Genomic DNA, 57,671 nt, shown 5'->3' on the forward strand with positions numbered 1-57,671 from the left:
CACTGGAACCCCAAGGCGAGCCCCGAGGTCCTGGCCCACGAGACGCTGCACTACCTCGGCGTGCCCGACGAGTACCAGGACTCCTCGCGGATCTTCCTGAACCGGGCGGACGACGGCTCGCAGCACTCGGCGGTCGTCACCGGCGACGGCGGCATGATGGGCGCGGACGTCCACGGCACCGACCCGGGCCTGCGCCCCCGCCACCTGTGGCTGGTCGAGCGCGCGGCGAACAGCCAGGTCATGGTGCCCGACACCCGTGTCAACGACACCGGCCCCACGATCCCGCCCACCACACCGCCCACCTCGAACGCACCGACCACGAACCCGCCCACCTCGACCGCACCGACCACGAACCCGCCCACCTCGAACGCACCGACCACGAACCCGCCCACCTCGAACGCACCGACCACGAACCCGCCCACCTCGAACGCACCGACCACGAACCCGCCCACCTCGAACGCACCGACCACGAACCCGCCGAGCACCGACACCCGCCAGGCACCCACCTCCGGCAAGCGCAGGCGCGACGACTCACCCCCCGCCGCAGGCCCCACCGCGGACCCCACCGCGGCCGCTCCGGCCGTGCCCAAGCGCTCCCGCGGCAACGACCTGCCCGGCTTCACCGAGCCGGGCCCCTCGACCGCAGGCCCGTCCACCAACGCCCCCACCACAGACATGGAGCTGGACCAGGACCCGGTGGCGAACGTCACCTGGGACGACGACGTCAACTCCATGCCCGCCGAGGGCGACGTCACCATGGCCGAGCCGGACACCCAGGCCGAGGCGAACGCCCTGGCCGACGGCATGGCCGGCCTGTCCCTGGGCAACAACACCAAGTACAACGGCGCGTTCGCCGGCCTCGCGAACGGCAAGGACGTGTCCCTACCGACCAAGCAGACCTACCTGGCCGACCTGAGCAGCAGCGTCAACGGCCACAAGCCGGTCGCGTTCGTGGTCAACGCGATCGTCGGCATCGACCAGGTCGACGCCCTGCCTGACGTGGTCGCGAGCATCATGGCCAACGCCCGGGGCCTGGACAACCGGGTCGCGTTCGTCATCGGCGTCAACGCCCGGGCGGACCAGCAGGCGGAGCTGAACGCCAAGCTCGCCGAGCTGGACGGCGTGATCCAGGACATGGACCAGCCCATCGCGCTGACCGGGATCACCTTCAACCCGGACGACAAGGGCAACTTCCCGTACGGCACGGTCCGCAACGAGACCATGGCCAGCGAGGCCAACAGGTTCGCCGTCGGCGCCCTGGCCGCCAACGGCAACCACCCGTACCTCGCGGTGCAGGACTTCGACACGGGCTCCCGCGACGTGCCGTCGGGCAAGCACATCTTCAACCACGTCGCCGACAGCATGAGCATCGGCTCGAAGTTCGAGGGCGACGCCACGACCCGCCCGCTGATGGTCAGCGGCGGCTACCGGGTGGGCGACCAGGCCGCGCTGCTCGCCGAGACCAAGGCGCGCCTGGAGCGCGAGCTGGTGAAGCTCAACGCGCAGAAGGACGCGGCGGGCGCCGACGTCGACCCCAAGGTCCAGCAGAGGATCGACAACCTGGTCAAGGCGCGGCCGAAGCTCACCGAGGACTTCATCGCCGACTTCGCCCGCCAGGTCGAGCACGACATGGCCGCGCGCGCCGAGCAGTCGAAGACCAGCCCGATGCTGCCGTACACGCCCGAGCCGAACCTGTTCATCGACGCGATCCCGCCGATGGTCGACCCGGCCGTCCGGTTCGGCCCCGGCGGCACGGAGTTCTCCGAGCTCGGCCGGTCGCTGAACAAGTTCTACGGCGAGGAGCTCGGTACCGTCCACAACCACGAGATCACCCGGATCGGCCGCAGCGACGCCGACCTGAAGACGAAGGTGGACCGGTACGAGTCGCAGCTGTCCCAGCTGGAGGTCGACGCCAAGACCTACCGGCACCCGCTGCGCGGCACCGCGTTCACCTCGGACTTCGAGGGCGCCGCGGTCGAGACGGACCTGTCGCGGCTGGCCCTCGGCTACGCCACGAGCGGCCAGGTGCCGCAGACCCACGCCGCCCTGGCCAACGTCGCGAACCGCTACTTCGCCTCCCAGGGCGAGAAGAGCGGCACGAGCCTGGCGGGCTTCCGCGACACCTTCGCCAAGATGGACCCGGCCAACCGCGAACCGCTGCGGGTGGAGTTCGCCACCGGCCCCGTGCCGGTGGGCACGCCGTCGGCCGCCGCCGGGTGGCACCCGAACGACGCCGACGTGGCCGCCGCGGTCGACAAGGACCTGGGCGTCGGCCGGACCACCGAGACCAGCGGCAAGTCGGGCAAGACCCGCGAGGTCGACCACAAGCTCGACCGGGCCCTGCAGGCCGAGGTGCCCCAGCGGGACCTGGTCGTGGGCATCGACCAGAACAACCTCACCGAGAAGCGGGTCACCGGCGTCAACGCCGCGATGTCCACGCCGGAGGGGCAGGTGCAGCGCCGGTTCGGCGCCATCGCCGACTTCCTGGACTCGCCGCGGGCGACGCCGCCCGCGGCCGACGGCCTGTTCCAGGCGGTGGCCGACGGCAAGCCCGGCACCGACCCCGGGACGCTCCGCGCGGAGGTGGTGCAGTCCCTCGTCGACCACGGCTCGTCGGTCGCCGAGAACAAGCGGGTGGCCAAGGCCGTCGCGGACTTCACCCTGGACAACCGGGCCCACCCCGGCGACGTGTGGGTGGCCTTCGTGCAGCCGGCGCCGCCCGCCGGGCCGGACACCTCCGGCATGGTGGAGATCCCCGGCGTCGACCTGTGGGTCAACGACAACCCCGACTCCGCGCCCAACGGCGGCCCCGAGGCGGACTTCGACGCGCGGACCCGGGCGGAGTTCGACGCCGAGGCGCGGGCCGAGGCCGAGGCGGACGCGCGGGCGCGCGCGGAGAGCGCCGCCAACGCCGACAAGCTCGCCGCCCTGGCGATCGCCACGAAGCTGAAGACGCCGATCACGGTGCACACGCCCGGCCAACCGGACGTCACGTACCAGCCGCTGGGCAAGGCGCCGAAGAAGATGCCGGCGGCGATCCACGTCCAGGCGCACCCGAACCCGAACGGCCGGACGACCTACAGCCGCTACACCCCGCCGGCGCAGGCCGGGCCGTCCACCAGGCGCGCACCGGCACCCCCGGGCACCCCGAGCACCCGCCCGGCACCGCCGACGCCGAGCACCCGCCCGGCCCCGAGCGCACCGACCACGGACACCCGGAGCACGAACGCGCCCGGCACGGACGCACCGAGCACGCCGAACGCGGACGGCCAGACCACCCGCGACACCCGGACCACCCGGGGCACCCGGGGCACCCAGCCGTCCCCGGACGCGGACGTGCAGCTCCCGAACGCCCCGAGCCGCTCGAACCGCGCCACCCCCACCGCGCCGATCCCCCTGGCCACGCTCACCCCGTCCGCCCAAACCCCGGTGATCACCACCCGGAACCTGCCGGAGTTCTTCCAGACCAGCCAGGCCCTCGGCTCGGTCGCCGCGGTGGACGTCCAGGGCGCGGACCGGGTCACCGCCGCCATCGACGGCCTGTCCGACCCCGACGCGGCCCGCATCCGGCAGGCCGTCGAGGGCGAGTTCGAGTCGTTCCTGGGCCAGGGCCGCGACTTCCAGGTCAAGATCGGCAACCAGTGGTACGAGGCCAACGTGCGGGCCACCCTGCTCCCGCCCGCCGACCAGAACGCGGCCCTGACCACCCCGACCACGCCCACCAAGCTCGACCTGGCCGTGCAGAGCGGCACCAGCTCGTCCACCACGAACACCCTGGCCACCGCCAACGACGTCGGCCTGACCGCCACCGCGGGCACACCCATGGGCCCGTACGGCTCGCTGGGCGGCAAGGCCCAGCTCGCCACCCCGGCCACCGGCGTCACCAGCTCGACGGCGACCACCGACCAGCGGACCATCCGCTCCGGCGAGGGCTCCACCCGGGCACAGGTGCCGGTCGCCTTCCAGGTCACGCTCACCGACGCGGCCGGGCGGGTGCGGCAGTCCACGCCGGTGTCCTCCGACGCCGCCGGCCCGGTGGGCGTCACCCTCCGGATCCCCGACGACCTGACCACCATCGTCGACTCCAACCCGACCCTGGAGCAGAACCCGGACCAGCCGCCCGCCGACTGGGGCGCGCGCGTCGAGCACCTGGTGCCCGAGGCGGTCACCGACCTCGACTCGCACGACCTGTTCAACCAGGTGGCGGCCAAGCTGCACCCGTCGGTCACCAAGCTCGGCGCGCCGGGCCGCACCACCCTGCGGACGTTCCTGGGCGGCACCACCGTCCGCGACAACCTGGGCGCGATGCTCGGCGGCTGGGTCACCTCCCCCGACCTGGTCAGCCCGCACGCCGGCAAGGGCGCGGCCGTGCAGATGCGCGCCCACCTGCGCTCCGCCGAGCTGGTCGGCGTGCACGGCGACGCCCAGCTGCGGGTGCACGAGACCACCGCGTTCGGCACGGGCGTCACCGCGACGTCCAAGACCGGGTTCGACGCCACCGGTGGGCTCGGCGCCAACCTCGGCCTGCCCACCGCGGTCAACGGCCAGGTCGGCGCCACGCTCGGCTACTCCGCCCGCACCGCCGACAGCTCCAACGCCGGCACCAGCACCAGCAACCGCACCGGCATGCAGCTCAAGGGCGGCACCGGCATGTACAAGGTGACCGTCGACCTGGAGGTGCGCACCCCCAGCGGCGACAACGTCACCGTGCCGGTCACCACCTACGCGCGGCTGGGCCTGCCGGAGGCGGCGGCGCTGAACCTGCCCGTGCCCCAGGGCACCCGCAACACCATCGCCACGCCCACCGCGCAACCGCGCTGGGCACCGCCCTACCTGGCCGGCGCGTTCGCCGCGGGCAACGCGCGGGTCGGCGAGTTCGAGCCGGCCAACCGGGTGCTGCCCCAGGTGGAGGGCGCGCTGCGCAACGCCAAGGGCCTGGAGGGGCTGCTGCCCACCTGGAACGACCGGACCGCCAACCCCCGCAGCGGCAAGGGCAAGGACTTCGCCGACGTGGGCGCGCAGCTGGCCAACCAGCGCAAGCTCAACCTGCTGACGCCCGCCGCCCTGCGGTCCAACATGGACAGCCTGCTCGGCCCCGGCGTGCAGGTCCAGCTCAAGCACCCCGGCACCACCACCAACACCTACGTCAACGTCACCGTCAAGGCGAAGCTGCGGAACACGACCCACTTGGGCCAGGCCGACGCGCGCAACGTGCGCGCCTCCTCCTCCAGCGGCCCGAGGCTGGACAGCGCCACCGCCACCACCAAGGGCTGGAGCGGCGGCGTCGAGGGCCGGGTGGCGGTCCCGCGGAAGACGCCGATCGCCGCGGTGACGCCCACCCCGCAGTTCGGCGTGAAGTACAACCACTCGTGGGGCACGAAGAACACCGGCGGCCCGGCGGTCAACAGCACCTCGTTGAACGCGGGCAGCCCGGACGCGCAGGTGTTCCAGGGCGACGTGGAGTTCGAGGTCGAGATCACCACGTTCACCCGGCCCCGCTCGTGGGTGCGCCGGGTGACGCCGTCGTTCGACTGGAAGCCCGCGGCGCCGACGCCGCGCGTGGTGGCCCGCACCGTCGGCGGCCCGGCGCTCGACCCGGCGAACCCGGACAACCCCGAGATCCTGCCGCTGGTCCACGGCCGGGCGAACCTGTGGGTGTCGGACGGCTCGGCGATGACGGCCGACCCGTCGGGCTTCCAGCCCGGCACGCCCCGGGTCCGGCGGCTGACCGACCCGCCGACGGTCAAGGAGCTGCTCACCCACCGCCCGGCGACGCGCGCACCGGAGTTCCTGCACGTCGAGGCGGTCGCCAACACCACCGCGCTGCGCGACGCGGCGCTCGACGTGCTCACCCGGGCCGCCGACGGGGACGCGGCGCTGACCGTGCCCGGCACGGAGTCGCGCAACCAGGTCGACCGGCTGTTCAGCCCGGAGAACATCAGGGCCAACCTGCGCAAGCTGATCGAGACCGGCATGCAGGAGCAGGGCCTGAAGTACGACCGGCGGATCACCGACCGGACCGGCTCCCTCGGCGTGTCGGTGCAGCTGGGCAAGCCCCGGCTCGTCTCGATCTCCGACAGCACCGGCACCGAGAACGCGGTCACCGGCGGCTACAAGGCCGGTGACAGCAGCAGCACCAACCGCTCGGTGGACCTCACCGCCGGCCTCAACGTGCCGATCAAGCCGGTCCCGGCACCGGTGGCCGCGGGCGAGCCGACCCCGGCCGGTGGCGCGGGCGGCTTCGCCGTGGCGGGCAAGGTCACGCCGTGGTCGGACTCGACGTCGCGGGCCCGCGAGGTCGGCGGCACCGTGGACCGCAACGTCGTCACGCCGTCCGACGGGCGGACCGTGCTGATCCAGCTCGACGCGGACGTGACGATCACCGCCGAGAGCCGCGCGGGCAACATGTGGCACGGCGGCACGCCGCACGTCGAGGGCGCCGCCGTGACGCTGCCCAAGGCGGTGTTCGTGCGGGTCAGCGAGGACGTGGCGCGCGAGCTGGGCGTGCTGCCGAAGGTGGCGCCGAGCGTGCCGGCGGTGTTCCCCGGCATGGCGCCGCCGCGGACCCTCGCCGCCGGCGAGCCCGGCTCGCTCGGGCTGTCCGCCGTGGAGGACGTGCCCGACCTGTCCGGCCTGGTCGACGACCTGATCGGGCAGGTCAACGACCGGACCGCCAAGCGGTTCGGCGACCCGCTGGTGCCGGACTCGGTGCTCAAGGACTCGATGAACAACCTCCAGCGGCTGGTCGACTTCGGCTCCCCGACCTCGGTCAAGGCGATGATCGACAGCGCGCTGGACGGCGGCGTGCCGCTGCTGCTGCACCAGCCGGGCACCTTCGGCAAGGACTCGTTCCAGGTCACCCTGCGCGCGAAGCCGGGCACGCCGAGGTTCGACCGGGTGGTCAACGACGGCATCGACCTGGAGCACACCACCGCCGCCTCCGACAAGCTCACCGACGGCACCGGCCGGGGCACCGGCTGGGGCGTCGGCCTCCGGGCGCCGGGCCTGGCCCAGCCGGGCAGCGCGAACCCGAACGTCGGCGGCACGGCGGGCGTGATCGCGGCGGCCAACCTCAACCACGCCCGGTCGACCAACGTCACCGACGCCACCACGCGGCAGTTCGCCCACCTGCGCGCGGGCAGCGGCCCGGCGGCGAAGTACACCGTGCCGATCGAGTTCGAGCTGGTCGTGGAGCGGGGCGACCGGGAGGTCGCCAGGGCGACCAGCGGCCCGAAGGAGATCGGCGTCCGGCTGCACGCGGACGGCCTCCGGGTCGACGGCGGCGCGGCGGCGACCCGGCCCTACTCGGCGACGGCCACCGAGCCCGGCCCCCGCGCCGGGCAGCCGGCCGAGGCGCGGACCTGGCAGCAGGCGCCCGGCGCGACCCACCTGCCCGCGACGGCCTCGGTCGAGAACCTGCGCGGCGCCAAGGACCTGCGGGACGCGGCCGTGCGGGCGCTGGTCCTGGCGGGCGCGAACCAGGGCCTGGTCGGCAAGGGCACCGGCCCGCTCAACACCCTGCTGTCCACGATCAGCCAGGAGAACGTCCAGCCGAACCTGCCCGGCATGACCGACGGGGCGCTGGAGGTGCCCGGCCTGCACGAGGCCGCGCTGCTGTTCGGCCAGGACGCCGACGTCCAGGTGTACGCGCGGCTGGTCAACCCGCGGCTCGGCGCGCTGAGCGACGGGGTGAAGCTGGAGAACCCCAGCTCGGTGGTCACCACCACCAGCGGCGAGGCGAAGGTCAGCGAGACGCCCGACGTGTCGGTGGGCCTCGCCACCGGCAGCGCGGCCGTGAAGCAGGGGCCGGAGCCCAACGACACGGTCAACTTCGCCACCGGCGGCGTCGAGGTGCGGCACGGGGCCGAGGACTCCCAGGCGGTCTCCGGCGGCGCGACCGACAACAAGGTCAACAACCCCAAGCCGCAGGGCCGCACCGGCCTGGTCGAGTTCGACGTCGAGTACCGGGTGGTCGCCAAGGTCGGCGGGCGCGTCGGCGTGGTGGACCTCTCGGTGCCCGGGTCGGCGTCGGCGCGGATGCCCGCGCCCGAGGCGGAGGCCCTGCTCGGCACGCCGTTCCCCACCGGGCTGGCGCAGGCCCAGGACGGCGTCAAGGCGGCGGCGAAGGCGTGGCGCGACGCGGAGCTGGAGGTCGACCGGGTCCGCCACGACGCCCAGCGCACCGTCAACGAGGTCGCCGCCGAGCTGGCGAAGACCGACAACGCCCTGACCGACCTGACCACCAGGCTCACCACCGGCAGCGACACCGACCGGGACGAGTCCGCCAAGGTCGCGGGCCTGGAGACCGCCCTCGGCGACGCCCGCGACGAGGCGGCCAGGCTCCGGCAGGACGTCGCCGACCTCAAGACCAGGGTAACCCGCCTGGACTTCGCCGCGCAGAACGCCGACGAGGCCCTGGACGACGCCACCCACGAGGCCGGGCAGAGCGCCGCGACCGTCGCGGACCTGGAGACCCGGCTCGACGAGGCCGCGGACCGCCTGGCCCGGGCCGAGCAGGCGCTGCGGGACGCCGAGCCGCCCGCCGCGGACGCGGCCCGCGCCGCCCGCGACGGCCTGCGGACCGAGGTCGACGGGCTGACCGCGGAGCTGACCGGGGCGAGGGAGCGGCACGACCTCGACGTGCGGGCGCGGGAGCAGGCCCGGGAGGCCGCCGCCAGGGCCCACCAGGACCTGACCGCGATCGAGGAGGCGCTGACCCAGGCGGAGACCGACCTGGAGACCACCCGCACCACCGTCGACACGGTCAAGGAGGACCTGCGCGAGCAGCAGCGCACCGCCCGCGAGGCCAAGGCCGCCCACGACCGGGCCCGCGCGGCGCACGACGCGCTGGTCCTGGCGCGGCAGGCGCAGGAGGCCCGGATCACCGCGGCGGAGGTCGCGCTGAACGAGGCGCGGGCCGCGGCCGACGGCGCGCAGCTCGCCTGGTGGGGCGCCAAGCGGGAGGTGGAAGCCCAGGTCGACACCTACAACGCCACCCCGCGGCCCGCCAACAGCGCGAACACCACTGCGGCGGCCTCCGGCAGCACCCCGAACACGACCACGCCCACCCAGCCACCCGGCACCACCCCGAACACGACCACGCCCGCCCAGCCGCCCGGCACCACCCCGAACACGACCGCGCCCGCCCAGCCACCCGGCACCACCCCGAACACGACCGCGCCCGCCCAGCCACCCGGCACCACCCCGAACACGACCGCGCCCGCCCAGCCACCCAGCACCACCCCGAACACGACCACGCCCGCCCAGCCGCCCGGCACCACCCCGAACCAGGCGCCCCCGGTGCCGCAGATCACCGTCACCCCGCCGAACGCGCCCACCACCCGCTCGCCCGAGCCGACCGCCACCACCCGGCCCGAGGCCGCCACCCGGGCCGCCCGGGGGCCGAGGCCCGAGCTGACCCTCGACCTCCCGCCGGGCGGCACCGACCTGCCCTCCTCGGTCGAGGCGCTGGCGAACGACATCGCCGAGCAGAACGCCATCCGCGACCGCAACGGCTACACGCGCCCGACCGTGGAGGTCTCCGGCCCGAACGCCCACCGGGTCCGGGAGGCGCTGGCCGCCAGGGGGGTCGACGCCGCGGTCCGCGACACCGACGGCCCGACCACCGACGTCCACGTCGACTGGGAGCTCAAGCGCGCGGAGGGCTGGACCCCGCCCGAGGCGCCCGTGGGCGAGCGGGTCACCAGCACGACCATCCGCTCGACCGAACCGGCCGGCCCGCACCCCGTCCTGGACGACCCGTCCTGGCGGCACAGCACCGCGCCGACCGCCGACTGGTTCGGCCGGGACCGCCCGGCCACCTCCGCCGCCATCGAAGCCGCCCGCGCCGCGACCCCGGTCACCAGCCGGGTCCGGGGCGAGGACGGCGGTGTGCTGGACACCACCACCGTCGGCCCGGACGGCGTCCGGATGCGGGCCTGGCGCAGCCCGATCGCCTACGACACCCGCCTCCTGGACGTCGACGGCGTCCCGGTGCGCGACTTCACCGTCAAGATCCACCTCGACGCCGGCCACGCGAGCCCGGCCGAGCTGCTGGACCTGAAGGCGCGCACCCACGAGGGCGTCGAGGCCCTGTTCAACCAGGGCAACCGGCTGCCCGGCGGCGAGCAGTTCCACGTCACCGTCGAGTTCACCGACGACCCCGCCGAGGCGCACGCCACCGTCGACGTCACCGACCCGGACGGCCGCGCCAACCAGCTGAACTGGCCGGTCGACGCCGACCCGCGCCGGCTGGCCCACGAGGTCGGCCACTTCCTCGGCCTCCAGGACGAGTACCTGGAGACCGAGGGGCCGAGGCCGATCTTCCAGCACCAGGACGGCAGGGGCCGCGTGGTCGGCGACAACGCGCCCATGACCGCCGGCATCGACGCCGACGACGTGAGCCTCAAGCCGCGGAACCTGTGGCTGGTCGAGAACCGCATGCGCGCCCTGGGGAGCACCCTCCCGGTCGCGCCGGCCACCGCCGACCCGGGCACCCCGGCGCCGAACGCGCCCAAGCGCGGCCGCGTCGACTCGGACGCCGACTCGGACGCGGGTTCCGACCGGGGCGAGGGCACGTCCACCCGGCCGCCGGCCAAGCGGTTCCAGAACCTCGCCCTCGACGACAGCGACAGCGAGCTGTCCGAGCTGTCCGACGACCTGTCCGACATGGAGGTGGACGACCAGGCGCCGGCCGCCGCGCAGGCCCCGGTCACCCTGACCAACCCCGGCGGGGTGCACAACGACGCCTTCGCCGCCCTGGCCAACGGCCGCACCCTCACGCCGGTGACCAGCGAGAACTACCTGGCGGTGACGCAGCACGGCATCGAGGGCAACCAGCCGCCCGCGTTCGTGGTCAACATCATCGTGCGGGCGGGCGAGCTCAACCGGCTCGACGAGGTGATCAGCGGGATCATGGCCAACGCACCCGCCGACGTGCGGGGGCGGGTGGCGTTCGTGTTCGGCGTCAACGCCGCGCGGCAGAACCAGGTCGACGACGCCCTGGCCGCCGCCGCGCCGGTGGTGGCCAACCGGCCGGAGCCGGTCGCGCTGGTGGCGCTGCCGCCGCACGGGGGCAGGTTCGAGTTCGGCGCGACCCGCAACCGGACGCTGACCAGCAACGCCACCGAGTTCGCCACGCTGGCCATGGCCCACAACGGCGCTCACCCGTACGTGGCGGTGATGGACTTCGACGCCGGCGACCGCCGGGTGGCGGCGGGCCCGCACGTGTTCCAGCACGTCGCGAACCTGCTGGAGGCCACCGACGTGGACGACAACCCGCGGCCGCTGCGCCCGCTGATGGTCGGCGGCGGCTACCGGGTCACCGACCGGGAGCGGCTGGTCGCCGACACCCTCAACCACATCAACACCACCAAGGGCGTGTCCGCGGCCAAGCGGCGGGAGCACCGGGCGCGGTTGGCGGAGGAGGGCTTCGTCGCCGAGTTCGAGCACGAGATGGCGGCCGACATGCACGCCCGGCGCAACCAGGCGGAGGTGCACCCGCTGCTGCCGTACACGCCGGAGCCGAACCTGTTCGTCGACGGCCTGGCCGTCCTGGCGGGCCCGAACGTGCGGTTCGGCCCCAAGGGCGCCGAGTTCGGCATCCTGGGCCGCGAGCTGAACAAGCTCAACGCCGCCGAGCTGGGCGCACTGCACGCGGCGGACGTGACAGCGGGCGAGGTGTCCGCGGCGGACGCCGCGGAGCGGCTGAAGGTCGACGGGCAGAACAACCGGCACCCGCTGCGCGGCCAGTCGTTCAGCGTGGACTTCGTGGACGGCGCGACCGGCACCGACCTGTCCCGCATCGCCTACGGCATGATCAGCAAGCCCAAGGTGCCCCAGAGCCACATCGAGCCGGCCAACGTGATCGAGCGGTTCGTCAAGAACAAGACCGCGAAGGCCGGCATGTCCCCCGCCAACCAGCGGCGGGACCTGGACGCCAACCCCTACGAGCTGAGCGAGCCGCTCCGGCTGCCGCCGGGTGGGCGGGGGACCAACACCTGGGCGCCCGACGACCGGATGCGCGACCAGCTCGGCGAGGACCCCGACCGCAACCCGTTCAACCCGGCCATCTCCACGCCGGCGCCCGCCCCGTTCGAGGGGGTCGAGGTCGGCGTGCCGCAGGAGCACAAGCTGCACGCCTCGCACGGCCTGGTGGCGTCCGACCACGTCAGCGAGGCGGCGCGGCACCTGCGGTTCATCGCCAACGACCTGCTGCCGCGGCTGGCCGGCCAACCGCCCGCCGGTCCACCGCCACCGCCGGGCACGCCGCCGCTGCTCACCCCGGCGCCGCCGGCGGCGGGCGGGCTCTACGACGCGGTCGGGCAGGCCGTGGGCATCCCGCCCGCGGTGCTGCGCGAGCAGGTCGTCGCCACCGCGCAGGGCGTGGTGCCGCAGGTGGCCGACCACATGGTCGACCGCCCGATGCGCCGCGGCCACTTCTACGGCGCGCTGGTGGAGTCGGTGAACTGGTCGGTCAAGGACCAGGCCGAGGACACCATGGCCCACAACGCCCAGGGCCTGACCGGGCGGCTGATCGCGACCCGGTTGGGTGTGAACCTGGTCATCGTGGTGCCGGGCGCGCCGCAGCCGGAGGTGCTGGTCCCGTTCGGCCCGCCGGTGCAGCAGGCGGTGCGCGTGGAGCGGGTCCTGGTCAACGGCGTGGTGACCTACCGGAGGCTCTGACCAGGGCCGCGAGGTCCCCAGTGGACGGTGGTCGTCACCTGTTCGTGTGACGACCACCGCACAGCCGGCGCAGGTCAGCGGTGAGGTGAATCGATCGAGAACACGCGGTGCTGTCTCGTCGCTCACAGACGGGTCGGGCCGTTGGGTCGGGTGGCTCACGCGGGTCTAGCATCCGGAGGTCAAGGTCCGCGTACGCACGTACCGGAGACCAGTCCACCACTGACGCTGGAGGCCGTTGCGCATGGCCGGCACCACCGCACCCGAGCGGGCGGGCAGCAGCTCCAAAGGGGGCGGAACGCTCTACCGCGGGGACCTGGGCATGTGGTCCTGGGTCGCCCACCGCATCACCGGTGTGTTGACGTTCTTCTTCCTGTTCGCGCACGTCCTGGACACCGCGCTGGTGCGGGTGTCGCCGGACGCGTACGACAAGGTCATCGAGACCTACAAGAACCCGGTCGTGAACCTGTTCGAGGTCGGCCTGGTCGGCGCGGTGCTCTACCACGCGCTCAACGGCATCCGGGTGATGCTGGTCGACTTCTGGGAGAAGGGCGCGCGCTACCAGAAGCAGATGCTGTGGGGCGTGCTCGGCGTCTGGGTGCTGGTCATGGTGCCCGGCACCTACTTCATGATGGTCCGCACGGTGTCCCACCTGTTCGGCGGGGGTCAGTGAGCATGAGCGAGTCCCTTGCCCTCGACAAGCCCCGCTCCCCGCGGCGCCCGGCCGCCCGGCGCAGCAACTTCGAGCTCTACAGCTGGCTGTTCATGCGCATCTCGGGCGTGGCGCTGGTGGTCCTGGTGCTCGGCCACCTGTTCATCATGAACATCCTCGACGGCGGTGTGCACCGCATCAACTTCGGCTTCGTGGCCGGCCGCTGGGCGTCCCCGTTCTGGCAGTTCTGGGACCTGCTGATGCTGTGGCTGGCCCAGATCCACGGCGGCAACGGCCTGCGCACCGTGATCAACGACTACGCCCGCAAGGACTCGACCCGGTTCTGGCTCAAGGTGCTGCTCTACACGTCGATGGTGCTCGTCGTCGGCCTCGGCACGTACGTGATCTTCACCTTCGACCCGAACATCACCGACTGACCCGCCGCGGGAGTTGTAGCAGCCATGCAGTTCCACAAGTACGACGTCGTGATCATCGGCGCGGGCGGCGCCGGCATGCGCGCGGCGATCGAGGCCGGCCAGCGCGCCCGCACGGCGGTGTTGACCAAGCTCTACCCCACCCGCTCCCACACGGGCGCCGCGCAGGGCGGCATGTGCGCCGCGCTGGCGAACGTGGAGGAGGACAACTGGGAGTGGCACACCTTCGACACGATCAAGGGCGGTGACTACCTGGTCGACCAGGACGCCGCCGAGATCATGGCGAAGGAGGCCATCGACGCGGTCCTCGACCTGGAGAAGATGGGCCTGCCGTTCAACCGCACGCCCGAGGGCAGGATCGACCAGCGGCGGTTCGGCGGCCACACCCGCAACCACGGCGAGGCGGCGGTGCGGCGCGCGTGCTACGCGGCCGACCGCACCGGCCACATGATCCTGCAGACGCTGTACCAGAACTGCGTCAAGCACGGCATCGAGTTCTTCAACGAGTTCTACGTCCTCGACATCTGCCTGACCGAGACCGACAACGGCCCGGTGTGCACCGGCGCCGTGGCCTACGAGCTGGCCACCGGCGAGATCCACGTCTTCCAGGCCAAGTCGGTCGTGTTCGCCACCGGCGGCTTCGGCAAGGTCTTCAAGACCACGTCCAACGCGCACACCCTGACCGGCGACGGCATGGGCATCGTGTTCCGCAAGGGCCTGCCGCTGGAGGACATGGAGTTCTACCAGTTCCACCCGACCGGCCTGGCGGGCCTGGGCATCCTGCTCACCGAGGGCGCCCGCGGCGAGGGCGCGATCCTGCGCAACGCCTCGGGCGAGCGCTTCATGGAGCGCTACGCGCCGACCATCAAGGACCTGGCGCCGCGCGACATCGTGGCCCGGTCGATGGCCCTGGAGGTGCTGGAGGGCCGGGGCGCGGGCCCGAACAAGGACTACGTGCTGCTGGACTGCACGCACCTGGGCGCCGAGGTGCTGGAGACCAAGCTCCCCGACATCACCGAGTTCGCCCGCACCTACCTGGCGGTCGACCCGGTCAAGGAGCCGGTCCCGGTCTACCCGACCGCGCACTACGCGATGGGCGGCATCCCCACCAACGTGCACGGCGAGGTGCTGCGGGACAACGACAACGTCGTCCCGGGCCTGTACGCCGCGGGCGAGTGCGCCTGCGTGTCGGTGCACGGCGCCAACCGGCTGGGCACCAACTCGCTGCTGGACATCAACGTGTTCGGCCGCCGCGCGGGCATCGCCGCCGCCGAGTACGCCAACAACCACGACCACCTCGACCTGCCGGAGAACCCGGCGGCCGCGGTGGAGTCCCAGCTCGCCCTGGTGCTCTCCGAGCACGGCCAGGAGCGCGTCGCGGACATCCGCACGGAACTCCAGGCCACGATGGACGCCAACGCGTCGGTCTACCGCACGGAGGACACGCTCAAGCAGGCGCTGCACGACGTGCAGGCGCTCAAGGAGCGCTACGAGCGGATCACCGTCCAGGACAAGGGCAAGCGCTTCAACACCGACCTGCTGGAAGCGGTCGAGCTGGGCTTCCTGCTGGAGCTGGCCGAGGTCCTGGTGGTGGGCGCGCTGGCCCGCAAGGAGTCGCGCGGCGGCCACGCCCGCGAGGACTACCCCAACCGGGACGACACGAACTTCATGCGCCACAGCATGTACTACAAGCAGGGTGACGGGCTCCTGTCGGACATCCGCCTGGACTACAAGCCCGTGACGTTCACCCGGTACCAGCCGATGGAGCGCAAGTACTGATGACCGCTACCGCTGAAGCACCGACCGGCTCCCGCGGCTCCCAGCCCCCCGTACCGGACGGCGCCATCACCATCACCCTGCGGATCCGCAGGTTCAACCCCGAGTTCGACGACGAGCCGCGCTGGGACGACTTCGAGATCCCCGCGCTGCCGTCGGACCGCGTGCTGAACCTGCTGCACTACGTGAAGTGGTACCTCGACGGCACGCTGACGTTCCGGCGCTCGTGCGCCCACGGCATCTGCGGGTCGGACGCCATGCGCATCAACGGCGTCAACCGGCTGGCGTGCAAGGTCCTGCTCAAGGACCTGCTGGCGGCGGGCGGCAAGCAGACCACGATCACCGTGGAGCCGATCAAGGGCCTGCCCGTCCACAAGGACCTCCTGGTGGACATGGAGCCGTTCTTCGAGGCGTACCGCGCGGTCAAGCCGTACCTCATCACCTACGGCAACGAGCCGACCCGCGAGCGGGTCCAGTCGATCGCCGACCGCGAGCGCTTCGACGACACCACGAAGTGCATCCTCTGCGCCGCGTGCACGACCTCGTGCCCGGTGTACTGGACCGAGGGCTCCTACTTCGGCCCGGCCGCGATCGTCAACGCGCACCGCTTCATCTTCGACAGCCGGGACCAGGGCGCCGAGGAGCGCCTGGACATCCTGAACGACGTGGACGGCGTCTGGCGGTGCCGCACGACCTTCAACTGCACCGACGCCTGCCCGCGCGGCATCCAGGTGACCAAGGCGATCCAGGAGGTCAAGCGCGCCCTGCTGTTCAAGCGCGTCTGACCCGCCACGACCAGGTGAGGGGGCTCGGCCGACCCAGGCCGGGCCCCTTCGCCGTTCACCCGCCCGGCCCTGCCCCGAACGGGCGACCGCCGCAACCCCCGGGGCACCCCGCTCCGTCCTGGACGTGCGGGGGCATCCGACGAGGGAGGGGGCAGGGACGTGGAGACGAGGACATCCGGGCGATTACTGCTGGTCGGCGTGGTCGTCGCGGTGGTGGCGATCGCGGTCGCGGTCGTCGCCGCGGTGTCGGCGGGCCGGCCCACCGGGGACGACCTGGTGGGCGGGGCACCGGCGGGCGAGGCGCCGGCGGGTCCGACCGCGTCGGACCCGGCAGCGGCGGACCCGGGCCCGGCGGACGCGGCGCCGGTGCCGGAGTACCTGCCGGCCGGGTACCGGGAGAGCTACGCCGGACCCTCGTCCGGCTCCGCCTACCCCGGGCCCGCGGGCGTGGTGCGGGTGTTCACCAAGCCCGGCGGTGACGACCCGGTGGCGCTGGTGGTGCGCGTGGTGGCCGGGGGCGGCGCGATCGCGTCCGAGGGCGGCGCGCCGGAACCGGCCCGGGTGCGCGGCACCGACGGCGAGCTGATCGGCACCCGCAACGGCGGGATGGCCCTGACCTGGGTGGAGGGCGGCACGCGCTACGCGGTCTCGTTCGAGCCGCCGGCGAACACCGTGGTGGACTTCGCGCCGCGGGAGACCGCCGACGAGCTGGGTCGCGTCGCCGGCGGTCTCCGGTTGGGGTGAGGGTCAGCCGAGCGGCTTGGCCTCGAACGCGGTCAGCGACTGACCGCGCAGGGCCGCGGCCGCGCCGGAGTCGGCCTCACCGAGGGCGCGCAGCCGGCCGCCGTCGACCTGGTAGCGGCCCTGCGGCCCGCCCACCACGCCGAACTTGCCGTCGCCGACCGGGGCGAGGAACAGCACGTAGGACTGGCCCGCGACGCTGGCCGGCTCGTTCTCGGGGACGTAGCGGTCGTTGCCGATCTGCCCGCCGAGGTGGACGACCCGCACCGTGTCACCGGCCTTGACGCCCTTGTAGCCGGCGTCGACCCGGTAGACCACGTCGTGCTGCACGACACCCGCCTGGGCCGCCTTGTGGGCCGGTAAGTCCTTCACCGGGAAGCCCTCGGGGATGTAGCGGTAGGCGGGCCCGACCTCGATCGCGGTCGCGCGGACGACGACGGCGGACTTCGCGGCGGCCGCGGCCACCGTGTCGAAGGTCGGGTAGTCGGCGGCCATCTGGTGCACCGCCACCTCGGGCGCGCCCGACCCGTTCGCGGCGATCGCGAGCGCGCCGCCACCGGCCACGGCCGCCGCCACGGCGACCACCAGGATGCGCATCTTCATGGGATCGGCTCCTTCGCGATCAGTACGGGTACAGGCTGTTGATGTCGTCGATGTCGTGCGTTTGCGGCGTGTTGTAGGACAGGTAGCCCTGGCGCATGATCGAGTTGTAGGTGCCGTCCGTGGCGTGCGCGAGGCCGAGGCCGTGGCCGAATTCGTGGGCGGCGACCTTCTGCCGGATGAAGTCCGTTTCCGAGCCCAGCGTGTTGGTGTTCAGCTGGAGGTCCGCCCAGCGGTAGACGCAGCCCGAGCCGAAGCACGGGTGCATGGTGGTCAGGCCCCACCAGGTGGTGTTGTACGCGTAGCCGTAGTAGTCCTCCTCCGAGACGGAGAAGTCCTCCTGGGTGACCCACACCCGGGTGGGGGTGCTGTGCCAGGACGAGGCGGCGGCGTGCTGCTGGGGCTGGTAGGAACCGGAGACGGTGTAGCCGATGTAGAGCCAGTTGCCGGGGGTGTGCGGGAAGCTGCCACCCAGGAAGTGCGCGTTGGCCGTGGCGGGTCCGAGCAGCATCGCGGTGACCGCGACGAGTGCGGTGACGGCTGCGGCCCGCCTCGCACCTCTGATCGTCGACATACGTTGCTCCCTCTGCGGTCTGGCACGGTGAATTCGCCGTGCGCAGTGGGTAGGGAGCGGGGCCGGGACGGCAGATGCGCCCCAAACCGGTGTTCACCCGGTTGGGCGCGGCACATTCCGCGTGCCCGGGAATGGGCGTCGTGGAATTCCTGCCGCGTTCGGGTGGTACCCGCCGTAGGCCGCATTCCGGCGGACCGGGGAAGCCCTTCCGGCGCGATGCGCCGGCTCACCGGTTCGGGAGGGCCGCGGGCGCCGGCTCACCGGATCAGGAGGGCCGCGGGCGCCGCCTCACCGGATCAGGAGGGCTGCTGGTTCGCGGCCCGGCGGGCCCGCGCCGCCTTGGCGCGCCGGGTCCGCAGGTACATGGCCAGCGCCGCCAGCAGGCCCAGGCCGGCGACCGCGGTGACGGGCGCGCCCACCGTGCCGAACGCCTTGTGCATCGCCGTGTTCTGCGGGTCCTCGCTGGAGTTGGCCACCTGGCCCACCGCGGTGGACGTGCTGGTCGGCCGGGGTTCGGTGGTCTTCTTCTGCACCTGCCGCGCGCCCTCCACCAGGCGCCCGACCGGGTTCGCGATCGCCGACGCGGGCAGCGCGAAGCCGTAGTCCAGCAGCCGGGCCGCCTGGTCGGTCATCCGCACCGGCGCCTGCTGCCCGCGCAGCAGCACCACGACCAGCCGCCTGCCGTCGCGCTCGGCGGCGCCGACGTAGGTGTGCTGCGCGTCGTCGGTGAACCCGGACTTGCCGCCCAGCGCGCCCTCGTACGAGGTCAGCAGCCGGTTGTCGTTGACCACCGGCACGGTCCCGGCGCCGCCGGGGGCCGGGAAGTCGATCCGCTGGGTCTGCACGGCCTTGACGAAGTCCGGGTACTTCATCGCCTCGCGGAAGATCAGCGCCACGTCGTAGGCCGACGTCGAGGTGCCCGGCCCGTCCAGGCCGGAGGGGGTGACCGCCCGGGTGTCCAGCGCGCCCAGCTCGGCGGCCAGCGCGTTCATCTTCCGGATGGCCGAGGGGATGCCGCCCAGCCGGCGCGCGAGCGCGTGGGCGACGTCGTTGCCCGAGGCCATCACCAGCGCCTGGAGCAGCTGCTCCACGGTGTAGGTGTCCCCGGCGCGCAGGCCGACGCAGGTGCACTCCTGCTCGACGTCGTCGGGCGTGGCGACCACGGTCGAGTCGGGCGCCAGCTCCTTGGCGACCACCGTCGCGAGCAGCACCTTGATCACCGAGGCGGGCCGCTGCCGCCCGTGCGGGTCCAGGCCGGCCAGCACCGCGCCGCTGCCCAGGTCGGCCAGCAGCCAGCTCGCCGACGAGACGCCGTCGGGCAGCGCGGGCGCGTTCGGCGGCAGCACCAGGCCGCACTCGCCCATGCGGTCGCCGCCGACGGGGTTCTCCGGCACCTCCAGCGGCGCCGGCGGGCGCTCGCCGGGCGGGACCTGCTCGGAGGTGTCCACCGCCGGGGGCGGTGAGACCTTGTTCTCGCAGGTCGGCTGGGCCGCGGTGGCCGGCGCGGCGCCGAGCGCCGCGGTGGCCGTCAACGCGCAGGCAGCCGTGCAGGCGGCCAGTGCGGAGGCAACGGACCGTCGGAACGCGGAGGGTCGCACGCGTCCAGGCTAACCACCCCGGATGAGTGAGCCGCACCCGCCACGTCCGATACTGCTCCGGTGAAGCTGTCCCGCGGCACGTCCGTCTTCCTGCTTGCCTTCGGGGTGTGGTCCTGGGTGATCTGGCCCACCTTCCTGCGCAACATCTGGAAGGACCCCCGCTCGTGGGACGCCGGCCCGACCGCCTTCTTCACCGTCCACCTGCTGCTCGTGGTCGCGTCGCTCACCTCCGGCACGGTCATCGGCGTGCTGGGCGTGCGCGGCCTGCGAGCCGCGCGCAGGTAGCCGACACCGACGACCCTGGAGGCCCCGCCGTGGAATTCGTGCGCCTGCTGCTGGTGTTCCTGCACCTGCTCGGCATGGGCATGCTCATCGCCATGTTCTTCGTCCAGCGCCGGGCGGGCGCGGACGCGCCGCTGAACAAGGGCTGGCTGCACGGCAGCGCGCTCCAGCTGCTCACCGGCGTCGCCCTGGTCGGCCTCGCGCCGCTGACCGACCAGGACTACGACCACGTCAAGATCGGCGTCAAGACGCTGGTCCTGGTCGCGATCGCGGCCCTGGTGGCGGTGAACCTGAACAAGCCGAAGCCCGCGACGTGGCTCACCCCGGCCCTGGCCGGCCTGGTCGTGCTCAACGTGGGCATCGCGGTCTTCTGGACCTGACCCGCGCTCAGCGGCGGCGGAACAACGCGCCCAGCAGCAGCCCCGCGCCGACCAGCCCGACCGCGGCGCGGGGGCTGGGCGCCGACCGCACCTCCACCACCGGCCGGATCACCGCGGGCGGCGGGGGCACCGGCGGGTCCCGGAGCAGGTTCTCCCGGGCGGTGGCCGTCCAGGCGGTGATGAACAGCAGGAACTGCGCGACCAGGTTGGCGAAGAACAGCACGCCGATCACCGGGCCGAACACCGCGCCCGAGGGCGAGGCGGTCACGCTGCTCAGGTACAGCGTCCCGGCCTGCTTGAGCACCTCGAACCCGACCGCGGCGGCGCCCGCGCCCTTGACCGCGCTGCGCCAGCCCACGGGCTTGCGCGGCAGCTTGGCCAGCACCCACAGGAACACCAGCCAGTTCGCCACCAGCGCGAGCAGGATCGTGCCGACCTTCAGCAGCGCCTGGGCCCAGCCCACCCCGGCCAGGCCCACCCAGCGCAGCACCAGTTCGGCGAACCCGCTGCCCAGGGCGGTCAGGCCGAACGAGACCACCAGCGCCAGCCCGAGGCTGACCAGGGACAGCAGGTCCTTGAGGATCGTCTTGAGGAAGGGCCGGTCCTCCTTGGCGTGGCCCCACTGGGCGGTCAGCGCGTCCCGCAGGTTGCTCATCCAGCCCAGGCCGGAGTAGGCGGCGGTGAGCAGGCCGAGCACGCCGACCGTGCCCTTGGACTCGATGGCCTGGTCGACGACGTCGTTGATGGTGGCGCCCAGCGCGCCGGGCACGGCCTCGGCGATGCTGGTCTGCATCTCGTCGAGCAACCCGGGCTCCGAGGCGAGCACGAAGCCGGCGACCGCGAACCCGATCATCAGCATCGGCACCAGCGACAGCACGCTGAAGTACGTCACGGCCGCCGCGTAGTGCGCCCCGTACTGCTCCGAGTACCGGTCGAAGGCGCGGAACAGGTGGTCGAGCCACGGCTTCTCCCGCCGCAGCCGTTCGACCCGCGACCCGCCCCCGGTGCTCTCCGCCACAGGGAGAAGCTAAGGCGCCCGACGATCACCCGCCACTCCGGCGGGTGCGGGTCTCAGCCGCCGGCCAGGAAACCGATCCGGTCGTAGGCCCGCGCCAGGGTCCGCGACGCCACCGACCGGGCCCGCTCCGCGCCCCGGGCCAGTACCTTGTCCAGCTCCGCCCGGTCGGCCAGGTACTCGGCGACCCGGGCCTGGATCGGCGTGACGAACTCGGTGAACACCTCGCCGAGGTCCTTCTTCAGGTCCCCGTAGCCCTTGCCCTCGTACCGGGCCACCAGCGACTCGACCGGCTCGCCGCTCAGCGCCGAGTAGATGACCAGCAGGTTGCTCACGCCGGCCTTGTGCTCGGGGTCGTAGGCGATCTCGCGGCCGGGGTCGGTGACCGCGGACCGGATCTTCTTGGCCGACCGCTTCGGGTCGTCCAGCAGCTCGACCACGCCGGCGGGCACGGACTTCGACATCTTCGACGTCGGGTCCTGGAGGTCGTAGATCTTGGCGGTGTCCTTGACGATGTAGGGGTCGGGCAGCCGGAACGTCTTGCCGTACCGGGTGTTGAACCGCTGCGCGAGGTCGCGGGTCAGCTCCAGGTGCTGCCGCTGGTCCTCGCCGACCGGCACGTAGTGCGCCTGGTAGAGCAGGATGTCCGCGGCCTGCAGGATCGGGTAGGTGAACAGGCCGACGCCGACCCCGGCCTCCTGCCGCGCGGACTTGTCCTTGAACTGGGTCATCCGGCTGGCCTCGCCGAACCCGGTCAGGCACTGGAGCACCCAGCCGAGCTGGGCGTGCTCGGGCACGTGGGACTGGACGAACAGCGCGGAGCGGTCCGGGTCGATGCCCAGCGCGAGCAGCTGCGCGGCGGACACCCTGGTGTTGTGCCGCAGCACCTTGGGGTCCTGCTCGACGGTGATCGCGTGCAGGTCGACCACGCAGTAGAAGGCGTCGTGCGCCTCCTGGAGGGCCACCCACTGCCGCAGCGCGCCGAGGTAGTTGCCGAGGTGGAACGAACCGGCGGTCGGCTGGATGCCGGACAGCACGCGGGGCCGGCTCACCGGGGCGGCGTCCTCGCCGGCGCTCCCGGTGGTGTTCTCAGCGGGGGTCTCAGTGGCCACGGCGCGATTCTCCCAGGCGGACCGGAGGTCGCCGGTGGCGGGCCCCGGCGCGCTCAGGCGCCGGTGGCGGCGGGCTGGGCCTCGGGCTCCTCGACGACCGCCGCCGCGCGGACCAGGGCGGCCTTGCGCCTGCGCACCAGCCCGGCCACCAGCCCGACCACGCCGAAGGTCACCGCGGCGAGGCCGACCGGGGCGTTGAGCGGGATCGGCGGCGCCGCGACCGCGCCCTCGGCGGCCTCCGCGACACCTTCGACGACCAGGGTGGACGTCGTGCCCAGGACAACGCCCAGTACCGCACCGCGACCGCGCACGGCCCAGCCTCCTCACCAACACCAGGCCACCCCACCGGGGGGGTGAAACTCGTTGACGGATGGCCGCGAACCTACCGAAGCCGTGGGATCGCCGTGCTCGGATCGGGTAATCGCGACCGCCGCAGGGTATAGGCACTCGAACGCCGGTCACACCACAGGGGTGGCGGGCGTCACCCGCCCGGCACCTGCCGGCGACCGCGTGGACGCACGCAGACGGTCGTTCGGACCTGCCCGTTCACCCTTTCGGCACTCTTCGGCACACCCTTCCAGCCGGACCGCCACCCGACCGGCTCAACCCGCACACGGACAGCGCGCAGCGGGCCGAGCACCCCCGGCCCCGCACCCGGCGCCCCGCTACCGGGCCACGTCCACCCGGCCGTAGGTCGTCGTGCGCTGCCGGGCCGGCCGCCCGGCCAGGGCCGCCGTCGCCTCCAGCTGCCGCACCGTGCGCGCCGACCCGTGCTCGGACCCGGCCATGCGGCTGATGGTCTCCTCCATCAGCGTCCCGCCCAGGTCGTTGGCGCCGCCCCGCAGCACCTCGGCGGTGCCCTCGTCGCCGAGCTTCACCCAGGAGCACTGGACGTTGTCCACCCGCCCGTGCAGCGCGAGCCGGGCGAACGCGTGCACCGCGCGGTTGTCCCGCCGGGAGGGACCGGGCCGGGCCACGCCCGCCAGGTAGATGGGCGCGTTGCGGTGCACGAACGGCAGGCCGACGAACTCGGTCAGCCCGCCCGTGCGGTCCTGGAGCGCGGCCAGCACCCGGAAGTGCCCGAGCCAGTGCCCGGGGTGGTCGACGTGCCCGTACATCATCGTGCTGGAGGACCTGATGCCCAGCTCGTGCGCGGTGCCGACCACGTCGAGCCAGGTCGCGGCGGGCAGCTTGCCCTTGGTCAGCACCCAGCGCACGTCGTCGTCGAGGATCTCGGCGGCCGTGCCGGGGATGGTGTCCAGGCCCGCGTCGCGCAGCTCGGTCAGCCACTCCCGCACGCTCACGCCCGCCTTGGCCGCCGCGCTGACGACCTCCATCGGGCTGAACGCGTGGACGTGCATGCCGGGCAGCGCCGCCTTGATCGCCCGGACCACGTCCGCGTAGTAGGTGACCGGCAGCTTCGGGTCGATGCCGCCCTGCATGCAGACCTCGGTGGCGCCCTCGTCCCACGCCTCGCGGGCCCGCTGCACGACCTCGTCCACGGACAGCCGGAACGCGTCGGCGTCGCGCTCGCGCTGGGCGAAGGCGCAGAACCGGCAGCCGACGTAGCAGACGTTGGAGAAGTTGATGTTGCGGTTGACCACGTAGGTGACGTCGTCGCCGACGACCGAGGCGCGCAGCTCGTCGGCGAGCCGGGCCATGGTCTCCAGCACCTCGCCCTCGGCGGTGAGCAGCGCCATCGCGGCGTCGGTGTCGTCGAGGATCTTCTCCGGGGCGTCGGCGGCCAGGCGCAGCGCGCGGGCGGCGTCCTCGGGGAGCCGCGCGACGGCCTTGGGCACGGTGAGCGCGCTCCAGTCGCCGTAGACGCTGTCGAAGTCGCCGCGCCGGTCGGTGGTGCGGCCCTCGTGGTCGATGGCGGTGCCCAGGTCGGCCCGCCCGTAGGTGTCGAGCCCGCCGTCCGGCTCCTGCCACTCGCGCCCCACCACCGGCGCGTCCGGCTCGGCCAGCCCGTCGGGGCGGGCCAGCGCGGCGACGTGCCCGGCCAGGCGGGTGTCGATCCACTGCCCGGCGGGCGCGGTGACGTACCGGGGGTAGACCGCCAGCCGCTCGCGCAGCTCGTAGCCGGCCGCGCGGGTGTGCTCGGCCAGCGCGTCCACCTGCGGCCACGGCCGCTCGGGGTTGACGTGGTCGGGCGTCACCGGCGACACGCCGCCCCAGTCGTCGATGCCGGCGCGCAGCATCAGCCCGAACTCCTCCCCGACCAGGTTCGGCGGCGCCTGCACGCTCGTCGACGGCGGCATGACCAGCCGGGCGACCGCGATGGTGGCGGCCAGCTCGCGCAGGTCGGCGTCGGGCATGCCGCGCATCGCGGTGTCCGGCTTGGCGCGGAAGTTCTGGATGATCACCTCCTGCACGTGCCCGTACTGCCGGGCGGCGGCGCGCATCGCCAGCAGCGACTCGGCGCGCTCGGTGAGCGTCTCGCCGATGCCGATCAGGATGCCGGTGGTGAACGGCACGTTCACCCGGCCCGCGTCGGTGAGCACCCGCAGCCGCACCGCGGGCTCCTTGTCGGGGCTGCCGTGGTGCGGGCCGCCCTTCTCCGCCCACAGCCGCTCGGAGGTGGTCTCCAGCATCATCCCCATGCTGGCCGCGACCGGCCGCAGCCGCTGGAACTCCTCCCAGCTCAGCACGCCGGGGTTGAGGTGGGGCAGCAGCCCGGTCTCCTCCAGCACCGCGATGGCGCTGGCCCGCACGTAGTCCAGGGTGGACGAGTAGCCGCGCGCCTCCAGCCACTCCCGCGCCTGCGGCCACCGGTCCTCGGGCCGGTCGCCCAGCGTGAACAGGGCTTCCTTGCACCCCTGCGCCGCGGCCCGGCGGGCGATGTCGAGCACCTCGTCGCGCTCCAGGAACGCGGCGGGCAGCTTGTGCGGGACCGTGGCGAACGTGCAGTAGTGGCAGCGGTCCCGGCACAGGCGGGTCAGCGGGATGAACGCGTTGCGGCTGTAGGTGACGGTGCCGGGGCGCCCCTCGGCGAGCAGGTGGGCGTCGCGCACCCGGCCCGCCGCGTCGAGCAGGGCGTCCAGGTCGTCGCCGCGGGCGTGCAGCAGCACGGCGGCCTCGGTGACGTCGAGGACGGCGCCGTCGGCGGCGCGGCGCAGCGCGCGTCGCGTCGCCGACGGGCTCGGCGTCGGCTCGGGCGGGGTGATCGAGATGTCCACGGCCACGTCAACGACCTTAGGCCGCCCGAATTCCCGATCGGTGGCGGAGTGATCTCCGGCACGGGGTCAGCGCACCGGGCTGCGCCCCGCGATGACCAGTTCGGTGTTGCGGTCGGTGACCGCGCCGACGGCGGCCGGCTTGGCGTGCGGGTCGTTGAACGCGAACTCGCGCGCCAGCGACGCCAGGCCCGCCGGCGTGGTGTCGCCGTAGTCGGCTCGGTAGGGCGCGTCCGCCTCCACCAGGGTCGTGAACAGGGACAACGTGCCGTCGCCGTTGTCGACCAGCTCGATGATCCGGGCGTGCTGCGGGTGGTCGACGTGGGCGGCGGTGTTGATCTCCCAGAACGCGCGGTCGCCGGTGCCGTGCGGCACGATCCGGTTCTCGTGGGTGTGGCCGTTGACCCAGGCGACCACGTTCGGGAACCGCCCGATCAGGTCGACCAGCGCCGCGCCGTCCAGGCGCGGGTCGAGCGGCCGGCGGCGGTCCGGCAGCGGGTTGGTCATGGTCCAGCTGCTGTGGTGGCTGAACAGGACGAACAGCTCGTCGGTGACGTCCTGGCGGTGCGGGAAGCCGAACGCGTCGTAGTAGCGGGAGCTGTTGCGCTTGAGGACCCGCTCCAGCCACAGGTACTGGTGCAGCCCGATGGAGCCCTCGGCGAGGCCCGCGGTGGTCGTGGTGTCCAGGCTGACGCCGGTGACGCCGGGCGCGATGCGGAAGGTGTAGAAGACGTCCACGCCGTCGGCGTTGTCCTGGGTGAAGCCGTGGCCGTGGGGCCCGGGGCCGGTGTGGCGGGGGTCGAGGTGGGCCCGGACGAACTCGGCGGTGGTGAACGGCCTGCGGCGCGCGTCCGGGGTGACGGTGCGGACGGGGCCGGCGGTCGCCAGCGCGGCCAGCGCGTCCGGGAGGGCGGCCGGGTCGGTGAAGGCCCGGGCGACGCGGGCGGCGGTGGAGGGGTCGAAGCCCACGACCTTGCGGTCGGAGGTGTAGAGGGCGTCGAGGAAGCCGTCCGGCAGGGTGCCGACCACGCTGTCGTCGTGGTTGCCGAACGTGCAGTACCACGGGATGCGCAGGCCGGGGCTGTCGAACGGCCGGATCGCCGCGTCGAGCAGGCCGGGCACGGTCGGGAACCCCTTGGCCTTGTAGTCGTCGACGGCGGTGGAGTGCGGGTTCCAGTAGGCGGTGACGCCGGAGTCCTGCACCCCCTCGTACCGGGTGGGGTCGCCGGTGTTGGCGGTGATCCGGCCGCCGTTGAGCACGGTGAGGAACCAGTCCAGCTCGACCAGCTCGTGGTTGTCGGTGTTGTCGCCGGTGGTGACCACGAAGTCGATCGGCCGCCCGGTGAACGGCCCGGTGCGCACGTCGTCAACCCTCCGCACGAGGGCGGCGGACGTGTGCTGGGCGAGCGTCTCGTGGGCCCGGAACGCCCCGGCGCCCAGCAGCGGGTGGGTGTACTCGAAGCGGGCGGGGCTCTGCGCGTCCACCACGTGCATGTCGGTGAACTGGGCGAAGCAGGCGAGCGGGACCCGGCGGTCGGCGCGCCCGGCACCGGGCGGCGCGAGGTCGGACCGCACCACCACGGGCCACCCGGGCCCGGCCTGGAGCCTGCGGTACCCCGTGGTGCCGACGGGCGCCGCGGCCACGTCGAGCGTCGTCCCGGTGGTCGCGGCCCACGCCGGCCCACCCCACAGCAGGACCGCGCCCGCCGCCCCCGTCGCCTGCAAGAACCGCCGCCGGTTGACCGCCATCGACCGCTCCCCACGTCCCGGTTGTCGTGAAAACTTCTCACGAACCGGTGGGGCGGTCACGAACTCGCGGTGAAGTGCGGCCGAACGAGCGACGGCGATCGTCGGGTGAACCGGTTCCGTGCCCGGTCGGTCCTGCGGCTTGCCGCCCGACGGGTCGCCCTCGTCGACCGTTCCGGCGCCGGGGGCGTCTCATCCCCGCCTTGCTCCGCTCCCCCGTCCCCGGCGGGACCGCGCCGAAGCGGCCCGGTGTGGTGCCGCGGGAACGCGGCCTTCGCGACGGCGGCAGCCGCCACCGCGCAGACGGTGGTGATCTCGCCGACCACCAGAGGTGCCTCCCGCCTCCAGCCGGTCGACCGGTGGGCATGCCTCGGCTCGACCGGCGCGTGACTGGTTGCGAACCGAGGTCGGCCCCGTGCCACCCCCGCGGCACGATTGGAACTTCACTCAGTCGTGTGAGCCCGGGACGGCGGCCCGCTGCTCCTCGCGAGTCCTTGCCCCACACCCCACCCGACAGGAGGCCGAGCTTCGCGGGCCGACCACGAAACTCCCGCGCGAAGCACCGGATCAACCACCGGCGGTGACGCCGAAGGGCCCCGCACCAGGCCCGCCGGACGCGACCGGCACGGAGGTCAGTCGAAGGTCACCGTGACGGGCGCGTGGTCCGACCACCGCTCCCCGTAGGTCGCCGCCCGCTCCACCACCGCCGACCTGGCCCGGACGGCCAGCCCCTCCGTCGCCACCTGGTAGTCGATCCGCCAGCGGATGACGTAGGTTTCACAAACGCTGGTGGGTCCTTGACCAGGAGAGATGAGCATGACGCGAGCTATCGTCGGAGCGCGGGTGTCCGTGATGACACCCGGCAAGACATCCCAGGATGAGCAGTACCTCACGGGCGAACGGTACGTGCAGCAACAGTCCTGGGAGCTGGTCGGCAGCTTCGAAGACCTCGACGTGTCCGCTATGGATCTCGACCCGTGGCAGCGGCCGGACCTGGCACCGTGGCTCACCGACCGGATGCACGAGTGGGACGCCATCGTGTTCACCAAGATCGACCGGGCGTTCCGGTCGATCCGCGACGCCGTGAAGTTCGCGGAGTGGATCAAGGACAGTCGCAAGATCCTCGTCTTCACGGACGATGGGATCAAGCTCGACTACAGCAATTCCAACCTCGGCATGTACGACCAGGTGTTGGCGGAACTGTTCCTCTACCTCGGATCGTTCTTCGCCCAGCTAGAGGGTATGCGCTTCAAGAAGCGAGCCCTAGACGGACACCGAGGACTCAAGAAGACCAACCGGTGGGCAGGGGGACAGCCACCATACGGCTATCAGGTGATCTCGAACCCAACCGGCGGCAAGATCCTTGCCATTGACCCAGTGTCGTCCGAGGCAGTTCGGTTTGCGGGTCGAATGGTCTTGCAGGACAAGAGCCTGTGGGAGATCGCAACGGCGCTAACTGAAGCCGGGTTCCCAACTCCCGCCCGCCACGTAGCGAACCAGCAAAACGCCGACAGTCGCAGTCGCCGTAAGACCAAGGTCTCCGACGATTGGAACCAGTCGAGCATCGGAAAGATCCTCAGGTCTCCCGCGACTATGGGCCTGAAGCTGGAAGGCCGCACCGCCAAAGAGAAGCGCGTGGTCCGGGGCGAGGATGGCCTACCAATCCGGATGGCCGATGCTTTGTTCAGCGATGAGGACTGGACGAGCATTCAAGAGAAACTCACTAAGCGATCTCGAACCAAAGAACGGACTCACGGGGCGGCACCCCTACTCGGCGTGGCCTACTGTGGCGGCTGCCAAGAAAGGCTGTACCGCGCGGTCACCACGTCCAAGGGAATTCAGTACAGCTACTACCGCTGTATCCCCATGTCGGGAAAGCCGCGGTGCGAGGGCCACACGTTCAAGGAAGCGGAAGTGACCACCAACCTCGAAGAGGCCATTTCGATTCACCTTGCGGACATCCCGGTGATGCGTCGGACGTTCGTTCCCGGAGAGGATCACACGGCCGAACTGGACGCCGTCGTCAAAGCAATGGCGGAAGTTCGAGAAGAGAAGGACCTCGGACTGTATGACTACCCCGGTGGCACGGAGGAGTACAAGGGACGGCTTTCAGCACTGGCCGCACAGCGAAAGATCCTGGCCGCACTTCCGCACCGTCCCGCAAGGTGGATTGAAGAACCAACCGGAGAGACCTACGCGCAGGCTTACTTCCGAATGACTCCGGACGAACGGCGCATGTTGCTCCTGGGCGCAGACGTCAAGTTCTACATCAAGCCGAGTGGCCAGCCCTGGCAATACGCGCTTGTGACCCCCAAAGAGATCACTAGCCGCGTCCAAACCGCAGGCCGTGAGATTGAGCCATCCGGCGAACAGCAGGAGATCCCGAACCCGACTTACATCATGGTCGATCAGAAATAGACCGTCGGCACTCCGGTAGCTGATTCGCCACCCGCGATTACAGGCCCCGCCTTCCCCACCGGAAGGCGGGGCTTTGTCGTACCCGCCTCCGAGTGCTGGAGCACTTGGTGCACGGCGGGAGCTGCCTCGCCGTGACCGGACAGGCCGGACAGGACCAAGCCGGACGGGACCGCTCAGAGGACCTGCGAGCCACAGGGCACCCCACCACCGGAGAGCACCGATCGGCCGTCAACGGCCGTCCTAGGCGGGCAATACGGCCCAGGGTCGGGAACCTCGGGTGACAGGCCGGGCCGAAGCCGCGCCAACCGCCACCCATCCTGTGACTTGCGACACATCCAGGAGGTCCACCGTTCTGTTCGGCGGAGATGACACCCATACACACCCGAATGAGGACAGCGAGAAGCCAACAGGGGACGCCCTCCCAACGTGACGTCGATCACAAGTACGGCTCTCTGGTGTCCGGTTCTCCGGAGATCGCACCCAAGTACGTATGCCTGGGGGGAACCAACGGAGGGGACTATTAGAGCCTCAAGGGAGCCTTTCACAGGCTCCCGGTAGGTAGTTACTAGATTACTTATTAGAGGCTCTTAAGAGCCTCTTGATTGGCAACTAATCAAGGGCGGCCTTCGAGGGCCGCCTAAATAAGAAGTACTAATGCGATCCTTGAGGGCTCGCTAACTGGTGCTCATAGCAGCCAACGAGAGGCGCACGGTTCCCGCGTCGCCCCTTCCTGAGTCGGTCATGTGGTGTGGATGCGCCCGGTCTGGTCCACCGGGCGCTTCCCTTACCCGCCGATGCACAAGAACTTGACCGCGTTCACCCGGCGCGGTTCCTGCCCGCGTTGCTGCCATTGCGCGGGCGCTCCTGAAGCTGGGTGGCCTTGCCGGGAGGCATTGCCCAACCTAGCGAAACCGCCGACAATGGCGGTGCCCCCTTTTTTTGTCCAGTAATTGTTAGCCAATCAACCCGGAAGGGAACGGCGGTGACAGAGACGTACAGGTGCGGCCACGCACGCACCCGAGAGAACACCTACGAATCGTCCGGTATTCGGCGCTGCCGCGCCTGTTATCGGGCTTATCAGAACAAGCGACGCCGGGACGCAACAGCGGCGTTGCGCGCTCTCCGCGCACAGGAACAGTCCTAGCCGAACAGGAGTCACCGCAGATGCTTTGCCGTCTCTGCGGCGCGTTCAAGCGTGCTGCCGACCTCGTGGACGCTAAGCCCCGAACGAACCGGGGAAAGAAGTCGGGTAGCCGTCAGGGCTTGTGTAAGTCCTGCGCCTTCCCGGTCCAGTAAGACCGACCCACTGCAAGCCACACCACAGGAGAAAAGAACATGACCAAGGCAAACAGCGACTACGCGCAGACGGACCTGATCGTCAAGCTGATCAAGGATCTCGGGAAGGTCGTCAACATCCCTGCCGCGCTTGCGGCTGAGTCCAAGCTCATTGAAGACCTGCGGCGTGATGAGTTCGGCGCTGGGGCTGTTGTCGCATCCGCACGAACCGACCTGTTGAGCGCACCCACACCGGCCGACTACCTCAAGGCACGGGAAGCACTCTCTACCGCCCTCGTGACGACATTCGGCACTCAGTCGGACGCCTTCCGCGCAGCCGAAGCAGACGCCCTGTACCGGCGCGCTGTCGGTTCGCTCTACGACCACTCGAACGAACTTCAGTCGGCCCTTTCCGAGCGGTTCAACGACTTGGTTGCTGCGCACAGCCTGAATGACGCTGCCGCGTCGCTCCCAGATTTCGCGGACCCGTACCTGAACCTGTTGAACGTCTCCCCGGCGCAGGCGAGCGCCGTAGCCACGTGGCAGAACGTCATTGGTGAGCTGAGCGCGGTTTGGTCCGCGTACATCCGACTTGCCCGCCACCTCGGGCACACGTTCGGAGGCAGTGAGGCCAGTGAAAATCTTGAACTCGCATTCGTGCTGTTCGACATCCCCGCGTTCGACGTGGCTCGGAGTGCGGCCGTGTTGCTGGCGTCCTGGAAGGGCGGCACCGATGCCGCCAAGCGATACGGCCCGTTGCTGCCGTTCGTCGCGGGTCCGTTGTCCGGCGCTGCGCTTCACCTGAAGCCGATTTCCGATGCTGACGCTCTGTGGAGAGCGGTTCAGGGGATCTGACGAGCCACAAGACGAGAAGGCGGCCGGGGCTGATCACCCCGGCTTTCGTTTACCCGAGGAGAGAACTCATGAGCACTAAGACGTGTACCAAGTGCCGCACACTGAAGCCACTAGACGACTTCTACCGCGATTCGTCGCGCTCCGACGGTCGCAGCCACCAATGCAAGGAATGCAAGCGCCCGAAGGTGCGCGCAACCGTCCGTGAGTGGAAGGCCGCCAACCGGCAAGCGACGCTTGCACAGAAGGCGCGTTACCGCTCCCGCCACAAGGGCCGCATTGCGATCGACAACGCCATTAGGCAGGCGAAGCGCACCGCTGATCGACTCGGCGTGAACACAGAGCCGTACACCGTGGCGGAATTGGTCGAGGCATGGGGAGAGCGCCACGAATGGCACTGTGTGTACTGCGGTACCGCCGACGCCCTAAGCATTGACCACGTTCACCCCATGAACCGAGGCGGCGTCAACGCGCTGGCGAACATCGTCCCGGCGTGCGTCGCGTGTAACCAGTCCAAGCGCTCAAAGCCTGTTGGCGAATTCCTGGCCGGAAAGCATGTCCCCGAAGTCCACGGACCGGGCCGATACGCGCACGCCGTCAACGTGCTGCACCGCGCTGCATCCCCGTTCCTGGACTTCCAGGAGTAGGGCCGCAGACAAGACGCGCTCACAGCCACCGAGCGCCTTACGGGGTGCCTGCGGTCCGGCCGCACCTCGGGAGCGGCTAGGCGTGGCGTACAGCCCCGTTTCCGGGGCTTTCCTGTGGCTAGCTACGTGCGAGCGGCACCCCTGGCCGCTCGGGTGTGCGTGGGGAGCTGCTCCCCCGCGACCGGGCAAGCAGGCCCGGCAGGACAGAGGCACGGGGGCACCCCTGTTTTAGTGGGGGGTACCTGTCGCGCATTTACGCAGGTAGGTGGCTTGTAGGCGCTTCCGCGGAATTGGCTTCCGCTACGGGTACAGGGTATCTGACCTGCGCTTACGCGGACACGTGTGGTCGCATACCCCCACGGGGGATACCCCTACCCCGGCCACCCCCACCGGTACGTATAGCGGTCCTGCGCCTTTATGCGTCACATCGGCTCTCTGCGTTTTTCCACACCGCCCTAAGCGGCGGTTTCGTCTGCGTGCCTGCCGTTGCCCCTGGTCGGCTGTCACCCGAACGGCACCAAAACACCCACTGATCGACTACGAAAGGACCAGAAATGACCACCTCTCCGCGTCCACCGCGCGGTCTGGGAACCAGCGGTAAGCGACTCTGGCGCGAAATCACCGACGCCGAGACGGGTTGGGAGTTGCGGCCCGATGAGTTCCGGATGCTTGAGGATGCGTGCCGAGAGGCAGACCTCATTGACCGCCTTGAATCGGCCCTAGCTACGGCCGAGCTGATCGTCCGAGGTTCGATGGGGCAGCCTGCCCCGTCACCTCTCCTGACCGAAGTCCGTCAGCACAGAACCGTATTGGCGAACCTCCTGGGGAAACTGAAGCTGAGTGAGCCCGTGGAAGACGAGACGACTTCCGATGATTCGACAGGCGTTGTGGTGCCCTACAGCCGTTCGGAGGCTGGCCGTATCGCCGCTAGGGCACGGTGGGGTGGTACGCGGTGAGCCGATCTCGAAAGCGTTCCCGCCTTTCAGTAGGTCCGGCCACTGGTATTGACATCCGCGCACAGGTGCGTCACAAACTGACCGCCCGACTCGCACGGGCTCGGGCTGGGTGGGCTTACCAATCACGGGCTAGTGAGATGACCGCCGACGAACACGCGGCGGCTGTCGAAGAACTGATCTACAACGCGCAGGGTCGCCTGTTGGAAGCCCTCACTTCCGGGGAACGGGTGGAGCTTCCCGGTTGGATGCTCAATGACTGGTTTCCGGTCGAGGTCAGCCGTACGTATTGGCTGATGCCCGACGGCTCGGTTCGTAGGATGTGACCGGAATGGGCCTGAAAGAGTCCTACGCGCGGGCTGCCAGCCGCGCACCGGGAGCCACCGCGCACACCGACGCCGTTGTGAAAGCTCTCCTTGAAGCCGTCCAGCCGGACGGGACAGCACCGTTCCCGGAGGTCTTCCCGTTCACTCGGGCTGACACCGACGTAGAGGTTCAGCGGCTTGTCAGGGCTGGACTTCTGGCGGTCACGCCGAACGGTGTCCAGCTCGTTCCACCAGCCCCATCTAGGCCGTCTGAGAGGCCCGTAGAGCAGCCGAAGTCGTCAGCGCCTAAGCGGCCTGACGCGAAGCCGCCCGCAACCCGTAGGGAGCCACCTCGGGCGAAGGTGCCCACACAGGCCGGGGTGGACCAGGCCGAACACATGCGCCGGTTGCGCTGGTCGAAGGTGCTCAAGGAAACGCCGCAGGCTCACCACTTGGCGCTAGCGCTTCACCTGCAAATGGGATCGAAGCACGGAAAACGTTTCGGTGAAACGCCGTTGAATGTGTCCGCGGTTCTCCTATCGAAATTGACGGGAATGTCCGAGCGAACCGTTAAGCGGCATATTCCGCTACTGGTCGAGAGCGGCTTTTACCGCCGAGTGGACACCGGTAAGGGAGGCTACTCGGGCAAGGCGTCTGCGGCGGCTTGGTTGCCGACGCTGCCCGACTTCGAGTGATCCCCCTCGGGATGGGGTGTCAGATTGGCACACATAGATTAAAGAACCTACGTCTAGGGAACGTAGAGATCCCTTGAGGGGATCTCCTACAGCCATCGAACACAGCCAACGAACAGGACTACAGGGTTCCCGTGGTGTGCCAGATTGACACCCCTCTCGGTGCTCGTGTCGCAGACCGCCGAGAGCGGCTGACTGATATTCTGCTGGTATGGACTTCCACAAGATCGCTGGTAAGACCATCCAGCGCCCGAACTTCGAAGATGAGGACTTGACGGAGGACTCACCAGCGTTCCGAGGGGAATTCGACTTCGACTCGGCTCTACTGAGCGACGGAGACCAGGAAGGCGTTACCGGTGAGGGGTCGCTCTTTACCTCCCTGGTGAAGTCGGTTGACCTGTCGAAGTCCCGTCTTACTCCGCTCACGCTCTCCGATGTGCGGTTTGACGACGTGAGCCTTTCCAACGCCGTGTTGTCGGAGACCACTGCACGGCGGGTCGAGTTCCAGCGGTGCCAGGCCATCGGCCTACAGGCCGGGCTGGTCCAGGCCCAGGACGTCTACGCGGAAGACTGCCGATTCGACTACGCGACACTTCGGTTCGATCAGGTGAAGAACGCCGTTGCGTTCCGGCGTTGCTCGTTCCGGGAGACCGTCCTTGTGGGTGACCTGTCGAACGTCGTGTTTGACGATTGCGAGTTGATCGAAACGGAATTCGAGGCGACTCGGGCCGTTGGCTGCGATCTCACAGAGTCGAGGTTGATCGGCGTTCGCGGATTGCTGACGTTGCGTGGCGCGAGGCTTAGCGCCGATCAGGCCAGCTCCCTTGCCAGTCAGATTGCCTCGGAAGCTGGCCTGACCATCGTCCGCTAGCTCATGATCCGCTAGCTACTTGTTCTTCCAGTTGTCCCACGTGGGGCGGTTGTCGAACCCGCCGTTTCCGGTTGCGTTGTCCCACGTGGGTTCGTTGTTGAACGAGCTGACCACTACGGGAGCGCCGCCCACTCGGGTGAGCAGGGCGGTGAATCCCTCGTTACGCGCTTGAATCCGCTCTGCCAACGGTGTCGGGCTCAACAATCTTAAGCACCCCTTCAAGTAATGCAATCTTGCTGTTTCGACAGAAGTCGGTTTCCGTTCCGTCCATCCGGCCGTGTTCGAAGTAGCGGTTAGCCGGTTGACCACCTCCGCAGAAGTCGAAGTAGGGACAGGTCTTCCGACACGTGTCCACGCCGTGTACGAATTCGGCCACCCACGGAACGTCCGCGCCACGCGAAATGATTTCGTCTAGGGTGGTGTCCAATACGTTGCCGCTTGCGAAGCTGCCTTGCGCGTTGCCGAAACCGGCCAACTCAGGGGAGATGAGCGTCACCGATCCGTCGTAGGCCACGGTCGGCAACGGGTCGATAAACGGCGGCTGGCGGATCGGCTCACTGCCACCCTTTAGAACCGCGTCCGCATACGCGAGGGTCCGCCCTAGCTCCCGCAGACGGACCGCCGGGTTCTCACTCCAAGCCGCCATCAGTTCAGCCCAGAAGGCGATGACCGTTCCTCGGTCGTAGGCGTTGGTTGAGACGTTGACGCCTTCCTGTTCTTCGATGTTGACGCCCAGTTCCGACAGGCCGGTTTCAACGGCGAAGTTGTAGAGCCTGCGGGCACGTTCGGACGTCGGGTCGGACACGACCGCGATTGCGTAGACCTCGTGGCCGTGAGCGATGAGACGACGAATCCCCTGCATCGTCTTTTCGTAGGCGGGCGCTCCCTTTCGGTCCACGCGGCTAGCGTTGTCCGAAGGGCCACCGTCGATACTGACACCGACGTACATGTTCCGTTCGGCGAAGAAGTCGCACCAGGCGTCGTCAATCAGCGTGGCGTTTGTCTGGACGCCGTGTTTCACGTCGAGCCCGGCGAACGTGTCCATTAGCCGCCCGAGGTGCGTTCTGCCGGTTGCGAGCGGTTCCCCACCGTGCCAACAGACGTCAACGGTCCCGTAGGCCGTCCAGGGCCGCACCGACTCGGCTACGGCCTGCGCCACTTCCACCGACATCCTGTTTCGCTTGTGTCGAAACGGCAGATAGCAGTAGCCGCAATCGAGGTTGCAAAGTGTCTCGGGTTGCACGATGACCGATCGCGCCGAACGGAATAGGCGCGTTTGCGGTGCACTCACTTGGTCCCCCTCGTTCAGGCTGTCCGGGTGAGGTTGAATCCGACAGGCAAACGGTGTCGGCCCGCAGACTTGACCGCCGGTATTTCTTCGGTCGGGCTGTCCACGCGCCGTAGTACCGGCAAGATCAGAGTCGGTTCTGTCGTAAGTCGTCGGTTCTCGGCATGGATCAGGTACGGGCGGACCATTGCGGGTGCGTCCGGATCGTCGGCCCAGTAGATCCGGTAAGGCGACTCTGACTCAGTCACTCTGCCCCCTAGGCCGCTTCCTTTTCTGTGGGTGGCGTTTCCAAGTCCAGTCGCGGAGGTACCGAATCGTGGTTGCGTCCTTGATTCGCTCCCAGAGCAGCACACCGAGGATGAACGCGACCGCCGCCAATGCAAAGCCAAGGCCGATCCACTGATCGGTGCCCCACTCGTAGCCGAAGTAGTTCGCGGCGATGGTCATATCCGGTCCCCCGACGCCGAAACGATCTGCGGCCAGCCGAGCACAGCCGAGACCACTTCGCGGGCGTGTCCTTCCGCCCGTTCTTTGGGCAGACCGCCGACCAGTCGAACGGCGCTGGCCTGATCCTCGCCGTAGACGCGGATAAGTTCTTGGATGTCCCACCGGAGGCGCACGAACCCGAGTTCGTCAGGGTTGCTCGGATCGTCTCCGTACGGAACGGCGATGAACCCGCTTTTGAGTAGCCGCTGAAGCGCCAACATCGTTTCGACCTGTTCGGCGGTCGCCGTCTCAGCGTTGCTGTTGCTCATGTCGGTGGGCCTTCCGGTGGACCGTGGTACGGCCACCCCCACCCCGGCCGAGGGGGAAGCCCACAGGGCGGGGGCGACCTACCGTTGTTCCTACCGGCCGCACTCCCGATTTATGCTGCTAGGCGCGTTTACAAGAGTTGACAACGCGGACCGGGGGTTAGCCGTGTCGGAGCTAAGCGACGCTCTGAGAGCAGCGCGTGAGACAACCGGGCTGAGCCTCACTCGAATGGCACAACTCACCCACTACAGCAAGCCCTATCTGAGTTTGATCGAGACCGGGAAGCGTCGCCCTGTTCCGGAAGTCGTCACGGCCTACGAACAGGTTCTAGGCGTGCCGATCGGCAGTGACCCGCTTCGCCGCGCCCATGAGTGGCTTGTCTCGGACTCTCCTACGGCCGTACAGCGCCGTTCAGGCCGCAGGGTGGGTGACTCCCTGGCTGACGCCCTTGACGCCCGTGTGGTCGAGCTGAGGCACCTTGACGACGTGGTCGGGAGCGCAGACCTGTTGCCCGCAGTGCGGCAGGAGCTAGCCGAGGTGGAATCGTTGGTGCGCAACGGTTCTTACACCGAACCGGTCGGGCGGAGGTTGCTCACGGCGACCGGGGAGCTTGCCCAGCTTGCCGGGTGGGTGGCGTCGGACGCGGGCAAGTACGCGGACGCCCAGCGGCTCTACCTCGGGGGCGTGGATGCGGCAGAGGAAGCGGGCAACGATTCCCTTGCGGCACAACTGTTTTCGTCGCTGAGCTACCAGGTTGCGAACGTGGCTGACCCTCACGACGCGCTGCTCCTGGCACGCACTGCGGCCAAGGGTGCCCGGAGCGCTACGCCCGTGGTTCGGGCGCTGCTGTTGGAACGGGTGGCATGGGCCAGCGCCAAGACCGGGGACCGTGACGCGACCCTCCGCGCGCTGGACGCGGTAGACGACACGTACGAACAGCGCTCCCCCGGCATCGAAGAACCCGAGTGGGTCTATTGGCTCAACAGAGCCGAAATCGACGTCATGGCCGGACGTTGCATGATCGAGTTGGGCACACCCGACAGGGCCGAACCCCTGCTGTCCGCCGCCGTTGCCACCTACCCCGAGGAGCACTCCCGAGAGGTGGCGCTCTACCTGTCGTGGCTTGCCGAGTCCTACGCCCGGACGGGGGAGCTGGACGCGGCAACGGCCACGCTCGAACGCGCCAGGAGGTTCGCGGCGCGGATGCCATCCGCGCGCACTGACGAGCGCTTCAAGACCCTTGAGGGTCTGCTTCCCTTGTGAGCCGCTTCCGACGGGAGTCGGTTACCTCAACCACTCCGACTCGTTCGCCGGACAACTTCGCCAACTCGGTGCGGTAGACCTTGCGTAGTTCGGCCATCGCGTCGGCTGCTTGTGATGCGAACGTGTTGGCCTGATACCGCAAGCCGTCCTCAGCTTGCCCGTCATGTTGGGCACTGCCGATGGCCAGGCTCACAGCGAAGCTCAGGCTTGATACCGCGTTGAAGGCCCTGTGCGTAACTTCAATCGCCTCAGCCGAGCACACGAGATCAACCGCGACCAAACCGCTTCTCGCTGCTTCCTCAAGCTCAGGGAACCTGTCTGCGTTCCCCATGCGGAACGCGCTGGCGTTGAGGTGCAGGGCCAGCGCGAACGATTCAGAGTGCCACTTGTCGAACGCCAACAGGCACTCTGCGAAGGCCGCCTTCTGTGAGTCCAGTTCCCGCTGCTGTCGCTCCTGTGCCCACCTGAGCCTGTCCCTGTGACTCTCCCGGCGGGTGGTCAGCCACTGGGTACCCCAGACGCCCAACAGTGCCGCTGAAGCGCCGGTCAAGGCCGACCACATGGCGGGCTCCACGGAGCTACGCCTTCGGCCAGTCGAACGTCACCGTCACGGGCGCGTGATCGGACCATCGTTCCTGGTAGGTGGCTGCGCGCTCTACCACGGCAGTGGTCGCCGTGCGTGCGATACCCTCGGTTGTACAAACCAGATCGATCCGCCAGCCGGAGTCGCTGTCGAACGCCTTGCCGCGGTAGGACCACCACGTGTACGGCCCGGCCACGTCCGGGTGCAGCGACCGCACCACGTCCACGTACCGCGCCTCGCCGAACACCCGGTCCAGCCAGGCCCGCTCCTCCGGCAGGAACCCGGACGACTTCTGGTTGGTCTTCCACGCCTTCAGGTCCTCGGGCCGGTGCGCGATGTTCCAGTCGCCGCACACCAGCACCTCCCGCCCACCGGCGGCGGCCTTGTCGCGCAGCTCCACCAGGTACGGCAGGAACGCGGCCATGAACCGCTCCTTCTCCTCCTGCCGCGGCGTGCCCACGTCACCGCTGGGCAGGTACAGCGAGGCCACCACCACGTCCGGCAGCTCGACCTCGACGTACCGCCCGGACCGCTCGAACTCGGGCGCGCCGAAGCCGACCCGGACGGCCCGCGGCTCGGCCCGCGTCAGCACCGCGACGCCGTTGCGCCCCTTGACCTCGCAGTGCGCGTGCGCCACGTGCCACCCGTCGGGCGAGCGCACCTCCTCGGGCAGCTGCCCCGGCTCCGCGCGCACCTCCTGCAGGCACACCACGTCCGCGGTGGTGGCGGCGAGCCACTCGACGTAGCCCTTCTTCGCGGCCGCGCGCAGCCCGTTGACGTTGACGGTGGAGACGGTCAGCACCACCGCAGCCTAACCGCGTTCCGCGACCGCCCACCCGTGCGGGTACTCGGCCCCGCAGCCGGTGCAGGAGGCCACCAGGCCCAGCATCAGCACCAGCGGGCTGCTGCCGCCCGGCGAGGGCCGACCGGGCACCTGGTGCCCGTCCAACTCGGCCCGCAGCCCGGGCCACTCGGGTGAGCACGCGCACGTCGTGACGCCGCGCCGCGACGACCTCCACTTGAAGAACACGCCACCCATGAGATCACGAGCAGTCGCTGTCCGAGGTCGGCAGCACGAACTCGTCCTTGACCCACCGGCCCTCGTCGAGCATCCGGAACCCGTTCTCCACCCGCCGCTCGGCCGGCACCACGGCGTCGCGCCGCATGGTCGACACGATCGGCTGGGTGTCGGCGGGCCCCGACCTCACGTTGAGGATGTCCGCGATCACCGTCACCCGGCACGGCCCGGTGCCCGACTCCTCCGCGCCCAGCCTCGCACCGCCGTTGGCGACGTACATGAGCCCGGCCGTGGCCAGCACGCCGAGCACCACCAAGCCCCGTACGGGAACACCCAGCATCACGCCTCCAGGCACCTCTCCTGAAGTGCAGATATAGCGCCCGGAGGGCCGGCGGAAACCGGGTCGGCGGCGAATCCACCCCGGCGGCGAACCGACCGGGTGACGGGGTCGCCCCGCGATTACGGGAGAACGACCGCGGGCGGCCGACCGGTCCGGTCCCGGCAGGCCGCGCAGGGGGTTGTCCGAGGCTTGCCGCCCGCGCCACCTCGCCTGGTCGGGGTGGTCCCGCACGAGGTCGCGTTCGGCGGGGGGGCGGGCCCCCACCGCCGGGTCGCCGATGAGCACCGCCGAGTACCGGGCGGCACCGCGGGCGCGCCCGCTGTCGTCCCGGAGGAAGGCGGCTGAGCGGCCACGGGTGAGCTGCCCTTCGGAATCCGGGCGCGGGTGGGGACGTGGTGATCCCCCGAACAGCGGAGGGCCCGACCGCGGTTCCGCGGTCGGGCCCTCGCCGAAGAGCCGCCCGGTGTCAGCCGGCCATCTTCTTCTGCAGGTTCTCGTCCAGCGTGCCGAGGAAGTCCTCGGTGGTCAGCCACTCCTGGTCCGGGCCGATGAGCAGGGCCAGGTCCTTGGTCATCTTGCCGCTCTCGACGGTGGAGATGATGACCTGCTCCAGCGTCTCGGCGAAGCCGGTGACCTCGGGGGTGCCGTCCAGCTTGCCGCGGTGCTTGAGGCCGCCGGTCCACGCGTAGATCGACGCGATCGGGTTGGTCGAGGTCGGCTTGCCGGCCTGGTGCTGGCGGTAGTGCCGGGTCACCGTGCCGTGCGCCGCCTCGGCCTCGACGGTCTTGCCGTCCGGCGTCATCAGCACCGAGGTCATCAGGCCGAGCGAGCCGAAGCCCTGCGCGACCGTGTCGGACTGCACGTCGCCGTCGTAGTTCTTGCACGCCCAGACGTAGCCGCCCTCCCACTTCAGGGCCGCGGCGACCATGTCGTCGATCAGGCGGTGCTCGTAGGTCAGGCCCTTGGCGTCGAACTCGGCCTTGAACTCCTCCTCGAACACCCGCTGGAAGATGTCCTTGAAGGCGCCGTCGTACGCCTTGAGGATGGTGTTCTTGGTGGACATGTACACCGGGTAGTTGCGCTGCAACCCGTACGAGAACGAGGCGCGCGCGAAGTCCTCGATGGACTTGTTGAAGTTGTACATGCCCAGCGCCACGCCGCCGTCGGGGCCGAAGTTGGCCACCACGTGCTTGATCGGCTCGGAGCCGTCCTCGGGCGTGAAGGTGATGGTCAGCTCACCGGCGCCGGGGACCTTGAAGTTCTGCGTCTTGTACTGGTCGCCGTGGGCGTGGCGGCCGATGATGATCGGCTTGGTCCAGCCCGGCACGAGCCGCGGGATGTTGTTGATGATGATCGGCTCGCGGAACACCACGCCGCCGAGGATGTTGCGGATCGTGCCGTTGGGCGAGACCCACATCTTCTTCAGGCCGAACTCCTCGACCCGCGCCTCGTCCGGCGTGATGGTGGCGCACTTCACACCGACGCCGTGCTTCTTGATCGCGTGCGCGGCCTCGATCGTGACCTGGTCCTCGGTCGCGTCCCGGTGCTCGATGCCCAGGTCGTAGTACTCCAGGTTGACGTCCAGGTACGGGTGGATCAGCTTGTCCTTGATGAACTGCCAGATGATCCGGGTCATCTCGTCGCCGTCGAGTTCGACGACGGTCCCCTGAACCTTGATCTTGCCCATACTCCGGGCGCTCCTCTCGCAACAGTGCAAGCAAGACAAGCGTACTGCTATGTCGGGCTGCTTGCGTCCACCCCGGCCGAAAAGGGAACGGGCGTCACACCGCCGACCGGGTGGCGGCCGTGGTTCTTCGTGCCAATACAACCAGCACGGCGGCCGGCGCGCGTGCCGGGGCGACACTCGAACACGCGTTCGCCGTTCGGCGGCGTCCCGGGCGTCCGGGCCGCTAACCTCGTCCCAGTCGAGTGATCAAGGGGGCAACGTTGTCGACGGGTCCTACCCACGCCATGAGCGGCCTGCTGGCCTGGGCCGCGGTGACCGCGTTCGCCCAGGACCACCCCATCGGGCAGCTCACGCCGCAGAGCTGGGCGGTCGGCGCGGTGCTGTCCACCGGCGCCGCCCTGCTGCCCGACCTCGACCACCCCTCGTCGACCATCTCGCGCACGTTCGGCCCGGTCAGCCAGGGCGCGTCGGCCCTGATCAACACCACCAGCTCGTTCGTCTACCGCACCACGCGCACCCGCAAGGACTCCAAGCGCGACGGCGGCCACCGCGGCCTCACCCACACGTTGGTGTTCGCCGTGATCGCCGCCGTGTTCACCACCGCGGTCGTGCAGCAGTCGCAGAAGTGGGCCCTGCCCGCGCTGATGTTCGTGTTCGCGGGCCTGGCCGTGCGCGGCATCATGAACGACTGGTGCCCGCAGAAGGACGCCCTGCTCATCACCGGCGTCTCGGCCGGGATCACGGTCCTGTGCCTGGCCTGGACCGCGCAGACCCCGGCCAGCGCGGCGGCGTGCGGGCTGGCCGTGGGCATCGGGTGCGTGGCCCACTTCCTGGGCGACGCGATCACCGAGCAGGGCTGCCCGATCCTGTGGCCGATCCCGATCGCGGGCAGGACGTGGTTCCCGGTCGCGCCGCCGAAGGTCATGCGGATGCAGACCGGCGGCAAGGTCGAGATGGCCGTGGTCGGGCCGCTGATCACGATCCTGGGCGTCTGGCTGTCCGCCGCGGCCCTCCAGCGGGCCGGCGCGCTGCCGTTCCTCGACTCGTTCGACCTGCTGCCGGTGTAGTCCGGCGCGGTTCGGACAACGGCCATTCGGCGGCTACCAGCACATCACCCGATCGGAGTAGCCTCCTCGCACCAGTCCCGCGCAGACCCCGCGTCGAGGAGGACCTGTGCCGAAGTGCCCGCGCGACAGCGACGTCGAGGTCGCCGGATGACCACCTGGCTGGGCCTGGACGCCGGTCACGAGGACGCGGCCAAGGCGGACGCGATCGCGGTGTCGCTGTACGAGACGCTGCTGTTCCACGCGCAGGTCGTCTGCGTCCACGCGGTGGGCGACCACCACGCCCTGTCGTTCCGGCTCACCGACGAGCCGTCCGAGAACACCGTCTCCACCCTGATCGAACGCGGCTACGGGGTGGCCGTGCACAACGGCAGCCTCCAGCGGCTGGCCGGGCCGGAGGAGCTGGCGCGCGGCGCCCTGCGCGCGGCCCTGGCCCACCGGCACCGGCGGGAGGGTCGCGCGCTGCGGTTCCCGGGGCAGCGCGCGCTGCGCGGCCGGTACGGGGTTTCCGACATCATCGCGTTCAGCGCGATCGAGGAGGTCCTGCCGCACGGGATCAAGAGCGTCGACGCGCGGGGCGACCTGCAGCCGTTCTTCGCCAACGGCAGGCTGGTGCTGCGGGCCGGTTGAGCCGTTCGCCCGGAGCCCGACCGCGCGCCTCCGCAGGAGTCGCCCGCCGGGGCGGGGTTCCGGCGAAGTCGTTCGTGTTGGTCAGTCGGTGATTCCGAGCAGGGCCGGTGGCCGTGTCGGGCCGCGGTCCGCGACCCGGCGGCGATGTCGGTGCGGGCGGTGCGCAGCTCGCAGCGCCCGTGCCCACGGCCGCGCGCGACCACCACCGGCATCTCCTGCCAGGGCAAACCGTCGAGCAGCGGGGTGAACCCCACGGGTTCCTCGCCGGTGGGCACCCGCCGCTGCGCGAGCACCGCCCCGGCGGCGTGAACCGACCCCGGCCCGCGTCGACCCCTGCCCGCCAGGGCCCACCGCTTCCACCCTGCCGGCACGAACCGACAATCGCAGCAGGTCAGGCGCGGCCTGTGGACAACCGCCCGCGCGTCCCGCCGTCAGCCCGGGTGGGCGCCCACCGTGTCCTTGATCTGCGCACCCAGCTCCCCCGCGCTCCGCGCGCAGTGGGCGCAGCAGAAGAACCGCCCCTCCACCTCGACCCCGTGCCCGAGGATGCGGCACTCGCAGTGCTCGCAGCGCGGCGCGAGGCGCTGGATCGCGCACTCGAAGCTGTCGAACGTGTGCACCCCGCCGCCGACGGTGCGCACCTCGAAAGCCATCCAGTAGTCGTTGCCGCAGACGTCGCAAGTCGCCATGGGCGCAGCGTGCGGCACCCCCGGTACCCCGGCAACTCGAACCAGGCGGACCAGGCCGGATTCGAACCGGCGTCCTCCCTCCCGGGGGAGGGCGCGTCAACCACTGCGCTACATGGTCCCGAGCCGCGGTGCCCCGAGGGGGCGCGGGCTCACGGCCACAACACTAACCATTCCGACCACTTTTGAGACAGTGCCGCTAAGGTCTGCCGGGTGCGCGGGGTGGACTACTACGAGCTACTGGGGATCGGTCGCAACGCCTCCGACGCCGAGATCCGGTCCGCCTACCGCTCGCTGGCCAAGGTCATGCACCCCGACGCGGGCGGCTCCGCGGGCACCTTCCGCATGCTGCAAGAGGCATATGACACCTTGCGGGACCCGGCCCGCAGGCGCGACTACGACCGGGGCTGGACGCACACCCGGCCCGGTGCCCGACCGGGCTCGCCGACCCGCCCGCCGCGTTCCGCCCGGACCGGCCGAACCCGCCACTTCGGTGACGACCCGGACTTCGTACCCCCGAAGCCGACCGTGGACGTGGGCGGCATCGCGTGGTGGCACCTGGTGGACGTCGGGCAGCGCGTGCGGTACGTGCCGACCTCGGGTCCCGGGCACGCGCCCGCGCTGGCGGCGGTGTGCGGGTGGGCCCTCCTGCTGCTGCCGGTGGTCGTCATCGACTTCTCGCCGCTGGCGCTGGGCGTGTGGCTGCTGGTGGTGGCAGCGGCGGCGGCCGCGGTGTTCCGGTTGGCCCGGCGGTACCAGCGGGCGGTGCGCGAGGACCGGGCGTTCGCCCGCGACCTCGACACCGGGGTGGTGCACGGGACCACCGACGACCGGGTGTGCGAACGCCTCACCGCCGACCTGCTCAGCCGCTACCTGACCCGCCTGCCGGGCGCCCGCGTCTTCCACGGCCTGGCGTGGCCGGGGTCGGTGTTCGCCGACGTCGACCACGCCGTGCTGTGCGGGCGGCGGCTGGTGCTGATCGAGTCGAAGTCGTGGCTGCCCGGCCACTACGAGGCCGAGGACGACGGGACGCTGTGGCGCAACGGCCACCCGTTCCGCGGCGGCGGCACGCGGCTGCCGCGCAGCCTGGCGGTGTACCGGAAGCTGCTGCCGTGGCTGGACATCCGGTGCGCGCTGCTGCTGTACCCGAGCCGGGCGGGCGCGGTGACCACCCGCGAACCGGCGGACGCCGTCGTGCCGCCGATGACGCCCGCCCAGTTCGTCGAGGAGGTCGGGGACTGGCTGGCCGAGGACCCGGCCGCGGTGGACCGGGAGGCGTTGCGCCTGCTCCTCGACCAGGTCGTGCCGATCAAGAGGGCCTAGTACACGCCCATTTCCCACAGCGAGTAGCCGTAGGGCGTGCCCCGCTGGAACGCGTACAACTTCACGTACCGCGCGGTGGCGTTGACGGTGACCTCGTCGGTGCCGCCGTCGGCCGCGTAGTCCTCGTGCACCGTGGTCCACGTGACGCCGTCCAGGGAGGTCTGGACCTGGTACTGGCGCGCGTAGGCGGCCTCCCAGACCAGCCGGACGCGGCCGACCTGGCGGGCCGACCCGAGGTCGACCCACAGCGAGTGCTGGTCGGTGTGGGCGCTGCTCCAGCGGGTGGCCGGGTTGCCGTCGACCGCGTTCGCGGCCGGGTAGGCCGGGCCCTCCACCGCCGTGGAGTACGCCGGTCGGCCCAGCGCGAGGTTGGCGCCCGCGGTGAGCTGCCCCTGGTTGACCGCGCGGGGCGAGCCGTAGGTGGCGCGGACGGCGCTGTCGGGGTTGAGGGTCTTGTCGTCGAAGAACTCGGGCCACGCCATGAAGTAGGTCCAGTCGGGCTGGGACGCGAGTTCCTGCGGCGACGGCACCCGGCCGACCTCGGCCAGCGCGATCGGCTTGCCGTTGGCGATGGTCTTGAGGGTGTTGTAGTAGGTCGTGGAGGGCCAGAAGCTGTTCCACGCGTCGAGCGACACGACGTCCGCGTACGCCGCGCCCGGGTAGTAGCCGGCCATGCCGGCCGCGTCGAGGTCCTTGACGTTCCAGACCCACGCCATGCCGGTCAGCCCGCGCGTGCGGACCAGGTGGTCGTGGGTGATCTGGTAGAGCCGGCGGCTGCCGCTCGCGCCGGGCCGGCCGCCCCACCACGCCCACGGGTCGTTCATCTCGTGCAGGGGCCGGAACAGGGGCTGCACGCCCGCGTCCAGCAGTTGCCGCAGGAACGGCACGACCTCGTCGAGGCGGGCCTTCCAGGCGTTGTTGAGGGCGGTGCCGTCGGTGACCAGCTGCGACCACTGGGCGTCGGTGAGGCGGTCCTGGACCCCCGCGTCCCAGGCGCAGGCGCTGCCGCGCGTGGGCGGGCAGACGTGCCAGGTCAGGGCGACCAGGGAGCCGTTGCGCCACTCGGTCTTCGCCTGGTCGACCATGGTCTGGCGGTGGGCGACGTCGTCGGCGGCGAACAGGAAGTCACCGCCCCACAGGCCGGGGTAGACGCCGGTGACGGCGTGGACCTTGGCGGTGTGGCGGGCGGGGTCGGAGTTGGGCTCCTTGTTGTGCATCCCGGTCACCGTGCGGGTGCCACTGATGCGCTTCAGGTAGTCGACCACGGGCACCGGCGGAGGTGCGGCCGAGACCGGTGGAGCGACTGTGACGATCAAAAGTGCTGCTAGCAACGCTGCTCTACGCACTTGTCCTACCTTCCTCAAGGTGGCGGCCTTTGGGAGGTCGGCGACGGATTTCGGACGCTACTGGTTAACCGCTTAAGCGGTCAACCGTTCGGCCCATGTCCTTTTCCAGGTCGGGGGGCTACGTTTCCCCGGCGGGCCACCGGGCGTGAGGAGCGGGCATGAAGGTCGACGTGTTCAACGAGATCCAGGACCCCCGCCCGTGGCAGGAGGGCCACCAGGGCGCGCGGATCGCCGAGGCCCTGGAGCAGGCCCGACTGGCCGACTCCCTCGGCTACGGCTGCTGGTGGCAGGTCGAGCACCACGGCGCCGAGGAGTTCAGCCTGTCGTCGGCGCCCGAGCTGCTGCTGGCCGCGATCTCGCAGCAGACCTCCCGCATCCGCCTGGGCCACTCCGCGGTCCTCGCCCCGGCCCGGTTCAACCACCCGATCCGGGTCGCCGAGCGGGCCGCGACGCTCGACCACCTCAGCGGCGGGCGGCTGGAACTCGGCCTGACCAGGTCGACCGGACCGGAGTGGCGGCTGTTCAACATCGACCCCGCGGACGTGCGGCGGCAGACGCAGCAGGCGTTCGAGATGATCCCCCGGATGTGGGCGTCGGAGCGCTTCTCGCACTCCAGCGAGGACTTCGAGATCCACGACGTGCCGATCGTGCCCAAGCCCGTGCAGCGGCCCCACCCGCCGCTGTGGCAGGCGGCGGCCAACCCCGCGTCGTTCGAGGAGGCCGGCCGCCGCGGCGTCGGGGTGCTGGGCACCACGATCTGGGAGTCGGCCGAACGGGTCCGCCGGATGATCGGCCTCTACCGCGCGGCGGCCAGGGCCTGCACGTCACCGGTCGGCTCCTACGTCAACGACCAGGTCGCGTTCTTCACCTTCGTGCACTGCGCCGAGACCGACGAGCAGGCCGCCCGCAACGGCGCCGTCGCGGCGGCCGCCTGGTACACGGTCAAGGCGCTGACGTTCTTCGAGGCGGCCGACGCCTTCGTCGAGAACACCCGCCGCCAGGAAGAACTGCTGAACTCCCCCACCGGCGGCGGCCTGACCGGCGACTTCCTGCGCACCGAGGCCGCGAACTCCACCGGCCCGACGCGGGCGCAGCTCGTCATCGGCCGGGTGCTGCAGGGCGAGGAGGTGGACCCGGAGGAGATCTTCGAGGCGCTGAACGAGCAGGACTCGCTGATCGTCGGCAGCCCGGAGACGTGCCGGAAGAAGATGCGGGTCTACGCGGACATGGGCATCGACCGCCTGATGACCTTCCACCAGGTCGGCGGGATGAAGCACGAGGACGTCATGCGGAGCCTGCAGCTGATCGGCGACCTGATCCCCGAGTTCGACAAGTGAGCCGCCACCATCGGGAAAAGCATCAACCGCGTTACCGACACGACTCCGAACGAGTGAAGAAAGGACAATCCGTAACAGAATCACCGACGGTCGCGATGCCTCAGTAAATCGGAACTGAGGACGTGCCCCATGACTTCACCCCAAAGCATTCACGAGCAGTACTCGCCTGTGCCGAAACCGCCGAAACCGAGCAGGTTCGGCGCCCTGGCGTGGACGGCGCTGATCCTGGGGATAGTGGGGGTCGTCGGTTCGCCGATCATCATCCTGAACAACCTCACCGCCGTCGCGGCGGGCGTCGGACTGGTGCTCGGCGTCATCGCGCTGTTCGGCACCCGGAAGGTCCTCGCGGTCGCCGGCACGGCGCTCTGCGTCCTCGCCGTCGTCTTCACCGTCATGGCGCAGGCCGCCGCCGTGAAGGAACTCGACGAGATCATCGGCGGCACGACCAACGAGGGTCGGGTGGGCAGCGGCGGCACCACCGCCCAGACCGACGCCGCCCAGACCCCGCCCACCTGGGGACAGCGCTACACGTGGCGGGACGGCCTGGCCGTCGAGGTCTCCGCCCCGACGACGTGCGCACCGGGCCAGTACGCCGCCCCCCAGGGCGTGGTCCGCGGCGCCAAGGTGACCGTCACGATCGTCAACGGCACCGACAAGGCGTTCGACACGGCCCTGCTGTCCCTGGGCGACGCCCAGTTCGACGGCAGGAAAGCCGAATCCGTGTTCGACAGCAACGGCCCGTGCGGTGGCGGCGGTTTCGAGAGCACCACGGTGCTGCCGGGCAAGACGTACACCTACGAGTCGGCCTTCTCGGTGGGCGCGCAGCCCGGCGAACTCCAGATCACGCTGCAACCCGGGTTCGGCGACGACAAGGCCGTTTTCGTGGGCCAGGCTTAGCCGAAATCCCCATTTCGGCGAGCATCCGCCAGAATTCGGTGCCGGGAGACGGCATTACCACCGCGCCACCTCCCGGCACCGCGGGTCGGGCACACCGTGCCACCATGTCCCGCATGGTGTGCCTGGCGCAGAACCCCGAAGCCGACGAACTGCTGGCCAACGACATGTTCGCCCTGCTCGTCGGCATGATGCTCGACCAGCAGATCCCGATGGAGAAGGCGTTCAGCGGCCCCAAGGTGCTGGCCGACCGGCTCGGCGCGTTCTCGCCGCAGGCCATCGCGGACGCCGACGCCGACCGGTTCGCGGCCCTCATGGCGCAACCACCCGCCGTGCACCGGTTTCCCGGGTCGATGGCCGGGCGGGTGCAGGCGTTGGCGCGGGCCGTCGTGGAGGGGTACGGCGGGGACGTCACCGCCATCTGGGCCGACGGGGACGGGGCGGCCGTGCTCAAGCGGCTCAAGGGGTTGCCCGGGTTCGGGGACCAGAAGGCGCGGATCTTCCTGGCCCTGCTGGGCAAGCAGTTCGACGTTCAGCCCGACGGGTGGCGGGAGGCGGCCGGGGCCTACGGGGAGGCCGGGTCGCGGCGCAGTGTGGCCGACGTGGTGGACCGGGTCTCCCTGGGCGAGGTCAGGGAGTTCAAGAAGGCCGCCAAAGCCGCGAAGAAGTGACGTCCGGTTCGGTGGACGTCGCGGGTGGGGGCTCGGGGGTTCTTCGTCGCCCTGCTCGCGGGTGAGGTGAGCACCACCGCGAGCACCGCGGCGGCCTGCTCACCCTCCGGGGTGCACGACCGCCACCTGCCCCGGGGCCGGCGCGACCCGGCTTCTCCGCCGGCGGGAGCCGGGGCCGGGGCGGGTTCAAAGGGACCAGCACCCCCTACACCGGCAGCGGGCCGGAGCTGCCCGGACCGGACGGCGGGAACGCGTCCACCAACCGATCCCCCGCGGTTAGAGTCCCGGCGTGCAGTTGCCGGGACTCTCCGACCTCACCCCGCTCGGCCGGGGCGGGTTCGCCACCGTCTACCGCGCCCGCCAGGTCCACCTCGACCGCGACGTCGCCGTCAAGGTCGACGACCGGGTGCTGCGGACCGAGCGGGACCGGCGGCGGTTCCTGCGCGAGGTCCACGCCGCCGCCCGCCTGTCCGGGCACCCGCACGTCGTCTCGGTGCACGACGCGAACTTCACCCCCGAGGGCACGCCCTACCTGGTGATGGAGCTGTGCGCGGGCGGGTCGCTGGCCGACCTGGTGCGGCGCGAGGGGCGGCTGCCCGCCGAGCGCGTGCGGCAGCTCGGGGTGCAGCTCGCGGACGCGCTGGCGGTCGCCCACGCCGAGGGCGTCCTGCACCGCGACATCAAGCCCGGCAACATCCTGCTCGACCGGTACGGCACGGCGAAGCTGGCCGACTTCGGGCTGGCCGCGCTGCTGGACGCCGAGGGCTCCAGCACCGTCACCCGCGACTCGCTGAGCCCCAGCTACGCGCCGCCCGAGGCGTTCGCGATGGCGCACCCGACGCCGGCCGCGGACGTGTACTCGCTCGCCGCCACCCTGTACGACCTGCTCGCCGGCAGGCCGCCGCGGCCGGTGCCGTGGCCGATCGAGTCGTTCGACCACCTCGGTGAGGTGCTGCGCTCGCCCGTGCCGCCGGTGCCGGGGGTGCCGCGCGACCTGCACGAGGCGCTGGTGCGGGCGTTGGAGCCCGACGTCGCGCACCGGACGCCCAGCGCCGCCCGCCTGCGCCAGGAGCTGGCCGGGGCGACCACGCCCCGGCCACCGCTCCAGCCCCGACCCCAGCCGGCACCGCGGTACGTCGCCCCCCTGTCGTCACCCGTCCCGGTGAAGCGGAAGCCGTGGCCGCTGGTGGTCGGCGCGGCGGTGCTGGCCGTGGTCGTCGCGGGCGGCACGTGGTGGTGGGCGACCCGCGGCACCGCCGCCGCCGGTCAGCCCTCCGACCCGACGACCACCACCGGAACCACCGGAACCACCGGCACCGGAACCCGGACCGACCCGCCGCCGTACCTCGCGCAGTGCGGCACGGGCTTCTGCGTCGACAGGCCCACCTGCTACCACGGCATCAACAACGCCGGTGGCCAGGCCGCCACCGCCCGCCGCACCGCCGACTGCTCGGTCGAGCACTTCTGGGAGGCGTTCGCGGGCGGCTGGTTGTCGGGGCCGGTGCCCAGGGTCGGCAGCGACGAGCTGGCGCGGGCCGCCGAGGTGGCCGGGGTGTGCACGAGGGAGGCGATGCTGGCCAACACCCGCCCGAAGGTGGACACCTCGACCTGGGAGATCACCGCGGTGGGCTTCACCGACGGCGACCGCGCCTACTTCCACTGCCTGGCCAGCGAGCCCGCCGCGGGCGAGGTCACCACCAGCGCCTTCGGCTCCTGAACGGGCCGCAGCGCGAACACCAGCAGCACCAGCGCCACCACGGCGGGCAGGGCGGCGACCGGCGCCAGCGGCACCAGGCCGAACCGGTCGACCACCAGCCCGCCGAACACGCCGGACAGGCCCACGCCGAGGTAGATCGCGGACGCGTTGAGCGAGAGCAGCAGGCCGCTGTTGGCGGGCGCGAGCTGGATCAGCCTGCTCTGGATCGGCGGGTTGGCCGACCAGGTCAGCGCGCCCCAGGCGAACAGCGCGACCGCCGCGGTCACCGGGGTGGTCGTGGTCAGCGGCAGGGTGGCCAGCACGACCACGCAGGCGCCGAACAGCACCAGCAGCAGCCTGCCGGTGTCGAACCGGTCGGTGAGCCGGCCCGCGCCCCAGTTGCCGGCCATCGCGCCCAGGCCGTAGGCGACGAGCAGCGCGCCGACCGCGCCACCCGACACGCCCGCGGTCTCGGCCAGCAGCGGTGCGATGAAGTTGAACACCGAGAACGCCGCCAGGCAGGCCAGCACGGTCAGCGCCAGCACCATGAGCACCCGGCGGTCCGCGGCCGGGGCGAAGCGCGCGCGCAGGCCCACGGCCGGCGGCGCGTCCAGGCTCGGCAGCCACAGCCGCAGCGCGACCGCGGCCAGCGCGGAGACGACCGCGATCACCGCGAACACGCCCCGGTAGCCCAGGGGGCCGCCCAGCAGGTTGCTCGCGGGCACGCCCAGGACCAGCGAGGTGGTCAGGCCGCCGAACACCAGGGCGACCGCCCGGCCGCGGTGCTCCGGCGGGTTCAGCACGGTCGCGAACAGCGTGGCGCCGGGCGTGTAGACGGCCGCGCCGAGGGCGCTGACGACCCGCGCGACCAGCAGCAGCTCGTAGTTCGGCGCGATCGCGGCCAGCAGGTTCCCGGCCGCCGAGACGCCGAGCGCGGCCACCAGGAGCGTGCGGCGCTCCCACCGGCCGGTGAGCGCGGCCAGCAGCGGTGACGAGATCGCGTAGGCGATGGCGAACGCGGTGAGCAGCTGCCCGGCGGTGGCGTGCGAGACGTGCAGCTCCTCGCTCACCGCGGGCAGCACCCCGGACACGACGTAGCCGCTCGTGCCGACGGCGAACGCGCCGGCGGCCAGCAGGTGGGTGCGGGCTGACATGGGTTCCTTCCCCCGACGAATGAACTTCGACAGGAAACGTACTACGAAAATCATCAAAGTTCGACTGATCTCGTATTATGGGCGCCATGACGAGCCTGCTCCCCCACCCCGCACGGGAGGAGATCCGCATCGAGGCGGTGCTGCACGCGCTGGCCGACCCGGTGCGGCTGCGGATCGTGCGGGCCCTGGCCGAGCACGCGGACGGCCTGTCCTGCGGCGTGCTGGACCTGGGCGTCACCGCGTCGACGCTCACCCACCACGTGCGCACGCTGCGGGAGGCGGGCGTGGTGCACGTCCGGCCGCGCGGCACCTCGCGGATCAGCACGCTGCGGCGCGACGACCTCGACGCGCTCTACCCCGGCCTGCTCAACGGCCTCCTGGCGGCACCCCGCTAGGCACCCCCTGAGGCCCCCGCCAGCGCGGCCGTAAACCGTTTGCCGGCCTTCCCAGGGTTGACAGACGTGCGCGCTTACGCCCGTTTAGCGCTGGCAGGGTTCCGCAGGTACTCCACCTACCGACAGGCGATGTTCGCCGGCATGGCGACCAACGTCGTCTTCGGCGTGCTCCGGCTCGCCGTGCTGACCGCGGCCGTCTCGCAGGGCCCCATCGCGGGCTACGACGTCGCCGCCACCTCCACCTACACCTGGCTGGGCCAGGGCCTGGTGGCCTTCGTCGTGCTGTGGGGCGACCGGCAGCTCTCCGACCGCGTCCGCACCGGCGACGTCGTGGTCGACCTCTACCGCCCCTGGCACCTCCAACCGGCCCTGTACGCCGAGGACGTCGGCCGCGCCGGGTACGCGCTCCTGGTGCGGTTCGGCCCGCCGGTCGCGGTGGGCGCGCTGCTCTTCCCTTCCGGTGGCCCGCACCGGGCACGCTGCCCGCGTTCGCGGTCAGCCTGGCGCTGGCCCTGACGGTCAGCTTCGGCCTGCGGTTCCTGCTCAACGCCACCGCGTTCTGGCTGCTGGACAACCGCGGCCTGCTCCAGCTCTACACCCTGTCCACCTGGCTGCTGTGCGGCCTGGCCGTGCCGCTGGCCTTCTTCCCCGACTGGGCCCGGACCGCGCTGTGGTTCACGCCCTTCCCGGCCGTGCTCCAGGCGCCGATCGACGTGTTCCTGGAGCGCGGTCCACAGTGGATCACCCTGGCGCACCAGGCGTTCTGGGCGGTCGCCGTGCTCGCGCTGGGCCACCTGGTGCTCCGGCTGGCCGTGCGCAGGGTGGTGGTGCAGGGTGGCTGACCCCGTCTACCCCAGGCTCGTCGCCGCGCGCCTGCGCGGCCAGGCGTCCTACCGGGTGTCGTTCGCCCTCCAGTGCCTCACCGCGGGCCTCGCGTTCGGCGTGGCCGACCTGGTCGCGGGCCAGCTCGACGAGCTGCCCGCCCACATCCGCACCGGTTCCTTCGACGTCCTGCTGCTGCGCCCCCTGAGCACGCTCGCCCAGGTGCTGACCGCGGACCTGCACCTGCGCAAGGTCGGCCGCGTGCTGGCGAGCCTGGCCACGCTGGTCTGGGCGTTGGCGCGCAACGACGTCGCGTGGTCGCCCGCCACCGCGCTGCTGCTGGTGGTCACGCCGGTCTGCGGCGCGGTGATCTTCGCGGCGGTCTGGGTGGTGGCCAACGCGCTGTGCTTCTGGCTGGTCGACGGCCAGGAGCTGGCCAACGCCGCCACCTACGGCAGCAACGCGTTCACCTCCTACCCGCTGACCGTCTACGGCCCGCTGCCGCGCCGGCTGTTCGCCTTCGTCCTGCCCGGGGCGTTCGTCGCCTACTACCCCGCCCTGGCCCTGCTCGACCGGCCCGACCCGCTCGGCGGCCCCGCGCTGCTGTGCTGGCTGTCGCCGCCGGTGGCCCTGCTCACCGCCACCGCCGCCGTCCTGGTGTGGCGCTTCGCCGTCCGGCACCACCGGGGGACTGGATCATGATCGAGGTTCGCGACCTGCGCCGCGAGTTCACCCTGACCACCAGGACCGGCCGGTTCCGGCGGGAGCGGCGCACCGTGCGCGCGGTCGACGCGGTGAGCTTCGACGTCGCCGCGGGCGAGGCGGTCGGCTACGTCGGCCCCAACGGGGCGGGCAAGTCCACCACCATCAAGGTGCTCACCGGCATCCTGGTGCCGACCTGCGGGCACGTCCGGGTGTCCGGTGTGGACCCGTCGCGGTCGCGGCGCGAGCTGGCCCGGCGCATCGGCGTGGTGTTCGGCCGGCGCAGCCAGCTGTGGTGGGACCTGCCCCTGCGGGACAGCTTCGACCTGCTGCGGGCCATCTACCGGGTGCCCGCGGCGGCCCACGCCGAGCGCCTGCGGGAGTGCGCGGAGCTGCTCGACCTCGGGCCGTTCCTGGGCACCCCGGTCCGCCGGCTCTCGCTGGGCCGGCGGATGCGCGGCGAGGTCACCGCCGCCCTGCTGCACGCCCCGGAGCTGCTGGTCCTGGACGAGCCGACGATCGGGTTGGACCTGGAGTCCAAGGAGCGCCTGCGCGAGTTCCTGGCCGAGCTGAACACCCGGCGCGGCACCACCCTGCTGCTCACCACGCACGACCTGGACGACATCGAGCGGCTGTGCCCGCGGCTGGTCGTCATCGACCGGGGCACCGTGCTGGCCGACGGCCCGCTGGACGGGCTGCGCGCCGAGGTGACCCCCGAACGGGTGCTCGTGGTGGACCTGGAGGAGCCCGCGGCCGACCTGTCCGGGCTGCCGGGCGTCACCTCGGCGCGCAGCGAGCTGAACGGCATGCGCCACCACCTGGTGTTCCGCCGCGCGGAGACCACGGCCGCCGCGCTCATCGCGGCGGTCGCGACCCGGGCCGCCGTGCACGACATCAGCGTGGGCGAACCGGAAATCGACGACGTCGTGCGGCGGCTCTACGCGCGTCGGTAGAGTCGGGCGAAACGGGCATCACCAACGAACGGAGCCACCCATGCGCGCAGGTCGTCCGATCGCCACCGCCGTGCTGGCGCTGGGCCTCGTCGGCGCGGTCTCCGGGTGCGAGGCCGTCCAGGAGGCGCAGGACACGGCCAACCAGGTCGGCCAGGCGGCCGACAAGGCGCAGCTGTGCCTCGACGCCCTCAAGCTGGCCGGCTTCACGCCCGACGCGACCGACCCGCAGAAGGCCGTGGAGGAGACCAAGCAGAAGGCCCAGGAGCTCAACGACCTCGCCGCCAAGGCCGGCGACACCACGCTCAAGGAGGCCATCGACGGCGTGTCGACCTCCATGCAGCAGGTGACCCCGGACGACCTGAGCCCGGCCAACATCGCCGCGTGGTCGCAGGAGAAGCTGGACCGGGTGGCGAAGCTGTCGAACGCCTGCGCCTGAGCCGAACTGAGCGGAAATACCACCCTGTCGGTACCTTCGGAACAGTCCTACGCTGTGACGCACCGGAGGTGTTGCAGATGCACGCGACAGTAGGCGACCGGTTGCACGTCCACAGCCGCGCGGTGGGCCTCGACGAGACGATCGGCGAGATCCTGGAGGTCCGCGGCTCGGGAGGTGCGCCCCCGTACCTGGTCCGCTTCTCCGACGGCCACGAAGGGCTGGTCTACCCCGGCCCGGACAGCCTGGTGGAGCCCAGGACCCCCGAGTCACCCAGGATCAAGGACTCGATCCCGGCGCGGTAGCGCGGCACCGGGCCGGCCCCCTCGGCCCGGACGGCCGCGGCCCGTGAACGCCCACACCGCGGTGAGCAGCACGGCGGGGGCACGTCCCCCCGCCCCGCGACCGCGCCCGGAAGCGGTAGTCCACAGTGGACTACGCCCTCCCGGCGCGCAGCGGTGCGCGCGGGAACGCGTCCTCGAAGGCACGCACCCGATCGGCTGGTTCCGCGCCCACGGCCGCCACACCTACGGCCGCCGTGCCCACGCCCGCCGCGCCTGCTCCGCCGCGCCCACGCCTGCCGCGCCCACGCCTGCCGCGCCCACGGCCCACCGCCCGCCGCCCGCCGCCCGCCGCGACCGTCCCGCCGCGCCTACGCCCGCCACACCCAACGCCCGCCGCGACCGACGCCTCCGCAGCGTCCGCCGAGTCCTGCCGCGCGGCGCGGATCAACCCGGTGCGCCCCTTGCCCCGGCGATGGAGCGCGGGCCCGTCACACCCGTGCACCCGGTCACCGCACGGACCGCGCGGACCGCCGAGCGGTACCGAACAGCCTGGTGGACAGCGTGAGCGAAACGGTCACTTGGGAGCGCTCCCGCACCGTTTCGCCGACGCCGCCGCCCTGATCGTTACTCCCTGACCTGCTTTTTCACTCGTTCGTGTTCAGCCGAGGATGGTGGCGATGAGCTCGTCGGCCAGTTCGGGGCTCGCCGCCGCGATCCCCGACCACCGGCGGGTCAGGTCCGGGTCGAAGGTCAGCGGCCGGCCGTGCAGGTCGAGCAGCACGCC

50 protein-coding genes, 1 tRNA gene and 1 pseudogene (2 of these 52 only partly in view) are annotated in these 57,671 nt (G+C 71.0%); 29 read left to right on the forward strand and 23 right to left on the reverse strand.

Annotated features, from left to right (window positions below):
* The 6 genes from EKG83_RS43165 to EKG83_RS43190 all read left to right on the forward strand — a co-directional run.
* Positions 1–12,684, forward strand: partial view of a hypothetical protein gene (locus EKG83_RS43165; RefSeq protein WP_153278786.1) — the 3' portion only. 6,174 nt of this gene lie to the left of the window's left edge; the window shows 12,684 of its 18,858 coding nt (coding positions 6,175–18,858); its start codon lies beyond the left edge, outside the window; it ends in the stop codon at positions 12,682–12,684.
* 241 nt (positions 12,685–12,925) lie between these two features.
* Positions 12,926–13,354 (forward strand): succinate dehydrogenase, cytochrome b556 subunit, encoded by a 429-nt coding sequence (sdhC, locus tag EKG83_RS43170; protein WP_033433959.1) that lies wholly within the window; start codon positions 12,926–12,928, stop codon positions 13,352–13,354.
* A 2-nt stretch (positions 13,355–13,356) separates the two neighbouring features.
* On the forward strand, positions 13,357–13,770 hold the full coding sequence (locus tag EKG83_RS43175) for a succinate dehydrogenase hydrophobic membrane anchor subunit (RefSeq protein WP_033433958.1): 414 nt from the start codon (positions 13,357–13,359) through the stop codon (positions 13,768–13,770).
* 24 nt (positions 13,771–13,794) lie between these two features.
* Complete coding sequence (gene sdhA, locus EKG83_RS43180) at positions 13,795–15,546, forward strand: succinate dehydrogenase flavoprotein subunit (protein WP_033433957.1); 1,752 nt, start codon at positions 13,795–13,797, stop codon at positions 15,544–15,546.
* Entirely contained in the window at positions 15,546–16,328 is a 783-nt protein-coding gene (locus EKG83_RS43185) for a succinate dehydrogenase iron-sulfur subunit (RefSeq protein ID WP_033433956.1), read from the forward strand. The genes sdhA and EKG83_RS43185 overlap by 1 nt, the downstream gene beginning before the upstream one ends.
* Positions 16,329–16,487: 159 nt before the next feature.
* The gene (locus EKG83_RS43190) at positions 16,488–17,072 is read left to right on the forward strand and encodes a hypothetical protein (RefSeq protein WP_153278787.1); all 585 of its coding nucleotides are present in this window, start codon (positions 16,488–16,490) and stop codon (positions 17,070–17,072) included.
* Positions 17,073–17,075: 3 nt separating this feature from the next.
* Here the strand turns inward: EKG83_RS43190 and EKG83_RS43195 are convergent, their stop codons facing one another.
* From EKG83_RS43195 to EKG83_RS43205, 3 genes are all read right to left on the reverse strand, one after another.
* Positions 17,076–17,672 (reverse strand): hypothetical protein, encoded by a 597-nt coding sequence (locus tag EKG83_RS43195; protein WP_033433954.1) that lies wholly within the window; start codon positions 17,670–17,672, stop codon positions 17,076–17,078.
* A gap of 19 nt (positions 17,673–17,691) precedes the next feature.
* The gene (locus EKG83_RS43200; RefSeq protein WP_033433953.1) at positions 17,692–18,243 is read right to left on the reverse strand and encodes a matrixin family metalloprotease; all 552 of its coding nucleotides are present in this window, start codon (positions 18,241–18,243) and stop codon (positions 17,692–17,694) included.
* 296 nt (positions 18,244–18,539) lie between these two features.
* Positions 18,540–19,841 (reverse strand): D-alanyl-D-alanine carboxypeptidase family protein, encoded by a 1,302-nt coding sequence (locus EKG83_RS43205; RefSeq protein WP_033433952.1) that lies wholly within the window; start codon positions 19,839–19,841, stop codon positions 18,540–18,542.
* A 60-nt stretch (positions 19,842–19,901) separates the two neighbouring features.
* Between EKG83_RS43205 and EKG83_RS43210 the strand changes: the two genes are divergently transcribed.
* Positions 19,902–20,126 carry an SCO4848 family membrane protein gene (locus EKG83_RS43210; RefSeq protein ID WP_033433951.1) on the forward strand — a complete coding sequence of 75 codons (225 nt, stop codon included), beginning with the start codon at positions 19,902–19,904 and terminating at the stop codon, positions 20,124–20,126.
* 29 nt (positions 20,127–20,155) lie between these two features.
* A complete protein-coding gene (locus tag EKG83_RS43215; protein WP_033433950.1) occupies positions 20,156–20,503 on the forward strand; it encodes a hypothetical protein in 348 nt (115 codons plus the stop codon).
* Between the two features lie 7 nt (positions 20,504–20,510).
* Here the strand turns inward: EKG83_RS43215 and yhjD are convergent, their stop codons facing one another.
* From yhjD to EKG83_RS43245, 6 genes and pseudogenes are all read right to left on the reverse strand, one after another.
* Positions 20,511–21,521: an inner membrane protein YhjD gene (gene yhjD / locus EKG83_RS43220; RefSeq protein WP_033433949.1), complete on the reverse strand. Its 1,011-nt coding sequence runs from the start codon at positions 21,519–21,521 to the stop codon at positions 20,511–20,513.
* A gap of 53 nt (positions 21,522–21,574) precedes the next feature.
* Complete coding sequence (gene trpS, locus EKG83_RS43225) at positions 21,575–22,570, reverse strand: tryptophan--tRNA ligase (protein ID WP_033433972.1); 996 nt, start codon at positions 22,568–22,570, stop codon at positions 21,575–21,577.
* Between the two features lie 113 nt (positions 22,571–22,683).
* A complete protein-coding gene (locus EKG83_RS43230; RefSeq protein ID WP_033433948.1) occupies positions 22,684–22,941 on the reverse strand; it encodes a hypothetical protein in 258 nt (85 codons plus the stop codon).
* Between the two features lie 354 nt (positions 22,942–23,295).
* Complete coding sequence (locus EKG83_RS43235; RefSeq protein WP_033433947.1) at positions 23,296–25,815, reverse strand: bifunctional FO biosynthesis protein CofGH; 2,520 nt, start codon at positions 25,813–25,815, stop codon at positions 23,296–23,298.
* 60 nt (positions 25,816–25,875) lie between these two features.
* On the reverse strand, positions 25,876–27,555 hold the full coding sequence (locus EKG83_RS43240) for a TIGR03767 family metallophosphoesterase (protein WP_033433946.1): 1,680 nt from the start codon (positions 27,553–27,555) through the stop codon (positions 25,876–25,878).
* A gap of 629 nt (positions 27,556–28,184) precedes the next feature.
* Positions 28,185–28,313 (reverse strand): annotated as a pseudogene (locus EKG83_RS43245) (exodeoxyribonuclease III); the annotation flags it as partial.
* Between the two features lie 55 nt (positions 28,314–28,368).
* Here EKG83_RS43245 and EKG83_RS43250 point away from each other — a divergent pair.
* The 6 genes from EKG83_RS43250 to EKG83_RS43275 all read left to right on the forward strand — a co-directional run bounded on the left by EKG83_RS43250 (position 28,369) and on the right by EKG83_RS43275 (position 35,565).
* Complete coding sequence (locus tag EKG83_RS43250) at positions 28,369–29,970, forward strand: recombinase family protein (protein WP_194282976.1); 1,602 nt, start codon at positions 28,369–28,371, stop codon at positions 29,968–29,970.
* Between the two features lie 1,335 nt (positions 29,971–31,305).
* Positions 31,306–32,100, forward strand: a complete 795-nt coding sequence (locus EKG83_RS43255) for a hypothetical protein (RefSeq protein WP_033433944.1) — start codon at positions 31,306–31,308, stop codon at positions 32,098–32,100.
* Positions 32,101–32,168: 68 nt separating this feature from the next.
* Positions 32,169–32,744 (forward strand): HNH endonuclease, encoded by a 576-nt coding sequence (locus EKG83_RS43260; protein WP_033433943.1) that lies wholly within the window; start codon positions 32,169–32,171, stop codon positions 32,742–32,744.
* Positions 32,745–33,837: 1,093 nt separating this feature from the next.
* On the forward strand, positions 33,838–34,023 hold the full coding sequence (locus tag EKG83_RS43265; RefSeq protein WP_033433941.1) for a hypothetical protein: 186 nt from the start codon (positions 33,838–33,840) through the stop codon (positions 34,021–34,023).
* Positions 34,024–34,382: 359 nt separating this feature from the next.
* Complete coding sequence (locus EKG83_RS43270; RefSeq protein WP_153278788.1) at positions 34,383–34,697, forward strand: helix-turn-helix domain-containing protein; 315 nt, start codon at positions 34,383–34,385, stop codon at positions 34,695–34,697.
* 208 nt (positions 34,698–34,905) lie between these two features.
* A complete protein-coding gene (locus EKG83_RS43275; RefSeq protein WP_033433940.1) occupies positions 34,906–35,565 on the forward strand; it encodes a pentapeptide repeat-containing protein in 660 nt (219 codons plus the stop codon).
* Between the two features lie 15 nt (positions 35,566–35,580).
* Here the strand turns inward: EKG83_RS43275 and amcA are convergent, their stop codons facing one another.
* The 4 genes from amcA to EKG83_RS43290 form a co-directional block, all read right to left on the reverse strand.
* Positions 35,581–35,697, reverse strand: a complete 117-nt coding sequence (gene amcA / locus EKG83_RS49945; RefSeq protein ID WP_407690805.1) for a multiple cyclophane-containing RiPP AmcA — start codon at positions 35,695–35,697, stop codon at positions 35,581–35,583.
* A gap of 28 nt (positions 35,698–35,725) precedes the next feature.
* Positions 35,726–36,856, reverse strand: a complete 1,131-nt coding sequence (gene amcB / locus EKG83_RS43280; RefSeq protein ID WP_051766602.1) for a cyclophane-forming radical SAM peptide maturase AmcB — start codon at positions 36,854–36,856, stop codon at positions 35,726–35,728.
* Positions 36,857–37,093: 237 nt separating this feature from the next.
* Positions 37,094–37,300: a hypothetical protein gene (locus EKG83_RS43285; protein WP_033433939.1), complete on the reverse strand. Its 207-nt coding sequence runs from the start codon at positions 37,298–37,300 to the stop codon at positions 37,094–37,096.
* On the reverse strand, positions 37,297–37,608 hold the full coding sequence (locus EKG83_RS43290) for a hypothetical protein (RefSeq protein WP_033433938.1): 312 nt from the start codon (positions 37,606–37,608) through the stop codon (positions 37,297–37,299). Before EKG83_RS43290 ends, EKG83_RS43285 begins: the two co-directional genes overlap by 4 nt.
* Positions 37,609–37,720: 112 nt before the next feature.
* Between EKG83_RS43290 and EKG83_RS43295 the strand changes: the two genes are divergently transcribed.
* Complete coding sequence (locus tag EKG83_RS43295) at positions 37,721–38,869, forward strand: helix-turn-helix domain-containing protein (protein WP_084716919.1); 1,149 nt, start codon at positions 37,721–37,723, stop codon at positions 38,867–38,869.
* On the opposite strand, the gene EKG83_RS43300 is transcribed toward EKG83_RS43295, so the two are convergent.
* From EKG83_RS43300 to EKG83_RS43320, 5 genes are all read right to left on the reverse strand, one after another.
* Positions 38,838–39,269: a hypothetical protein gene (locus EKG83_RS43300; protein WP_153278789.1), complete on the reverse strand. Its 432-nt coding sequence runs from the start codon at positions 39,267–39,269 to the stop codon at positions 38,838–38,840. The genes EKG83_RS43295 and EKG83_RS43300 overlap by 32 nt on opposite strands.
* 178 nt (positions 39,270–39,447) lie before the next feature.
* Positions 39,448–40,254 carry an exodeoxyribonuclease III gene (locus EKG83_RS43305; RefSeq protein WP_033433970.1) on the reverse strand — a complete coding sequence of 269 codons (807 nt, stop codon included), beginning with the start codon at positions 40,252–40,254 and terminating at the stop codon, positions 39,448–39,450.
* Between the two features lie 9 nt (positions 40,255–40,263).
* Positions 40,264–40,482: a hypothetical protein gene (locus tag EKG83_RS43310; RefSeq protein ID WP_153278790.1), complete on the reverse strand. Its 219-nt coding sequence runs from the start codon at positions 40,480–40,482 to the stop codon at positions 40,264–40,266.
* Between the two features lie 13 nt (positions 40,483–40,495).
* On the reverse strand, positions 40,496–40,810 hold the full coding sequence (locus EKG83_RS43315) for an SH3 domain-containing protein (RefSeq protein WP_153278791.1): 315 nt from the start codon (positions 40,808–40,810) through the stop codon (positions 40,496–40,498).
* A gap of 466 nt (positions 40,811–41,276) precedes the next feature.
* Positions 41,277–42,497 carry an NADP-dependent isocitrate dehydrogenase gene (locus tag EKG83_RS43320; RefSeq protein WP_033433933.1) on the reverse strand — a complete coding sequence of 407 codons (1,221 nt, stop codon included), beginning with the start codon at positions 42,495–42,497 and terminating at the stop codon, positions 41,277–41,279.
* A 260-nt stretch (positions 42,498–42,757) separates the two neighbouring features.
* Between EKG83_RS43320 and EKG83_RS43325 the strand changes: the two genes are divergently transcribed.
* Positions 42,758–43,564 (forward strand): metal-dependent hydrolase, encoded by an 807-nt coding sequence (locus EKG83_RS43325; RefSeq protein WP_033433932.1) that lies wholly within the window; start codon positions 42,758–42,760, stop codon positions 43,562–43,564.
* A gap of 147 nt (positions 43,565–43,711) precedes the next feature.
* Positions 43,712–44,191 carry a hypothetical protein gene (locus tag EKG83_RS43330; RefSeq protein WP_033433931.1) on the forward strand — a complete coding sequence of 160 codons (480 nt, stop codon included), beginning with the start codon at positions 43,712–43,714 and terminating at the stop codon, positions 44,189–44,191.
* 431 nt (positions 44,192–44,622) lie between these two features.
* Here EKG83_RS43330 and EKG83_RS43335 read toward each other — a convergent pair whose 3' ends face one another.
* Both EKG83_RS43335 and EKG83_RS43340 read right to left on the reverse strand, forming a co-directional pair.
* Entirely contained in the window at positions 44,623–44,880 is a 258-nt protein-coding gene (locus tag EKG83_RS43335) for a hypothetical protein (RefSeq protein WP_033433969.1), read from the reverse strand.
* A gap of 46 nt (positions 44,881–44,926) precedes the next feature.
* Positions 44,927–44,999, reverse strand: a tRNA-OTHER gene (locus EKG83_RS43340).
* A 91-nt stretch (positions 45,000–45,090) separates the two neighbouring features.
* On the opposite strand from EKG83_RS43340, the gene EKG83_RS43345 reads away from it, so the two are divergent.
* Positions 45,091–46,200: a J domain-containing protein gene (locus EKG83_RS43345; RefSeq protein WP_033433930.1), complete on the forward strand. Its 1,110-nt coding sequence runs from the start codon at positions 45,091–45,093 to the stop codon at positions 46,198–46,200.
* Here EKG83_RS43345 and EKG83_RS43350 read toward each other — a convergent pair.
* Positions 46,197–47,546 (reverse strand): glycosyl hydrolase, encoded by a 1,350-nt coding sequence (locus tag EKG83_RS43350; protein ID WP_153278792.1) that lies wholly within the window; start codon positions 47,544–47,546, stop codon positions 46,197–46,199. The two genes, EKG83_RS43345 and EKG83_RS43350, sit on opposite strands and share 4 nt — an antisense overlap.
* Positions 47,547–47,704: 158 nt before the next feature.
* Here EKG83_RS43350 and EKG83_RS43355 point away from each other — a divergent pair, with 158 nt between their 5' ends.
* The 4 genes from EKG83_RS43355 (at position 47,705) to EKG83_RS43370 (ending at position 52,165) form a co-directional block, all read left to right on the forward strand.
* Complete coding sequence (locus EKG83_RS43355; RefSeq protein WP_033433929.1) at positions 47,705–48,883, forward strand: LLM class flavin-dependent oxidoreductase; 1,179 nt, start codon at positions 47,705–47,707, stop codon at positions 48,881–48,883.
* 129 nt (positions 48,884–49,012) lie between these two features.
* Positions 49,013–49,780 carry a hypothetical protein gene (locus EKG83_RS43360; protein WP_153278793.1) on the forward strand — a complete coding sequence of 256 codons (768 nt, stop codon included), beginning with the start codon at positions 49,013–49,015 and terminating at the stop codon, positions 49,778–49,780.
* 104 nt (positions 49,781–49,884) lie between these two features.
* The gene (locus EKG83_RS43365) at positions 49,885–50,448 is read left to right on the forward strand and encodes an HhH-GPD-type base excision DNA repair protein (RefSeq protein ID WP_033433927.1); all 564 of its coding nucleotides are present in this window, start codon (positions 49,885–49,887) and stop codon (positions 50,446–50,448) included.
* A 289-nt stretch (positions 50,449–50,737) separates the two neighbouring features.
* Positions 50,738–52,165: a serine/threonine-protein kinase gene (locus EKG83_RS43370; protein ID WP_033433926.1), complete on the forward strand. Its 1,428-nt coding sequence runs from the start codon at positions 50,738–50,740 to the stop codon at positions 52,163–52,165.
* Here the strand turns inward: EKG83_RS43370 and EKG83_RS43375 are convergent.
* Entirely contained in the window at positions 52,099–53,298 is a 1,200-nt protein-coding gene (locus EKG83_RS43375; protein ID WP_033433925.1) for an MFS transporter, read from the reverse strand. The two genes, EKG83_RS43370 and EKG83_RS43375, sit on opposite strands and share 67 nt — an antisense overlap.
* A 77-nt stretch (positions 53,299–53,375) precedes the next feature.
* Between EKG83_RS43375 and EKG83_RS43380 the strand changes: the two genes are divergently transcribed.
* The 7 genes from EKG83_RS43380 to EKG83_RS43405 all read left to right on the forward strand — a co-directional run bounded on the left by EKG83_RS43380 (position 53,376) and on the right by EKG83_RS43405 (position 56,908).
* Entirely contained in the window at positions 53,376–53,693 is a 318-nt protein-coding gene (locus tag EKG83_RS43380) for an ArsR/SmtB family transcription factor (protein ID WP_033433924.1), read from the forward strand.
* A 141-nt stretch (positions 53,694–53,834) separates the two neighbouring features.
* Positions 53,835–54,209, forward strand: coding sequence for a hypothetical protein (locus EKG83_RS48820; RefSeq protein ID WP_228122422.1), 375 nt, complete (start codon positions 53,835–53,837; stop codon positions 54,207–54,209).
* Between the two features lie 23 nt (positions 54,210–54,232).
* Positions 54,233–54,535: an ABC-2 family transporter protein gene (locus EKG83_RS48825; RefSeq protein ID WP_265590349.1), complete on the forward strand. Its 303-nt coding sequence runs from the start codon at positions 54,233–54,235 to the stop codon at positions 54,533–54,535.
* Positions 54,528–55,217 carry an ABC transporter permease gene (locus tag EKG83_RS43390; protein WP_033433923.1) on the forward strand — a complete coding sequence of 230 codons (690 nt, stop codon included), beginning with the start codon at positions 54,528–54,530 and terminating at the stop codon, positions 55,215–55,217. The genes EKG83_RS48825 and EKG83_RS43390 overlap by 8 nt, the downstream gene beginning before the upstream one ends.
* Positions 55,214–56,170, forward strand: a complete 957-nt coding sequence (locus tag EKG83_RS43395; RefSeq protein WP_033433922.1) for an ABC transporter ATP-binding protein — start codon at positions 55,214–55,216, stop codon at positions 56,168–56,170. The genes EKG83_RS43390 and EKG83_RS43395 overlap by 4 nt, the downstream gene beginning before the upstream one ends.
* A gap of 40 nt (positions 56,171–56,210) precedes the next feature.
* Positions 56,211–56,606, forward strand: a complete 396-nt coding sequence (locus EKG83_RS43400; protein WP_033433921.1) for a bacteriophage spanin2 family protein — start codon at positions 56,211–56,213, stop codon at positions 56,604–56,606.
* A 77-nt stretch (positions 56,607–56,683) separates the two neighbouring features.
* Entirely contained in the window at positions 56,684–56,908 is a 225-nt protein-coding gene (locus EKG83_RS43405; RefSeq protein WP_033433920.1) for a DUF1918 domain-containing protein, read from the forward strand.
* 637 nt (positions 56,909–57,545) lie between these two features.
* Here the strand turns inward: EKG83_RS43405 and EKG83_RS43410 are convergent.
* Positions 57,546–57,671: the end of an inositol monophosphatase family protein gene (locus EKG83_RS43410; RefSeq protein WP_033433918.1), read on the reverse strand. Its footprint extends 684 nt past the window's final position; the window shows 126 of its 810 coding nt (coding positions 685–810); its start codon lies beyond the right edge, outside the window; the stop codon is at positions 57,546–57,548.

It is taken from the genome of Saccharothrix syringae (genome assembly GCF_009498035.1).
In the GTDB taxonomy this organism is placed as follows: Bacteria; Actinomycetota; Actinomycetes; order Mycobacteriales; family Pseudonocardiaceae; genus Actinosynnema; species Actinosynnema syringae.

Excerpts from the sequence above, each read along its gene's own strand:
- EKG83_RS43295 (WP_084716919.1), top strand. The coding sequence starts at position 37,721 with ATGCTGCTAGGCGCGTTTACAAGAGTTGACAACGCGGACCGGGGGTTA.
- EKG83_RS43200 (WP_033433953.1), bottom strand. The coding sequence starts at position 18,243 with ATGTCGACGATCAGAGGTGCGAGGCGGGCCGCAGCCGTCACCGCACTC.
- EKG83_RS43380 (WP_033433924.1), top strand. The coding sequence starts at position 53,376 with ATGGGCGCCATGACGAGCCTGCTCCCCCACCCCGCACGGGAGGAGATC.
- EKG83_RS43400 (WP_033433921.1), top strand. The coding sequence starts at position 56,211 with ATGCGCGCAGGTCGTCCGATCGCCACCGCCGTGCTGGCGCTGGGCCTC.
- EKG83_RS43265 (WP_033433941.1), top strand. The coding sequence starts at position 33,838 with ATGACCGCCGACGAACACGCGGCGGCTGTCGAAGAACTGATCTACAAC.
- EKG83_RS43185 (WP_033433956.1), top strand. The coding sequence starts at position 15,546 with ATGACCGCTACCGCTGAAGCACCGACCGGCTCCCGCGGCTCCCAGCCC.
- EKG83_RS43275 (WP_033433940.1), top strand. The coding sequence starts at position 34,906 with ATGGACTTCCACAAGATCGCTGGTAAGACCATCCAGCGCCCGAACTTC.
- EKG83_RS43395 (WP_033433922.1), top strand. The coding sequence starts at position 55,214 with ATGATCGAGGTTCGCGACCTGCGCCGCGAGTTCACCCTGACCACCAGG.
- EKG83_RS43360 (WP_153278793.1), top strand. The coding sequence starts at position 49,013 with ATGACTTCACCCCAAAGCATTCACGAGCAGTACTCGCCTGTGCCGAAA.
- EKG83_RS43335 (WP_033433969.1), bottom strand. The coding sequence starts at position 44,880 with ATGGCGACTTGCGACGTCTGCGGCAACGACTACTGGATGGCTTTCGAG.
- EKG83_RS43405 (WP_033433920.1), top strand. The coding sequence starts at position 56,684 with ATGCACGCGACAGTAGGCGACCGGTTGCACGTCCACAGCCGCGCGGTG.
- EKG83_RS43365 (WP_033433927.1), top strand. The coding sequence starts at position 49,885 with ATGTCCCGCATGGTGTGCCTGGCGCAGAACCCCGAAGCCGACGAACTG.
- EKG83_RS43330 (WP_033433931.1), top strand. The coding sequence starts at position 43,712 with ATGACCACCTGGCTGGGCCTGGACGCCGGTCACGAGGACGCGGCCAAG.
- EKG83_RS43355 (WP_033433929.1), top strand. The coding sequence starts at position 47,705 with ATGAAGGTCGACGTGTTCAACGAGATCCAGGACCCCCGCCCGTGGCAG.
- sdhA (WP_033433957.1), top strand. The coding sequence starts at position 13,795 with ATGCAGTTCCACAAGTACGACGTCGTGATCATCGGCGCGGGCGGCGCC.
- EKG83_RS43240 (WP_033433946.1), bottom strand. The coding sequence starts at position 27,555 with ATGGCGGTCAACCGGCGGCGGTTCTTGCAGGCGACGGGGGCGGCGGGC.
- EKG83_RS43175 (WP_033433958.1), top strand. The coding sequence starts at position 13,357 with ATGAGCGAGTCCCTTGCCCTCGACAAGCCCCGCTCCCCGCGGCGCCCG.
- sdhC (WP_033433959.1), top strand. The coding sequence starts at position 12,926 with ATGGCCGGCACCACCGCACCCGAGCGGGCGGGCAGCAGCTCCAAAGGG.
- EKG83_RS43315 (WP_153278791.1), bottom strand. The coding sequence starts at position 40,810 with ATGCTGGGTGTTCCCGTACGGGGCTTGGTGGTGCTCGGCGTGCTGGCC.
- EKG83_RS43290 (WP_033433938.1), bottom strand. The coding sequence starts at position 37,608 with ATGAGCAACAGCAACGCTGAGACGGCGACCGCCGAACAGGTCGAAACG.
- EKG83_RS43195 (WP_033433954.1), bottom strand. The coding sequence starts at position 17,672 with ATGAAGATGCGCATCCTGGTGGTCGCCGTGGCGGCGGCCGTGGCCGGT.
- EKG83_RS43250 (WP_194282976.1), top strand. The coding sequence starts at position 28,369 with ATGACGCGAGCTATCGTCGGAGCGCGGGTGTCCGTGATGACACCCGGC.
- EKG83_RS43285 (WP_033433939.1), bottom strand. The coding sequence starts at position 37,300 with ATGACCATCGCCGCGAACTACTTCGGCTACGAGTGGGGCACCGATCAG.
- EKG83_RS43375 (WP_033433925.1), bottom strand. The coding sequence starts at position 53,298 with ATGTCAGCCCGCACCCACCTGCTGGCCGCCGGCGCGTTCGCCGTCGGC.
- EKG83_RS43320 (WP_033433933.1), bottom strand. The coding sequence starts at position 42,497 with ATGGGCAAGATCAAGGTTCAGGGGACCGTCGTCGAACTCGACGGCGAC.
- EKG83_RS43255 (WP_033433944.1), top strand. The coding sequence starts at position 31,306 with ATGACCAAGGCAAACAGCGACTACGCGCAGACGGACCTGATCGTCAAG.
- EKG83_RS43260 (WP_033433943.1), top strand. The coding sequence starts at position 32,169 with ATGAGCACTAAGACGTGTACCAAGTGCCGCACACTGAAGCCACTAGAC.
- EKG83_RS48820 (WP_228122422.1), top strand. The coding sequence starts at position 53,835 with ATGGCGACCAACGTCGTCTTCGGCGTGCTCCGGCTCGCCGTGCTGACC.